General features: G+C 66.9%; 44 protein-coding genes (1 of these 44 running past the window's edge). 25 read left to right on the top strand and 19 right to left on the bottom strand.

Annotated features, from left to right (window positions below; genetic code table 11):
- Positions 1-336, bottom strand: the 5' portion of a protein-coding gene (locus GTP77_RS23845) for an EamA family transporter (protein WP_161074650.1). 99 nt of this gene lie to the left of the window's left edge; 336 of the gene's 435 nt are visible here — the first part of the coding sequence; it begins with the start codon at positions 334-336; the stop codon falls past the left edge of the window.
- Positions 337-587: 251 nt separating this feature from the next.
- Here GTP77_RS23845 and GTP77_RS23840 point away from each other — a divergent pair, with 251 nt between their 5' ends.
- Entirely contained in the window at positions 588-1,802 is a 1,215-nt protein-coding gene (locus tag GTP77_RS23840; protein WP_161074649.1) for a sensor histidine kinase, read from the top strand.
- Between the two features lie 30 nt (positions 1,803-1,832).
- On the opposite strand, the gene GTP77_RS23835 is transcribed toward GTP77_RS23840, so the two are convergent.
- Positions 1,833-3,071 carry a hypothetical protein gene (locus GTP77_RS23835; protein WP_161074648.1) on the bottom strand — a complete coding sequence of 413 codons (1,239 nt, stop codon included), beginning with the start codon at positions 3,069-3,071 and terminating at the stop codon, positions 1,833-1,835.
- A 113-nt stretch (positions 3,072-3,184) separates the two neighbouring features.
- On the opposite strand from GTP77_RS23835, the gene GTP77_RS23830 reads away from it, so the two are divergent.
- From GTP77_RS23830 to GTP77_RS23810, 5 genes are all read left to right on the top strand, one after another.
- Positions 3,185-3,652 (top strand): MarR family winged helix-turn-helix transcriptional regulator, encoded by a 468-nt coding sequence (locus tag GTP77_RS23830; protein ID WP_161074647.1) that lies wholly within the window; start codon positions 3,185-3,187, stop codon positions 3,650-3,652.
- A 103-nt stretch (positions 3,653-3,755) separates the two neighbouring features.
- Positions 3,756-4,100, top strand: a complete 345-nt coding sequence (locus GTP77_RS23825; protein ID WP_161074646.1) for a hypothetical protein — start codon at positions 3,756-3,758, stop codon at positions 4,098-4,100.
- Complete coding sequence (locus GTP77_RS23820; RefSeq protein WP_161074645.1) at positions 4,084-4,461, top strand: hypothetical protein; 378 nt, start codon at positions 4,084-4,086, stop codon at positions 4,459-4,461. The genes GTP77_RS23825 and GTP77_RS23820 overlap by 17 nt, the downstream gene beginning before the upstream one ends.
- Before the next feature lie 103 nt (positions 4,462-4,564).
- Positions 4,565-6,988: a M1 family metallopeptidase gene (locus GTP77_RS23815; RefSeq protein WP_161074665.1), complete on the top strand. Its 2,424-nt coding sequence runs from the start codon at positions 4,565-4,567 to the stop codon at positions 6,986-6,988.
- Positions 6,985-7,500, top strand: a complete 516-nt coding sequence (locus GTP77_RS23810; protein WP_161074644.1) for a DUF6702 family protein — start codon at positions 6,985-6,987, stop codon at positions 7,498-7,500. The genes GTP77_RS23815 and GTP77_RS23810 overlap by 4 nt, the downstream gene beginning before the upstream one ends.
- Here the strand turns inward: GTP77_RS23810 and GTP77_RS23805 are convergent.
- Together GTP77_RS23805 and GTP77_RS23800 are read right to left on the bottom strand one after the other, a co-directional pair.
- Complete coding sequence (locus GTP77_RS23805; RefSeq protein ID WP_161074643.1) at positions 7,497-8,300, bottom strand: alpha/beta fold hydrolase; 804 nt, start codon at positions 8,298-8,300, stop codon at positions 7,497-7,499. The two genes, GTP77_RS23810 and GTP77_RS23805, sit on opposite strands and share 4 nt — an antisense overlap.
- Entirely contained in the window at positions 8,297-9,973 is a 1,677-nt protein-coding gene (locus tag GTP77_RS23800; RefSeq protein WP_161074642.1) for a serine hydrolase, read from the bottom strand. Before GTP77_RS23800 ends, GTP77_RS23805 begins: the two co-directional genes overlap by 4 nt.
- Positions 9,974-10,128: 155 nt before the next feature.
- Here GTP77_RS23800 and GTP77_RS30740 point away from each other — a divergent pair, with 155 nt between their 5' ends.
- The 7 genes from GTP77_RS30740 to GTP77_RS30905 all read left to right on the top strand — a co-directional run bounded on the left by GTP77_RS30740 (position 10,129) and on the right by GTP77_RS30905 (position 19,293).
- Positions 10,129-11,037 (top strand): PAS domain-containing protein, encoded by a 909-nt coding sequence (locus GTP77_RS30740; protein WP_229202329.1) that lies wholly within the window; start codon positions 10,129-10,131, stop codon positions 11,035-11,037.
- Positions 10,959-11,822 carry an ATP-binding protein gene (locus GTP77_RS30735; protein ID WP_371869389.1) on the top strand — a complete coding sequence of 288 codons (864 nt, stop codon included), beginning with the start codon at positions 10,959-10,961 and terminating at the stop codon, positions 11,820-11,822. Before GTP77_RS30740 ends, GTP77_RS30735 begins: the two co-directional genes overlap by 79 nt.
- A gap of 47 nt (positions 11,823-11,869) precedes the next feature.
- A complete protein-coding gene (locus GTP77_RS23790) occupies positions 11,870-13,927 on the top strand; it encodes a TonB-dependent receptor (RefSeq protein ID WP_371869391.1) in 2,058 nt (685 codons plus the stop codon).
- Positions 13,928-13,979: 52 nt separating this feature from the next.
- Positions 13,980-14,717, top strand: a complete 738-nt coding sequence (locus tag GTP77_RS23785) for a 2OG-Fe dioxygenase family protein (protein WP_161074640.1) — start codon at positions 13,980-13,982, stop codon at positions 14,715-14,717.
- An 81-nt stretch (positions 14,718-14,798) separates the two neighbouring features.
- On the top strand, positions 14,799-16,151 hold the full coding sequence (locus GTP77_RS23780) for a hybrid sensor histidine kinase/response regulator (protein ID WP_161074639.1): 1,353 nt from the start codon (positions 14,799-14,801) through the stop codon (positions 16,149-16,151).
- Positions 16,152-16,179: 28 nt separating this feature from the next.
- Complete coding sequence (locus GTP77_RS23775; RefSeq protein ID WP_161074638.1) at positions 16,180-17,010, top strand: response regulator; 831 nt, start codon at positions 16,180-16,182, stop codon at positions 17,008-17,010.
- A 273-nt stretch (positions 17,011-17,283) separates the two neighbouring features.
- Positions 17,284-19,293 (top strand): patatin-like phospholipase domain-containing protein, encoded by a 2,010-nt coding sequence (locus tag GTP77_RS30905; RefSeq protein ID WP_161074637.1) that lies wholly within the window; start codon positions 17,284-17,286, stop codon positions 19,291-19,293.
- Between the two features lie 127 nt (positions 19,294-19,420).
- On the opposite strand, the gene GTP77_RS23765 is transcribed toward GTP77_RS30905, so the two are convergent.
- Positions 19,421-20,650: a DUF1501 domain-containing protein gene (locus tag GTP77_RS23765; RefSeq protein WP_161074636.1), complete on the bottom strand. Its 1,230-nt coding sequence runs from the start codon at positions 20,648-20,650 to the stop codon at positions 19,421-19,423.
- A 9-nt stretch (positions 20,651-20,659) separates the two neighbouring features.
- Positions 20,660-22,078 carry a DUF1800 domain-containing protein gene (locus tag GTP77_RS23760; protein ID WP_229202327.1) on the bottom strand — a complete coding sequence of 473 codons (1,419 nt, stop codon included), beginning with the start codon at positions 22,076-22,078 and terminating at the stop codon, positions 20,660-20,662.
- Between the two features lie 226 nt (positions 22,079-22,304).
- Between GTP77_RS23760 and GTP77_RS23755 the strand changes: the two genes are divergently transcribed.
- From GTP77_RS23755 to GTP77_RS23735, 5 genes are read left to right on the top strand one after another with little or no spacing between them, the layout of a single operon-like run.
- On the top strand, positions 22,305-22,913 hold the full coding sequence (locus tag GTP77_RS23755; RefSeq protein WP_229202325.1) for a CerR family C-terminal domain-containing protein: 609 nt from the start codon (positions 22,305-22,307) through the stop codon (positions 22,911-22,913).
- Complete coding sequence (locus tag GTP77_RS23750) at positions 22,910-24,334, top strand: efflux transporter outer membrane subunit (protein WP_229202324.1); 1,425 nt, start codon at positions 22,910-22,912, stop codon at positions 24,332-24,334. The genes GTP77_RS23755 and GTP77_RS23750 overlap by 4 nt, the downstream gene beginning before the upstream one ends.
- A gap of 12 nt (positions 24,335-24,346) precedes the next feature.
- Positions 24,347-25,516, top strand: a complete 1,170-nt coding sequence (locus tag GTP77_RS23745; RefSeq protein WP_371869388.1) for an efflux RND transporter periplasmic adaptor subunit — start codon at positions 24,347-24,349, stop codon at positions 25,514-25,516.
- A gap of 9 nt (positions 25,517-25,525) precedes the next feature.
- Positions 25,526-28,648 (top strand): efflux RND transporter permease subunit, encoded by a 3,123-nt coding sequence (locus GTP77_RS23740; RefSeq protein ID WP_161074634.1) that lies wholly within the window; start codon positions 25,526-25,528, stop codon positions 28,646-28,648.
- Between the two features lie 10 nt (positions 28,649-28,658).
- Positions 28,659-29,123: an AraC family transcriptional regulator gene (locus GTP77_RS23735; protein WP_161074633.1), complete on the top strand. Its 465-nt coding sequence runs from the start codon at positions 28,659-28,661 to the stop codon at positions 29,121-29,123.
- Between the two features lie 69 nt (positions 29,124-29,192).
- Here GTP77_RS23735 and GTP77_RS23730 read toward each other — a convergent pair whose 3' ends face one another.
- The 13 genes from GTP77_RS23730 to GTP77_RS30720 form a co-directional block, all read right to left on the bottom strand.
- On the bottom strand, positions 29,193-30,584 hold the full coding sequence (locus tag GTP77_RS23730; RefSeq protein ID WP_161074632.1) for an efflux transporter outer membrane subunit: 1,392 nt from the start codon (positions 30,582-30,584) through the stop codon (positions 29,193-29,195).
- Positions 30,581-31,828, bottom strand: coding sequence for an HlyD family secretion protein (locus GTP77_RS23725; protein WP_161074631.1), 1,248 nt, complete (start codon positions 31,826-31,828; stop codon positions 30,581-30,583). The genes GTP77_RS23730 and GTP77_RS23725 overlap by 4 nt, the downstream gene beginning before the upstream one ends.
- Complete coding sequence (locus tag GTP77_RS23720; RefSeq protein WP_161074630.1) at positions 31,825-33,501, bottom strand: MFS transporter; 1,677 nt, start codon at positions 33,499-33,501, stop codon at positions 31,825-31,827. The genes GTP77_RS23725 and GTP77_RS23720 overlap by 4 nt, the downstream gene beginning before the upstream one ends.
- A gap of 88 nt (positions 33,502-33,589) precedes the next feature.
- Positions 33,590-35,893, bottom strand: coding sequence for a catalase (locus GTP77_RS23715; protein WP_161074629.1), 2,304 nt, complete (start codon positions 35,891-35,893; stop codon positions 33,590-33,592).
- Between the two features lie 112 nt (positions 35,894-36,005).
- Complete coding sequence (locus GTP77_RS23710; protein ID WP_187358827.1) at positions 36,006-37,010, bottom strand: hypothetical protein; 1,005 nt, start codon at positions 37,008-37,010, stop codon at positions 36,006-36,008.
- Between the two features lie 120 nt (positions 37,011-37,130).
- Positions 37,131-37,544: a hypothetical protein gene (locus tag GTP77_RS23705; RefSeq protein ID WP_161074628.1), complete on the bottom strand. Its 414-nt coding sequence runs from the start codon at positions 37,542-37,544 to the stop codon at positions 37,131-37,133.
- 118 nt (positions 37,545-37,662) lie between these two features.
- A complete protein-coding gene (locus GTP77_RS23700) occupies positions 37,663-38,628 on the bottom strand; it encodes an alpha/beta fold hydrolase (RefSeq protein WP_161074627.1) in 966 nt (321 codons plus the stop codon).
- 116 nt (positions 38,629-38,744) lie between these two features.
- Positions 38,745-40,346 (bottom strand): methyl-accepting chemotaxis protein, encoded by a 1,602-nt coding sequence (locus GTP77_RS23695; protein WP_161074626.1) that lies wholly within the window; start codon positions 40,344-40,346, stop codon positions 38,745-38,747.
- 62 nt (positions 40,347-40,408) lie between these two features.
- Complete coding sequence (locus GTP77_RS23690; RefSeq protein ID WP_161074625.1) at positions 40,409-40,987, bottom strand: TetR/AcrR family transcriptional regulator; 579 nt, start codon at positions 40,985-40,987, stop codon at positions 40,409-40,411.
- Between the two features lie 15 nt (positions 40,988-41,002).
- On the bottom strand, positions 41,003-42,097 hold the full coding sequence (locus GTP77_RS23685; RefSeq protein ID WP_161074624.1) for a LacI family DNA-binding transcriptional regulator: 1,095 nt from the start codon (positions 42,095-42,097) through the stop codon (positions 41,003-41,005).
- A gap of 122 nt (positions 42,098-42,219) precedes the next feature.
- Complete coding sequence (locus GTP77_RS23680) at positions 42,220-44,406, bottom strand: alpha-glucuronidase family glycosyl hydrolase (RefSeq protein WP_229202323.1); 2,187 nt, start codon at positions 44,404-44,406, stop codon at positions 42,220-42,222.
- Positions 44,407-44,426: 20 nt separating this feature from the next.
- Complete coding sequence (locus GTP77_RS23675) at positions 44,427-47,288, bottom strand: glycosyl hydrolase 115 family protein (protein WP_161074623.1); 2,862 nt, start codon at positions 47,286-47,288, stop codon at positions 44,427-44,429.
- A 113-nt stretch (positions 47,289-47,401) separates the two neighbouring features.
- Positions 47,402-48,613 (bottom strand): SGNH/GDSL hydrolase family protein, encoded by a 1,212-nt coding sequence (locus GTP77_RS30720; protein WP_371869387.1) that lies wholly within the window; start codon positions 48,611-48,613, stop codon positions 47,402-47,404.
- Positions 48,614-48,745: 132 nt separating this feature from the next.
- Here GTP77_RS30720 and GTP77_RS23665 point away from each other — a divergent pair, with 132 nt between their 5' ends.
- The 7 genes from GTP77_RS23665 (at position 48,746) to xylG (ending at position 57,512) form a co-directional block, all read left to right on the top strand.
- A complete protein-coding gene (locus GTP77_RS23665) occupies positions 48,746-50,140 on the top strand; it encodes an enolase C-terminal domain-like protein (RefSeq protein ID WP_161074621.1) in 1,395 nt (464 codons plus the stop codon).
- A 20-nt stretch (positions 50,141-50,160) separates the two neighbouring features.
- Positions 50,161-51,360 carry a fumarylacetoacetate hydrolase family protein gene (locus GTP77_RS23660; RefSeq protein WP_161074620.1) on the top strand — a complete coding sequence of 400 codons (1,200 nt, stop codon included), beginning with the start codon at positions 50,161-50,163 and terminating at the stop codon, positions 51,358-51,360.
- 31 nt (positions 51,361-51,391) lie between these two features.
- Positions 51,392-52,159, top strand: coding sequence for a D-xylose 1-dehydrogenase (xylB, locus tag GTP77_RS23655; protein ID WP_161074659.1), 768 nt, complete (start codon positions 51,392-51,394; stop codon positions 52,157-52,159).
- On the top strand, positions 52,156-53,040 hold the full coding sequence (locus tag GTP77_RS23650) for an SMP-30/gluconolactonase/LRE family protein (RefSeq protein WP_161074619.1): 885 nt from the start codon (positions 52,156-52,158) through the stop codon (positions 53,038-53,040). The genes xylB and GTP77_RS23650 overlap by 4 nt, the downstream gene beginning before the upstream one ends.
- Positions 53,040-54,812: an IlvD/Edd family dehydratase gene (locus GTP77_RS23645; protein ID WP_161074618.1), complete on the top strand. Its 1,773-nt coding sequence runs from the start codon at positions 53,040-53,042 to the stop codon at positions 54,810-54,812. The genes GTP77_RS23650 and GTP77_RS23645 overlap by 1 nt, the downstream gene beginning before the upstream one ends.
- A gap of 197 nt (positions 54,813-55,009) precedes the next feature.
- A complete protein-coding gene (gene xylF / locus GTP77_RS23640; RefSeq protein ID WP_371869390.1) occupies positions 55,010-55,972 on the top strand; it encodes a D-xylose ABC transporter substrate-binding protein in 963 nt (320 codons plus the stop codon).
- A 16-nt stretch (positions 55,973-55,988) separates the two neighbouring features.
- Positions 55,989-57,512, top strand: a complete 1,524-nt coding sequence (xylG, locus tag GTP77_RS23635; RefSeq protein ID WP_161074617.1) for a D-xylose ABC transporter ATP-binding protein — start codon at positions 55,989-55,991, stop codon at positions 57,510-57,512.
- The last annotated feature ends 159 nt before the right edge of the window (positions 57,513-57,671 follow it).

The following is a 57,671-nucleotide window of genomic DNA, read 5'->3' as shown; positions in this document are numbered from 1 at the left end:
CAGGATGGACAAGGCAACGCTGAGCTTGTCGACCGGCGCCACGCTGCTGAGCGGCCCCAGCTGCAAAGCCCGGTAGTAGCACAGCCACGACAAGCCCGTCGCCACGGCGGACAGCACAATGAAGGCCCAGCTGGACCAGCTTGCCTGCGGCGGCCGCTGCCACTCATTGCGCAGCGAGATCACGCAGGCCGTCACGCCCACGATCACGATGGAACGCACAAACGTCGCCATATTCGAATTCAGCTCCGTCACGCCCAGCTTGCCCAGCAGCGAAGTCAGGGCGGCAAAGAAGGCCGAACCCAGTGCGAACCAGACCCATTGTGCGTTGGCAGCCATAGTATGTGCGGGAAGAGTGGAAGGACTGGCGCAGAATATCACCGCTGGCCGGCCGGCGCAGGCCGCGCGCGGGATGTGACGTTCTTGCAACATGGCGGGCGCGTCGGCGCCGTCGGGACGCGGACAGTTAACGCGCTCCTCACGCCTATTTGACGAAGTGTTGACGGCCCGGATGCTAATTTCAGTTTTTTCCGACTGCCACCCGCCTGCTCCGTGCCCACCCTCCCCTATCCCGGCAAGGCATACTGACCATGTCCCTGCGCCGCCGCATCACCGCCGCCTATGCCTTGTATGCGCTGGGCATGGTGATTTGCTTCACGCTGATCACCACCTTCACGGTCGAAGGCATAGAAGGGCATCTGGTGGACGCCCGGCTGCGGCAGGCCGCGCTGTGGGCGGTGCCGCGCCATGCCGCCGGGCTGACGGTCGAAATGCCGGCCGGGATCAGCTTCCACCAGGACCAGGAAATCCCGCACGCGTTGCGCGACCTGGCCGACGGCATCCACGACAAGCACATCGAGGGCCACGGCCTGCACGTGCTGGCGGGCAGCGCCGAAGGCCGCCCCTATGTCGTGGTCGATCACCAGAGCGACTACGACAAGGTGGAGGTGGTGGTGTACTCCATGGTGGCCTGCTGCATGATAGGCTTTCTAGTGTTCTCCTACTTCTTGGCGGGGCATCTGGCGCGCGGCGTGATCAACCCGTTGGCGGCCTTGTCGGAGGCGGTGGCGTCCGGCCAGCCCTTGCCTGACATCGTCCACCCGCGCGAACTGGCCGAACTGGCCCGTGCCCTCAACGAGCGCACCTGCTCGCTGCACCAGGCGCTGGAGCGCGAGCGCTGCTTCGCCGGCGACGCCAGCCACGAACTGCGCACCGCGCTGACCGTCATCCTCGGCGCAGCCGAGGTGTTGCAAGCGCAGCCGGGCGCGAACTGCGCCGAAAAGTCGCCCGTCCAGCGGATAGTCCGCGCCGCCACGGAGGCCAGCGAACTGGTGCAGGTATTGCTGCTGCTGGCGCGCGCGCCCACGGCCGAGCAGGCGGCCCCAGTGGACATAGCCGCCATCGTCGCCAGGGCGATGGCGCGCCACGCGCCGCTGGCGTCGGCCAAGGGCGTGCAGCTGCGCCTGGGCGAGTCGGTTCCGTTCACCGTGCATGCGCCGGCCGAGCTGTGCGCCGCCGCCGTGGGCAATCTGATCCAGAACGCCTGCATCTACACCGAAGCCGGCGAAGTGGCGGTGCACTATCAGGCGCGGCAGCTGGTGGTGGAGGACACGGGCGGCGGCCTGCCGGCCGCCGTGCTCGCCGCCATTGCGGACAAGGCCGCGCCGCCGTCACAGGGATCGGCCGGCACCGGCCTGGGGCTGAGCCTCACGCAGCGCATCTGCAGCTACCTCGGCGGCAGCCTGGCTTACGAGCCCACGCCGGCCGGCGGCAGCCGCTTCACCATCACCTTCGCCCCGCTGTGAGGCCTGCGGCCGCTGCGATTCCCTGGCAGCTCAGAAATGCCAGCGCAGCGAGCTGGTCACGCTGCGCTCCACTTGCCCCGGGCGCAGGCTGACCATGCTGCGCGCGGCGCGCTGGCTGTCCACCGCCAGCAACTCCATCGCCAGCGTCACCCCATCGTTCAGCGGCCAGGTGTAGGCCAATGCCAGCGACCTGCCTTTTTCATTGTTGGGATCGGACGGAAGAATGTCATGCTCGCTGGTACTGAAGCGGTCGTAGCGCAGCGCCAGGCGGCCAGGTCCCACGGGGTGGCTGGCCAGCACATACCAGGCCCGGAAGTCCAGGGCAACGGCATTTTTCCCCATCAGCGTATCGCCGTGCATGGCTTGCGCCAGCCACTCCCAGCCGCCGCCGGGCCTGAACACCAGGCTGGCGTGGCTGAAGCGGGTCCGCCAGCCATACTGGCCGTCTTTGACCACCAGCGGGTCGGCGCGGTTGTCATAGCGCTGGACGGCAAGCTCCACGCGCTCGCCTTGCTTGAAGTTGCCGCCGATGTAGTAGCCGGGCCGGCCATCAATTTCCCGGAACGGCCGGATACGGCGGTCCTGGCGCGGAATGGCGCCGTCGGCGCGGTAGACCGGCAGATCGGCGAGCCAGACCGCTTCGTGGCGCCCGGCGATGCGGTCACTGATGGTCCAGCCGCGCCAGGCCAGCAGCGTGCCGGCCGGATCGTTGCCGAAAAATGTCCCCAGCGTCAGTCCATAGTCGTAGCTGGCGCCGCTATGGCGGCCCAGATGCGTCAGCTGCATCTCCGCACCGTTGGTGCGCAGCTCCTCGCCTAGCCAGCTGTTGATGGCGGAGCTCGATATGGTGCGCTCCGGGGTCCACGCAATGCCGGCATAGTCGATTTCCACGCTGCTGGGCGCGAAAAAGAAGCCCGCCTTCATCCGCAATTTCCAGGCGTTGACAGGCAAGGGGCTCCATTCCAGCCACGCCTCGCGCACATCGACGACGCCGTGGTGCTGCGCATCCGCGCTCAGTACCGCCGACGCCGACAGCGTATCGGTCAAATCGGCATCCCCGCGCACAACGGCCTGGCCAACTCCCAGCCGGTTCGACGTGTTGTCATAGCGGATTTTCCCCAGGCCGGCCTCGGTCCAGCTGCGCGCAGCAACGGCCTCCACCGCGCGCACGTCGAGCAAGCCGCGCCACTCGGCCGCCCCGGCGCTGGCGGTCCAGGCCAGCACACTGCACCAGCCCAGCCAGCCCAGGCTCTTCAAGAGTGCACCCATGCGACCTCCCCCACAGCGATTTTGGACATGCGCGCATCTTAGCTGAAAACTCGCAGCCAAACTTTCATCAGAGTTTGCTTGCAATTGAATAGCGCACTATCTATACTGTGCACATGGATACCACTACCAACACCACCGATCCCGCGCTGCGCCACGTGCCGCGCCTGGATGCCCAGCTGTGCTTCGCCCTGTACTCGACCTCGCTGGCGATGAACAAATTGTACCGCAAGCTGCTGCGCAAGCTGGGGCTGACCTATTCCCAGTACCTGGTGATGATGGTGCTATGGGAAAAGAACGAGCAAACCGTGTCCGAGCTGGGCGAGCGCCTGTTCCTGGACTCGGCCACGCTCACGCCGCTGCTCAAGCGCATGGAGCAGGCCGGCCTGCTGACGCGCACGCGCTGCCCGAACGACGAGCGCCAGGTCATCATCGCCCTCAGCGAGCACGGCGACGCCCTGCGCCTGGAAGCGGCCAAGCTGCCCCCGGAAATCCTGGGCGCCACCAACTGCACGCTGGAGCAAGTGGTGGACATGAAAGAACAGCTCACCACGCTGCGCGACAGCCTGATGAAAAACGCCTGACTTCGCCCCACCGCAGCCTTGCGCGGCATCAAGCTGACACCGGCGCAAACCATATTTCGTGGGCGTAGAATGGCTTGATCTGAGGTGCAGCCGGAGATCAGCAATGAACGCGCCACAATTCTTGCTCGAAAAATATCCTGAAGATATTCGCCATCGTGTTGAACTGGCCCGGCAAGTCATACAAGAGCTGAATTTGACCTTAAGCGCCCCCCCCGAAATACGTCCTTGTTACTGGCCGGACGAAGATGAACCAGGTGACTGCACCCCGCAAGATTGGACTCACGATAGCGCCGACGGTGAAATACTGTTTTTTAACGTGGCGGGTGATACCGAAACAATGGTAGCGGCAAATCTGGCGCTCGCGGAAAAGGACTTACAGCACCAGATTGTGCAAGACGGCCAATTCACCATCGTCTTCATGGCTGGCGAAGATGGTCACACCTGCTGAGCTTCTATCAGCAGCCAACAGCATTGGCCAACAGGCAGGCTCTGAAGCCACTATTCGCTCTGCCATCAGTCGCTATTACTACGCGGCCTATCACTGCAGCCAGCAATTTCATGCAAAGTTGGCGATGCCGGGCCAACCAGGTCGTGCACATGGCCGCCATAATCAACTAATCTCACAGCTGGCCAATCCATCCCCGCAGCTTCCCCGGCACCTGCAATTATGTTCGCTTGCAGTCAGCCATGCCCTGTTCTCGATCCGGAATCTGCGCATCCCGGCGGATTATCACTTGAACACAACATTCTCAAACAAGGAACTGCATCAAGCTGCGCAGCTTGCCGCGACGATCTTTGCGCTGACCTGACTTTCAATGTATCAACCTATTTACAAATGAAATTACAGCAGACGAGATAGCCGTTTTAGAATAACCGCTTAACTTTTTCACTAGAAAACAGGGATAGCGGATGATGAAGCGTTTGCCGATCAGTATTGCAGCACTGTGCCTCTCCTTGTCGGCCCAAGCGGCCGACGGATTCGACGACAAGTTCCGCCAGCTCGACGAGCTGCTGCCGACCGCCACGCAGTACCGCACTGCCTCCGGCGCCCCCGGCCACGCCTACTGGCAGCAGCGCGCCGACTACACCATCCGCGCCTCCCTGGACGAAGCCAAGCGCGCCATCACCGGCAGCGGCCAGGTCACCTACCACAACAACTCGCCCGACACCCTGCACTACCTGTGGGTGCAGCTGGACCAGAACATCTACAAGCCGGACTCCGACGCCCGCCGCATGCTCACCGCGCCTTCGCGCGAAGCCTGGACCAAGGCGCGCGGCGCTGAAGACGGCATGAAATTCGAAGGCATGCGCGGCATCCTGGCCGGCCGCGACTTCGACGGCGGCTTCAAGATCGGCGCGGTGAAAACCGCCGGCGGCCAGCCGCTGAAAACCACTGTCAACCAGACCATGATGCGGATCGACCTGCCGACCCCGCTCAAGCCGGGCGAGAAGTTCAGCTTCGCCATCGACTGGCAGTACAACATCAACGAGCAGAAAGTACTGGGCGGCCGCTCCGGCTACGAGTACTTCGAGCAGGACAAAAACACTTTATTCGAAGTGGCGCAGTGGTTCCCGCGCATGGCCGCCTACTACGATGTGGCTGGCTGGCAACACAAGCAGTTCATCGGCTCCGGCGAATTCACGCTGGAATTCGGCGACTACGACGTCAGCCTGACCGTGCCGGCCGACCACGTGGTGGCCAGTACCGGCGAGCTGCTCAATCCGGAGCAGGTGCTGAGCCCGGCCCAGCGCGAACGCCTGGCGCGCGCCCGCACCAGCGACAAGCCGGTGGTCATCGTCACCCAGGCCGAAGCGGAAGCGGCCGAGAAATCGGTCAGCACCGCCACCAAGACCTGGCACTTCAAGGCCAAGAACGTGCGCGACTTCGCCTGGGCCTCCAGCCGCAAGTTCATCTGGGACGCGCAGGGCTACAAGAAGGACGGCACCAATGTGATGGCCATGTCCTACTATCCGAAGGAAGGCAACCCGCTGTGGGAGAAGTTCTCCACCCAGGCCATCATCCACACCATCGAGCAGTACAACAAGTTCAGCTTCGACTATCCGTATCCGACCGCCATTTCGGTGAACGGCCCGGTGGGCGGCATGGAATATCCGATGATCTCCTTCAACGGCCCGCGCCCGACCAAGGACAAGAAAACCGGCGAGATCACCTATTCGAAGCGCGCCAAATACGGCCTGATCGGCGTCATCATCCACGAAGTGGGCCACAACTACTTCCCGATGATCGTCAACTCCGACGAGCGCCAGTGGACCTGGATGGATGAGGGCCTGAACACCTTCGTGCAATACCTGGCCGAGCAGGCGTGGGAAGAGAACTATCCGCAGTCGCGCGGCGAACCGCGCGCCATCGTCGACTACATGCGCAGCCGCAACCAGGTGCCCATCATGACGAACTCGGAATCGCTGCTCCAGTTCGGCAACAACGCCTACGCCAAGCCAGCCACGGCGCTGAACATCCTGCGCGAAACCATCCTGGGCCGCGAGCTGTTCGACCACGCCTTCCGCGAGTACGGCCGCCGCTGGAAATTCAAGCGTCCTACCCCGGCCGACTTCTTCCGCACCATGGAAGACGCCTCGGGCACCGACCTCGACTGGTTCTGGCGCGGCTGGTTCTACACCACCGACGCGGTGGACATCAGCGTGGACGGCATCAGCGAAGTGGCGGTGAGCACCAAGAATCCGGAGATCGAGAAAGCCTGGAAGAAGGAGCAGAAAGCGGCCGAGCCGGAGTCGATGACCGACATCAAGAACAAGGGCATGCCGCGCCGCACCGACGCGCATCCCGAGCTGAAGGACTTCTACAACGAGCACGACGACTACACCGTCACCAACAAGGACCGCAACAACTACGCCGAAGCGGTCGAGAAGCTGGAGCCGTGGGAGAAGAAGCTGCTGGAACAGGGCAAGCACCTGTACCTGGTGGACTTCTCCAACGTGGGCGGGCTGGTGATGCCGCTGATCCTGCAGATCGAGCTGAAGAGCGGCAAGAAGTACATCGAGCGCGTGCCGGCCGAAGTGTGGCGCTACTCGCCGAAGAAGATCACCAAGGTCATCGTCACCGACGAGCCGATGGTGAGCCTGACGCAAGACCCGAACTGGGAGACCGCCGACATCGACACCAGCAACAACGCCTGGCCGCGCAAGCTCACGCCGTCGCGCATGGAACTGTACAAGCAAGAACAGGGCCGCGAAGACATGATGAAGGACTACAACACCCCGCTCAAGGGCAAGGACGCCAAGACCGAGGCGGGCGAGCTCAAGGGCGAAACCAAGGGTGAGGCCAAAGCCGAAGCCAAGGGTGAAGCCAAGAAATGATGGTACGCGGCGCCCGCAAGCTGGCCGCCGCCGCCGCGCTGCTGTTCTGCAGCGCGGCGCTGCACGTCCCTGCCCATGCCCACAACTACCACATGGGCATCACCGACATCAGCTACAACGCCAACACCGGCAGTACCGAAATCGTGCACACCTACACCGCGCACGACGTGGAGGCGCTGCTGGCCAATCTGTACCAGCGGCAGTTCGACCTGGGCCTGCCCGAGGACCAGGCCGTGCTGCGGCGCTACGTTGAAAAGCAGTTCTACATCACGGCCGGCGGCCAGCGCCTGCCGCTGCAATGGGTAGGCGTCACGGCCGACGCCGCCAACATCACCATCTACCAGGAATTGCCGAAGACCGCGCTGCCAGCCGGCGCCGTGCTGCACCACGCGGTGCTGTCCGACTTCGTGCCGTCCCAGCTGAACACCGTCAACCTCGGCGCCGCGCCCTCCGGCCCGGCCGCAAGCTCCCTCACCTTCTCCGCCGCTACGCAGGAACGCACGCTGCCTTAATTCTTTAGCTGGGCCAGAAAAGCGTCGATGGCGTCGATACTGGCGCCGGGGGAACTCATGTGCGGGCAGTGGCCGACATTGCCGATCACGGCCAGGCGGGCGGACGGCAGCTGGCGCAGCAGGTATTCGCCCACTTCGCGCGGTGCGATGAGGTCATCACTGCATTGCAGTATCAGCGTGGGCGTGGTGCACTTCGCCACGTCGGCGCGGTGGTCGGCCGTGAAGGTGACGCGGGCGAAATGGCGCGCCACCGCGCGGTCGGTGCGCCGGAAGCTGGCTGTCAGCTCCTCGGCCAGCTCGGGCCGCTCCGGCGTGCCCATGATCACCGGCGCGAGCGCGCCGGCCCATTCGTCGTAGCGCTCGTCCATCATGCCCAGCAGGCCGTCGATGTCCTCCCGGTTGTAGCCGCCGATATAGTCGCCGTCGTTGATGAAGCAGGGCGACGGCCCCACCATCACTTGCGCAGCGAATTTCCCGGGCTGCCGGATGGCGGCCAGCATGCCTATCATCGCGCTAACGGAATGGCCGATGTAGATCACGGGACCGGTGGCAAAGGCATCGATAATCTCGATCAGGTCTTCGGCGTAGGCGTGCAGCGAGCTGTAGCGCTGAAAGTCATACGCCCGCACATCCGAGCCCCCGCTGCCCACCAGGTCGAAACAGATGGTGCGATAGCGCTCGCCCAGTTGCGGCGCCACGTGGCGCCACATGGACTGGTCGCAGCCATAGCCGTGCGCAAACACCAGCGTGGCGTCGCCGCTGCCGGCCACTCGCACGTTGTTGCGGCGCGCCACCGTCATGGCTGGCCCGCTTTCTTGAAATGCATGCCGTACAGGCGGTTGGTGGACGCGACGGCGCCGGTGATGCGGCCGCCGCCGTCGCGTTCGAACCGGACCACGACGCCGTCGGCCCCGAAGACGTCAGGCGCGAGCGGCTTGAGCCGGAGTACGCTTTCCGGCTTGCCGGACAGCCGGAAAGCAAGCTTGTCGCCGTCCGGCGCGATATCGTAGCTGGCCAGCGCCTCGTCGCTGCCGTAGCGGCCCGTGTAGGCGCTCAAGGCGGCGCTGCTTGGCGCCTCGGCGGCGACCCGGCGGAAACTCATCACCTCGCCCCCGCCGGGGTTTGCCACGAACCGGTCCGGACCCGAGAATGCGAAGGTGCCGGCATTGACGGCGAAGGTGCCTTCCTGGAGCGGCCGCAAAGGCGTGCCGTTGGGCAGCACGAGTACGCCGTCGCGCAGCGCCAATATCACCGGATTCGCGGTCAGCTCGTTGTAGAAAGTGCCGGCGTAGACGCCCAGCCCGGACGAGGCAGCGGCAGGCGCAACGGCGCCGCTGGCGGCCACCGGGACGGCGGCTGGAACCACCGGGGCAGCCAAGGCGGCTGGCGCTGCGGCCGATGGCGCAAGCAGCTCCTGCGCCACTGCGCGCGCAAGCCTGCCGGGATTGACGTCGCCTGCGTTGCACAGCAAGGCTATCGACAGGCGCCGCTCCGGATAGCGTCCCAGCCAGGTACGGTAGCCGGCCGTGGCGCCGTCGTGCGACACCTCCGCCGCGCCGAGATAGCTTTGCGAGATCAGGCCATGCCCATAGTTGCTGATCCTGCCCTCCGGCAGCACCGGACGGCGTTCCAGCTGCGCGCTGATACCCTTGCCCAGCGCATTGGCTGTCAGCGCTTCGTTCCAGATCAGCAGATCGCCCACCGTGGTGAGCAGGCCGCCGTGGCCGTAAACGTCCTCAAATGGCATGTCCTGCTCGTAGCCTTTGCCTGCCGTGCTGTAAGCGACGGCGCGGCCGGGCACCACGCGGCGGAAGTTGTCCCGCCATTGCGTGCGCGTCATCCCGAGCGGCTGGAAGATGCGCTCGCGCGTAAATTCGGCCAGCGTCTTGCCCGACACGCGCTGCACCACGAACGCGGCCAGCACATAGCCGCTGTTGCTGTAAGAGTAGCGCTCGCCCGGCGGGAAATTGAGCCCGCGCTGGCGCGCAATCACCGTCAGCGCCTGCTCCATGCTGACGGAACGCGTACCGCGCGGCCAGCCTTCCATTTCCACAATGCTGCCCCAGTCGCGCAAGCCGCTGGTATGGGTGAGCAGGTGGTCCAGCGTAATCGGCTTGCCGTAGTCGGGCAGCTCGGGCAGGTATTTGCGCACATCGTCGGACAAGGCCAGCTTGCCGTCCTGCGCCAGCAGCAACACGGCGGCGGCGGTGAATTGCTTGGATACCGATCCGGCCTCGAACACCGTATCCGGCGTGTTGGGCGTGCCGTGTTCCAGGTCGGCTTGTCCGTAGGCCAGCTTCAGCGCCGGCTGGTCCGGGCGCGAAATGGCCAGGGCGCAGCCCGGTGTTGCGGCGCCGCTCCATTTGGCGAACAGATTGCCCGCAAACGCGGCCGGCGTTTGGGTGGCTGCATCGGCTGCATCGGCTGCGGCCAGGCGGGCCGCCAGCAAGAATAAAACACCACATTTCTTCATCGTATATTTCCTCCGAGTCAGCACGCGTGTGCCTTGATATTTTGCATCATTTCAATGCATTTTAGGAAACAATTCATTGGTGGCACTTTCCTCCCGGCTAGGGCTATACTGGCTAACCCTCCCTCACGCGGCGCGGCCGCAAACGGAACCCGTACATGAGTGAAAAGCCGCTCCGCCCCGCCAGCGCGATTGAAGCTGAACGCCTGCGCCTGTTTGTTTCCAGTGTCACCGACTACGCCATCTACACCCTGTCGCCGGAAGGCATCGTCACCAGCTGGAACGCGGGCGCGCAGCGCTTCAAGGGTTACACCGAGGCGGAGATTCTCGGCGAACACTTCTCGCGCTTTTATTCGGACGATGACCGCGCCGCCGGGCGGCCCGCCATGGCGCTGGCCGTGGCGCGCGACGCCGGCCGCTTCGAGGACGAGGGCTGGCGCATCCGCAAGGACGGCACGCGCTTCTGGGCCAGCGTGGTGCTCGACCCCATCCGCGACCACAACGGCGAGCTGCTCGGCTACGCCAAGATCACGCGCGACATCACCGCCCGCCGCAAGGAGCAGGAGGCGCTGCACGCCAGCGAGGAGCGATTCCGCCTGCTGGTGCAGGGCGTAACCGACTACGCGATCTACATGCTGTCTCCGGAAGGGCTGGTGTCCAACTGGAACGAGGGCGCTCGCCGCATCAAGGGCTACGGCTCGGACGAGGTGACCGGCACCCATTTCGAACGCTTCTACACTGAACCGGACAGGGCGGCGGGCCTGCCCATGCAGGCCCTGGCCACGGCGCGCCGCGACGGCCGCTTCGAGCGCGAGGGATGGCGGGTGCGCAAGGACGGCAGCCAGTTCTGGGCGCATGTGGTGATCGACCCCATTATCGACTCGATGGGCGAGCTGATCGGCTATGCCAAGATCACGCGCGACGTCACCGAGCGCCGCACGGCCGAGGAAGAGCTGGCGCGCGCCAGCAGCCCTTCCGCGCCGAGCGCGTGCGCATCAACCGCATTGTCGATTCCTTCGAAGCGGTGCTGCGGCGCGCCGTGCACAGCAACGTGCAGCTCGAACTGAAACAGGCCCCGGGCCTGCCCGAAATCCTGGCCGACGTGCAGCAGCTCGAATCCGCCATCCTGAACCTGGTGGTCAATGCGCGCGACGCCATCGGCGACGGCGGCGAACGCGGCGACATCGTTATCGAGACCAGCGTGGAAATGCACGAGGGCGGCGGCGGTGCGCTGCCGCCCGGCGCCTATGTATGCCTGACCGTGCGCGACAGCGGCTGCGGCATGGAACCCGAGGTGGCGCGCCGCGCCATGGAGCCGTTTTTCACCACCAAGGAAGTGGGCAAAGGCACCGGCCTGGGATTGAGCCAGGTGTACGGCATGGTGCAGCAGGCCAAAGGCGAGCTGCGCATCGAGTCCCAGCCCGGCAAAGGCACGGCGATTTCGCTGCTGTTCCCGGCGCACGAACACGGCATCGGCCCGCAGGAATCGGCGCACGGCAGCGCGGCAGAAAAAGTGCTGGTCGTGGACGACCAGAACGACGTGCTCGACATGGCCGCCCAGCTGTTCACCAGCCTGGGCTACGAGGTGCTGCCGGCCAACAACGGCGCCGAAGCGCTGGAAATCCTGGGCCGCCACCCGGACCTGCGCATCCTGTTCAGCGACGTCGTCATGCCCGGCATGAGCGGCATCGAGCTGGCGCGCGCGGCCCGGCAGGCGCAGCCCGGCCTGAAGATCATCCTGGCCTCCGGCTACCTACCCTCCACGCTCAGCGCCCAGCACAAGGACGTGGACCAGTTCGAGCTCATCGGCAAACCCTACCGCCTGTCGGACATCATCAAGAAACTGCAATAGGCCGGACTCGTAAAAAGGGGGGGGCTGCGGCTATACTGCCCGCCATGATGCTATTTCGCCCTACTCCGTTCGCGCTGGCCGCCGCGCTGTGTACTTTGCTGGCCTCTTCCGCTTCCCACGCCGACGATACGCTGATGCAGCGCGTGCTGATCGACGGTTCGCGCGCCAGCCAGCTTGGCATCGCCGACGCGGCCGGCGACGGCAGCGTCACGCAGCAGCAGCTGGCCGCGCGCACCACCTACCGGCCCGGCGAGCTGCTGGAGGCCACGCCCGGCCTGATCGTCAGCCAGCACAGCGGCGAGGGCAAGGCCAACCAGTTCTACCTGCGCGGCTTCAACCTGGACCACGGCACCGACCTGCGCACCACCGTGGACGGCATGCCCGTCAACCAGCGCAGCCACGCCCACGGCCAGGGCTGGACCGACCTCAATTTCCTGATCCCGGAACTGGCCGCGCGCCTCGATTACAAGAAAGGCCCCTATTCGGCCGAGGAAGGCGACTTCGCCTCCGCCGGCGCCGCCTCCATCATCTACGCCAACCGCCTGGTGCGCGGCGTGGCCAGCGCCAGCGTGGGGCAGAACGGCTACCGCCGCGCGTTGCTGGCCGATTCGGCCAGCGTGAACGAAGCCAATAACGGCGCGCTGCTGTACGCGATCGAAGCCTTGCACAACGACGGCCCGTACACGCGCGGCGACGACTACAAAAAACTGAACGGCGTGCTGCGCTACAGCCAGGGCTACGCCAACAACGGCTTTACCGTCACGGCCATGGCCTACAACGCGGACTGGAACGCCACCGACCAGATTCCGCTGCGCGCCGTGCAGCAAGGCCTGCTGGGCCGCTACGACGGCATCGACAACACCGACGGCGGCAAGGCACACCGCTACAGCCTGTCCGGCGCCTGGCAGCGCAGCGGCGAGGACACGGCCGCCAAGGTCGGCGCCTACCTGATCGCCAACCAGCTGGACTTGTATTCCAACTTCACCTACTTCATGGACGACCCGGTGAACGGCGACCAGTTCGCCCAGCCGGACCGCCGCGTCACCAGCGGCGTGGACGCCAGCCACGCCTGGCACGCGCACATCGGCGAGGCCAGCTCCATCACCACGGTCGGCCTGCAGCTCCAGAACGACAATATCTTCAACGGCTTGTACAAGACCGTGGCGCGGCGCGCCGTGGCCACCACCCGGGCCGATCATATCGTGGAAACCAGCGCCGGCCTGTACGTGGAAAACAGCACGCGCTGGTCCCCGGTGCTGCGCACCACGGCTGGCCTGCGCGCCGACGCCTATCGCTTCGATGTGCGTCCTTCCGAGGCGGGCAGCGCCAGCGCGCTGGAACACCCGGCAGGCCGCGCCAGCGACCGCCTGCTCAGCCCCAGCCTGAGCGCCGTATTCGGCCCCTGGGCGCTGACCGAGTTCTACGCCAACGCCGGCACCGGCTTCCACAGCAACGACGCGCGCGGCGCCGTCGCGGCGGACGCTCCGCTGGTGCGTTCGCGCGGCCTGGAGCTGGGCGTGCGCAGCGAATGGCTGCCGCGATTGCAAACCTCGCTGTCGGTCTACCGCCTGGACTTCGATTTCGAACTGAGCTACGTGGGCGACGCCGGCGCCACCGAGGCGGGCGATCCGAGCCGCCGCTACGGCGTGGAGTTCTCCAACTACTACAAGCCTTTCAAATGGCTCAGCGTGGACGCGGACCTGGCTTTCGCCCGCGCGCGCAGCCGTGGCGCGGAAGCCCGTGCGGCAGGCGCCGCCTACATCCCCGGCGCGGTGGAAGGCGTGGCCCAGCTGGCGCTCACGGTGGACAAGCTGGGGCCCTGGTCCGGCGCACTGCGGCTGCGCTGGTTCGGTCCGCGCCCGCTGGCCGAGGACAACAGCGTGCGCTCGCGCGCCAGCCAGACGCTGAATGGCCGCATCGGCTACAAATTCGCCGGCGGCATGCAGCTGGAGCTGGAGGCCTTCAACCTGGCCAACCGCCGCGTGTCGGCCATCGACTATTACTACGCCTCCCGGCTCAAGGGCGAAACGCAGCCGGTGGACGACGTCCACTTCCACCCCATCGAATCGCGCTCATTCCGGCTGATGCTCACGCGGAGCTTCTAACCGTCGTAGAATAGACGACTCCATCGCCGAGCATACCCGTACCCCCGTTCCAATGACGACTTACGCCCCGATCTACACCGCGCCCGAGCGCGTTACCGAAGCGCTGCGCAGCGAAGGCTACGCCCTGCTGCATCCCGAACATGTCGCCGCGCTGGCCGGCACCACGCTGGAGGCGCTGAACGCCCTGGTGCCGAGCTGGGAGCACCTTGAACTGGACAACTACCTGAAAGACGGCGGCCGCTACCGGCGCCGCCGCCATTCCTGCTTCATCCAGAAGGACGGCGCGCTGGCGCAGACCGCGCACCGCCCGCACTGGCAGCCGCTGGAATACAACGCGCTGCACGGCGGCATGCACCGGCTGTTCGAGCCCATGGAACCGGACACCGTGGCGCAGCCGGCCTGGCGCCAGCTGATCACCGCCGTCGGCGACGCCTGCTCGGCCGCGCGCGCGCCGCAGCCCTGGTACATAGAGGCGCACCAGTTCCGCATCGACACCACGGACGGCATCGGCCGCCCCACGCCGGAAGGCGCGCACCGCGACGGCGTGGACTACGTGGCCGTGCTGCTGATCGGCCGCCACGGCATCAAAGGCGGAGAGACTCGCATCTTTGAAGCCGATGGCCCGAACGGCAAGCGCTTCACCATGACCGAACCCTGGACCATGCTGCTGCTGGACGACGCCACCGTGATCCACGAATCGACACCCATCCAGCCGCTGGCCCAGCACGGCCACCGCGACACGCTGGTGCTCACCTACCGCGCCGGCCAGTTCCAGGGCGCACAGCCATGAAATTTCCCAGCTTGATAGTTAAATCCTTTATAGTTACCTTAGAGTCAGCATAGCTTGAAAACCAATTTTTGGAGGCAGTCCGTGGACTCCAGCTACGAGATCGAACCGGATGAAATCGAAATCCTCATCGTCGAGGACAGTCCGACCCAGGCCGAGCGGCTGCGCCGCCTGATCCAGTCCGTGCGCTACAAGGCGCGCGTGGCCGCCAATGGCCGGCTGGCGCTGGAGGCGATCCGCGAACGCAAGCCGCACCTGGTGCTGTCGGACATCGTCATGCCCGAAATGGACGGCTACGAACTATGCCGCGCCATCAAGTCCGACGCCGTGCTGCGCGACATCCCGGTCATCCTGGTCACCTCGCTGACCGACCCCAAGGACATCATCAAAGGCATCGAGTGCGGTGCGGACAACTTCATCCGCAAGCCCTATGCCGAAGACTACCTGCTGAACCGCATCGGCCACATGCTGGTGAACCAGAAGCTGCGCCGCAACCAAAACATGGAAGTGGGCATCGCGCTTTACCTGGGGGACCAGAAGCACTTCATCAACGCCGAGCGCCAGCAGATCCTTGACCTGCTGATCTCCACCTACGAACAGGCGGTGCAGGTCAACAGCGAACTGCAGGCGCGCGAACGCCAGGTGATAGAGCTGAACATGCGCCTGGCCCACCACGCCGGCGAGCTGGAAACCATCAACCGCGAAATCGCGCTGAAGAACCTGGAGCTGGCCGAAGCGAGCCGCATGAAATCGGCCTTTATCGCCAATATGTCGCACGAGCTGCGCACGCCGCTGAACGCCATTATCGGCTTCACCGGCGCGCTGCTGATGAAGCTTCCCGGCCCGCTGACCGGTGAGCAGGACAAGCAGCTCAACACCATCCGCAACAGCGCGCGCCACCTGCTTTCGCTGATCAACGACATCCTGGACGTGGCCAAGATCGAAGCGGGCAAGGTCACGCTGTCGGTCGAGCCTATCCAGTGCCAGAACCTGATCGCCGAAGTGGCCGACACCCTGCGCCCGCTGGCGCAGCAGAAGGGCCTGGCGCTGGAAGTGGACGTGGCGCCGCAGCCGGTCACCCTCGAAACCGACCGCCGCGCGCTGACGCAGATCCTGATCAACCTGGCCAACAACGCCATCAAGTTCACCGAGAAAGGCACGGTGCGCATCACGTTGAGCCAGCGCGCCGACGGCGACGGCGTGGTGACCGAATTCGCCGTGGCCGACAGCGGCGCCGGCATCCGCGAGGAAGACCAGGCCAAGCTGTTCCAGGCCTTCTCGCAGCTCGATTCGACCTCCACCCGCCACGCGGAAGGCGCGGGCCTGGGCCTGTACCTGTGCCAGAACCTGGCCAACCTGATCGGCGGCTCGCTGTTCTTCAGCAGCGATTTCGGACACGGCAGCACCTTCACGCTGGCGATGAAGAGCAAAAAATAAACCGCCCGGACGGGCAGCAGGGAGCGGTATGGCGGCGCGTGTCCTCATCGTGGAAGACAACCAGGCCAATATGGACCTGATGAGCTACTTGCTGACCGCGTTCGGCCACATTCCGCTGGGCGCGGGCGACGGCCTGCAGGGCGTGGCCATGGCGCGCGAGCTGCTTCCCGACCTGATCATCTGCGACATCCACCTGCCCCGACTGGACGGCTACGGCGTGGTGGCCGCACTCAAGGCCGACCCGGCCACCGCCGCCATCCCGGTGCTGGCCGCCAGCGCGCTGCCGGTCTCGGACGGCGGCGCCGCACTGCGCGCGGCCGGCTTTGACGGCCACCTGCCCAAATCGCTGGAACCGGACACGCTGATCCCCTCGCTGGAGACCTTCCTGCCGGCGGCGCTGCGCGGCCAGGCACCGCAGACCGGAGGCCGGTCCGAAAGCGCCACCCCGCAGGCCACCGAAGCCCCCCGCGCGCGCCTGCTGCTGCTCGACGCCGCGCCGGACGACTGCGGCCTGGTGGCCAGCATCCTGGCGCACTATGGCTACGCTGTCACGGTGGCGGCGGACGCCGAGCAGGCGGACCATTGCGCAAGGCAGCAATTCGACCTGATACTGTGCGACGCGGACACCACGCAAAGCCGCCACACCGCCTTCCTGCCGCTCGCGCTGGCACGCCACCAGGCGGCATGGGCCGGCGTGCCGCTGGTGCTGATTACATCGTCACGGGACGATCCGCTGGACGGCCTGCTGCCGCCCGGCGTGGCGCCCGCGCTGCTGCTGGCGCATCCGCTGGAACCGCAGGAACTGGCCCGCGCGCTGGAGGCATGCCTTTCGGCGGCCTTGGCGCAACTGCCAAAATGAATAGATAGACATCGTATTTATACGGTATTGCGGTGCAACAAAAACGCGGCTATAGTGGAACTGTCTCCTCCAACCGTTCTCCGAACATTGGATTCAGCCCGCGCCCGACGCGGGCATTTTTTTGCCCGAACCGCACGCCGATACCTGAAATCGTAGGGCGGGTTAGCAGCAAAGCTGCGTAACCCGCCAGCGCCGCCAGCAAAGCAAAAGGAGAGCCAAATCACCCCCACCGACAAACTCGATCCGGCAACGCTGCCGCACTGCGACCTGGTCATGAAAGGCGGCATCACCAGCGGCGTGGTCTACCCCAAGCTGATCGCCCGGCTGGCGCGCGGCTACGCCTTCAAGAACATCGGCGGCACATCCGCCGGCGCGATCGCCGCCGCAGCCTGCGCCGCAGCCGAATGCGGACGCCAGAGCGGCCGCCAGCCGGCAGCCTTCGCCAGCCTTGCCGGCCTGCCCGAAGAACTGCAAGCGCAGGAACAAGGGCGCTCGCGGCTGGCGCGCCTGTTCCAGCCCGCCCCCGCGCTGCAAGCCCACTTCGACATGGCCATGCGCTACATCGACGCCAAGGACAAGCTGCGCGCCGCGCTGGGCATCGCCGCAGCGCTGGTCCACTGGCCGACGGTAGTGGGCGCCGCGCTGCTGCTGATCGCGCCGCTGGTCATGCTCTCCACCCACCTCACGGCGCTGCGCAGCGCCGCCACCACGCTGGCCATGCTGGCCACTGCCGCCGGCGCCGCCTGGCTCACCCACCGCGCCTTCGCGCTGCTGCCCGCGCCAGCGCAGGCTCCCGCCGCGCCCCCGGCCTCTCCGACTCCGCCCACGGCGGCCCAGCGCCCCGCATGGCTGCGCCTGGCCGCTGAACTGGCCTGCGCTGCCGCCGCGGGCTACCTGGTGCTGGCTGCCGCAATCGCCGGCCTGCCGGGCCATGCCGGCCCGCTCAACATCGGCCTGCAAGTGCCCTTCCTGCTGCTGGTGCCGCTCTGCGTCGCCACCGGCTTCGGCTGGGGCGCCTGGCGCTCGGCCGCCGCGCTGCTGCAAGGCCTGCACCGCAACCAGTACGGCCTGTGCAGCGGGCGCAGCACCGGCAGCGACGCCGTGACCGCCCTCACCGACTGGCTCTCCCTCTACCTGAACCAGCTGGCCGGCCTGCCCCCCGGCCGGCCGCTCACCTTCGGCGACCTGTGGGGCCAGCAGACCTCCACAGCCCCAGAGAACCGCGCCATCAACCTGGAAGTGGTCACCACGGCGCTCAGCCAGCAAATGCCCTACGCCCTGCCCTTCCGCGACGGCTCGGGCGGGTTCTACTTCCATCCCGCCGAATGGGCACAGCTATTCCCGCCGTCCGTGATGGACTGGCTGCTGCAGCAAGCGCCGCAACCTCCGCAGACCGGCCCCTTCGCCGCGCCGGACGGCAGCCCTCTGGTGCGCCTGTGCGACCCGGCCGACACGCCCGTGGTGGTGGCGGTGCGGATGAGCCTCAGCTTCCCGCTGCTGCTGTCCGCCGTCCCGCTCTACGCGCAGGACTACACCGACAGCAGCAAGCTGAAACGCATCTGGTTCTCGGACGGCGGCATCTCCAGCAATATGCCGCTGCACTTCTTCGACACGCTGCTGCCCGAGCATCCCACCTTCGCCATCAATTTGAAAGAAGCGCATCCCAAGTACCCGATCGAGGATGCCGCCCAATGCGGGCTGGATGGCCGCGTCTATCTGCCCAGCGATAACAACCAAGGCCGGCTGCGCTACTGGGCCGCGACGGACGACGCCACGCCGGCCGGGCTGTTCGGCTTCCTGGGCAATATCTTCGCCACCATGCACAGCTGGCGCGACGAGATCCTGTTTCCCTATCCAGGCTACCGCGACCGCATCGTGCAAATCAGTTTGCGGCCGGGCGAAGGCGGGCTGAATCTCAATATGCCGAAGGAAGCGGTGGAGCGGCTGGGCGACGCAGGCGCCTGTGCGGCCGAGATGCTGTACCGGCGCTTCCATCCGCAAGGCGGCGGCAACGGCTGGGACAATCACGAGCAGGTGCAGGTGCTGTCGGTGCTGGGCAATCTGGAACGGCTGGCGAAGCACGCCGGCGCGCCCGAAGCGGCGGCGCGCTGGCGCGCGGCGGTGGCGCGCAGCAAACGCCTGGGCACGAATGAAAAAATACTGGCGAACGACTTGCTCTCGGACCTGGAAGCGATGGGCGCCCATGTCAGCGCCAGCGGCGACAGCATGGAGGACAGGATGTACCGGCCACGCCCCGAGATGAAGCTGACGCCGAATCTGTAGCCAAGACCGGCGGGTTACGCTGCGCTAACCCGCCCTACGCACCATCGCACAATCACACCATCGCGTTCATCGCACCATCACGTTCATCGTAGGGCGGGTTAGGCGCGAAGCGCCGTAACCCGCCGAACTAGGCCCGCAGCAAGCGCAACCCGGACGACGAAGGCATGCGCGGGAACACCTGCGCCAGCTGGGTGTCGCTCAAGCGCAGATGCCGCTCGGCGATATTCGCCAGCACCGTGCGGAAGTCCGTCGTCACCGGCAGATCGCGCCCCTCGTTGAGCTGCCCGTTGCCCACGCCCTGCCAGTCGCCCAGCACCTTGCCGCCCGCCACGCCGCCGCCCAGCACCCACATCACATTGCCATGCCCGTGATCGGTGCCGCCGTTGCCGTTTTCGCGCGCGGTGCGGCCGAACTCGGACATGACCACGATGGTGGTGTCCTCGAACATCGGCCCCAGCTTCTGCGCCAGCACGGCCAGGCCCTGCCCCAGCGGCGCCAGCCGGTTGGCCAGCTGCCCTGTGCCCGCGCCCTGGCTCGCATGCGTGTCCCAGCCGCCCAGCGCAAAGAACGCCATCTGCACATTGGGGTCGTTGCGCATCAGGACCGCGAGCCGCGCCGCGTCGTCCGGGAAGCCGTTCGGCAGCGGCGCGCCGCCGTCCGCCGCCATCGACTCGGCCATCGTCGCCGCCATCACTTCCTTGTGCGCCTCGCGCCCGTCCTGATACACCTTGCCAAAGCGCTCATGGCCCATATAGAGCTGATCGAAGGCCGTCGCCAGCTGCGGCCGGTCCAGCACGCCGGGCTTGCCCGCCGCCGAGCCGTTGGCGATATTGATGGCGGCCGCCTGCCCGCTCAGGATGCGCGGCATGGTCGGCCCCACGCTGACCGCGCGCGTGGGCGTCGACGTGCCCGGCAAGGTAGCGATCAGGCGGTTCATCCAGCCGTCCGGCGTGCTCTTCACGCCCGGCGTGGCGGACTCCATGTAATCCTGCGCGTCGAAGTGCGAGCGGGTGGTGTCCGGCGAGCCGCTGGCATGCACAAAGGCCAGCTTCTTCTCGCGCCACAGCGGCATCAGCGGCGCCAGCGCCGGGTGCAGGCCGAAGTAGCCGTCCAGGTCCAGCGCGCCGTTGTCCTTGCCCGGCGCGGCCAGCGCAATGCTGGGCCGCAGCTGGGTGTAGTTCTCGTCGCCGATGGGCGCCACCACGTTCAGGCCATCGACCGCGCCGCGCAGCATCACGACGATCAGCTTGCGGTCGGTGGGGCGCTGCACCGAGGTGGCCGCCCAGGCCTCGCGGCCCAGCGGTATCATCAGCCCGGCGCCGGCGGCGAAAGCGTTCAGGAAGTCTCTGCGTTGCATGGCCTGCTCCTAGCGTTGCATGAAATCGGGACTGCCGAGCAGCATGGCAGTGCGTATCTTTTGCGGACTGGCCGCCACGATGCCCTGGGTGCGCTCCGACACCGCCTCGCCCAGCGCCGCCTGCACCACGGCAGCATCCACACCCTGCGCCAGCGTCGTGGCGTAGCCGATGCGCCGGCTCAGCGCGTCCGGATTCAGCCAGGCCGATTGCGTGTTCTTGTAGCCGTCCGGCGTCTGGCAGCCGTACAGCGGCATGCCCAGGCGGTCCAGCGCGCCCAGCACCGGCCGCACTTCGGCCATCGCGGAATTGCCGGCGCGCGCCGCCGAGATCACGAACTGGTAAGGCGTCTTGAACTTGGCGCCCTGCGCCTCCGGCGACATGAATTCATCGCTGGCGAACAGCGTCTTGAGCACCGAGCGGATGTCGCCCTTGCTGGCCACCCAGGTCTGCGCCATGCGTTCGACCAGGGCCGGCGGCGGCTCGTCCGCCACGAAATACTGCGCCAGCTTGTAGCTGATGTGGCGCGCCGTGGCCGGATGCACGGCCAGCACGTCCAGCGCGTATTCGCCCTCGGCCTGGCCCTGCGGCTTGATCACGCGGCCCAGCCACTGCTTGTCGCCGTTGTCATGCCGCTTGGGGTCGAAGCGGAAGGTCTCGTTGCGCGCCACCAGCTGGCGCGGGGCGAAGCTCCAGCCGGTCAGCATGCGCGCCAGCTCGGTCACGTCCTTCTGCGTATAGCCCTTGTCCACGCCCAGCGTATGCAGCTCCATCAGCTCGCGCGCGTAGTTCTCGTTCAGGCCCCCGGCCTTGGAGAGGTAGTTATCCAGGTAGAACAGCATGGCCGGGTGCTTGGCGGTGGCGCCCAGCATGTCGCGGAAGGAGCCGAACACATAAGGCCGGATCGCGTCGCGCTCGTAGCTGGCCACCAGCGGCCGCACCTGGCCCTTGCCGGAGAAGACGTTGAAATGGTTGAACCAGAAATCCACCATCACTTCTTCCAGCTGGCGCGGGCTGCCCACGGCGCGCGCAATGCGCGCTTCGGCGGTCTGGTTGTTGATGCGGGCCAGCACTTCGCGCCGCATGGCTTTGGCGTCCTCGGTTTCGTCCTTGACCATGTCGCGCACGGCCAGGAAGTCGCCCAGCACTTCGCCGCTGCTGCGCTGCACCGTATCGAGGCCCGCCAGGCGCTCGCTCAGCGCGGCGGGCAGCTCCAGCGATTCGGGATGCAGCTGGCTGTCGATATAGCGCGCCACGCCCATCTGCGTCACGCGCTCGATGTCGCCCGGCGCCGGGCCGTAGGCCAGCCGGTTCAGCACATGCGCGGCGGCAGCCTGCCCGCTCAACTGCGGGGGCGCGGCCAGCGCCGCCGGAGCGGCCTGCACGGCCGCCAGGAGAATCATCGATGCAAACCAGCTGCGCGCACTCATGTTTAGCCTCTTTGATGTCGTTATAAGCATGACTTTATACCAGCAGGGTCCGTCCAGCCACACCGCCGTGTATCGATTGTAAGCAGTTGTTACAACGCATCAGTAACTTAATCAAACGATCGATTAACTTATTGATTTTGTCTGAATAGCATGGTCAAATGGCATCATGAACGATAAAGCCAGAACAAAAAAATCACGGTCGGACGGAGAGCAATCGCGCGAGCGCTTGCTGATCACGGCCATACGCCTGTTCGCCGAACAGGGCTATTCGCGCGCCTCCACGCGGGAGATTGCCCTGGCCGCCGGCGTGAACGTGGCCGCCATCAGCTACTACTTCGGCGACAAGGCCGGCCTGTACCGCGCCGCTTTCACCGCACTCTCGCCCTCCCCGGCAGACAACATCGCCATGTTCGACCAGCCGCACTTCACGCTGCGCGAATCGCTGCAAGGCTTCTTCAACCAGATGCTGGCGCCGCTGAAGGAAGGCGACATGATGGAAACCTGCATGCGCCTGTGGTTCCGCGAAATGCTGGAGCCCACCGGCATCTGGGCCAGCGAGATAGAAAACGGCATCCGCCCCGAGCATGAAGCGTTCAGCCGCGTGCTGGCGCGCCACCTCGGCCAGGACAAGCCGGACGACGAAACCCACCGCCTCGCCTTCAGCATCGCCTCCATGGCGCTGATGCTGATGATGGCGGGCGACGTGGTAAAGACCATCAAGCCGCAGCTGATGGCCGGACCGGAAGCCATCGCCACCTGGACCGAACGCCTGAGCGACTACGCGACGGCACTGGTAGACGCAGAAAAAATCCGCATCAAGGAAAAAACAGCATGACGACAAACAAGCACAAGCCGGCGATGGCGATGGCAACCGCAATGGCAGTGGCGATGGCACTGGGCGGCTGCGCCCTGAACGCGCCGCCCGCCAAGGTGGACGCCGCCGCGCCGCCGCAGTGGCAGGCGCCGCTGCCGCACAACGGCAATCTCACGGACTTGAACAACTGGTGGCAGAACCAGGGCGACCCGCTGCTGGTGCAGCTGATCGATTCCGCCCAGGCGGCCAGCCCTACGCTGGCCTCGGCCCGCTCGCGCATCGCCCAGTCGCGCGCCGAGCGCGTGGCGGCCGGCGCCGCGCTGGCGCCCTCGCTGGACGTGGCGGGCAGCGTGGCGCGCCAGAACCAGCAGTCCTCCATCCCCACCGGCACCACCAGCCAGGTGGCGCTGCAAGCGTCGTGGGAGATCGACATATTCGGCGCAGGCCGCGCCGCGCGCAACGCGGCCGAAGCGCGCTTCAACAGCGCCAACGCCGGCTGGCACGAAGCGCGCGTGTCCGTCGCTGCAGAAACGGCCAACCAGTACTACGGCCTGCGCGCCTGCGAGCAGCTGCTCAAGGTTGCGGTGCAGGACGCCGGCTCGCGCGCCTACACCGCGCGCCTGACGGAATTGAGCAGCAAGGCCGGCTTCCTGTCGCCGTCGGACTCCGCCCTGGCCCGCGCCAGCGCCGCCGATGGCCGCAGCCGCGCCAGCGCACAGCGCGCCGCCTGCGACATCGGCGTGAAATCGCTGGTGGCGCTGACCGCCATCGCCGAACCGGAGCTGCGCGCCAAACTGGCCGCCGCCACCGCCGTGCCGGCGCCGGCCATCGCCATCGCCGTACTGCCCGCGCAAACCCTGAGCCAGCGGCCGGACGTCTACACCGCAGAACAGGAAGTGGCAGCCGCCAGCTTCGAAGTGCGCGGCGCGCAGGCGCAGCGCTATCCGCGCCTGTCGCTGTCCGGCTCCGTGGGCGCGGCCAACTTCCACAGCGGCGGCGAGAACACCCAGCTCGACACCTGGACCCTGGGTCCGCTGGCCATCTCGGTGCCGGTGTTCGACGCCGGCCGCCGCCGCGCCAACGTGGACGCCGCGCAGGCGCGCTACGAGCTGGCGGTGAGCCAGTATCGCGGCAGCGTGCGCAAGGCCGTGGCAGAAGTCGAGCAGGCCCTGGTCACGCTCAACAGCACCGGCGAGCGCGCCAGCGACGCCGAGATTTCGCTCCAAGGCTATCGCACCGCCTTCACCGCCATTGAAGACCGCTACAAGAACGGCCTGGCCAGCCTGCTGGAACTGGAAGACGCGCGCCGCAGCCGCCTGGCCGCAGAGAACAACGTGGTCAGCCTGCAGCAGGAACGCAGCAACGCCTGGGTGGCGCTGTACCGCGCCGCCGGCGGCGGCTGGACCGCTTCGGCTGTCGTCCCGGCCCAGGCAAACAACTAAGAACAACCAAAAATGCACACCAAGACCATGAATAAATACGCGCTCAAGCCCCTGGCACTGCTCATGTTTGCCACCTTCGCCCTGCACGCCCCGCTGGCCGGCGCAGCCGAAGAGAAAAAAGACGCCCCCAAGGCCGCCCTCACCGTCACCACCACCAAGCCCTCCGCCGCGCGCCTGCCCATCACGCTCACGGCCAACGGCAACGTCACCGCCTGGCAGGAAGCCAGCATCGGCAGCGAATCGAACGGCCTGCGCCTGACCGACGTGAAAGTCAACGTGGGCGACGTGGTGCGCAAGGGCGAGGTGCTGGCCACCTTCTCGGCCGACACCGTCAACGCAGACCTGGCGCAGGCCCGCGCCGCCGTGATGGAAGCGGAAGCCAACGCCGCAGAAGCCTCGGCCAACGCCGCCCGCGCCCGCTCGCTGGAAAGCACCGGCGCGCTCAGCGCCCAGCAGATCAGCCAGTACATGACCGCGGAGCAGACCGGCAAGGCGCGCATCGCCTCCGCCAGGGCCGCGCTGGCCACGCAGGAACTGCGCCTGAAGTACACCCAAGTGGTGGCGCCGGACAGCGGCGTGATCTCGGCCCGCAGCGCCACCGTCGGCGCCGTGGTGGGCGCCGGCACGGAGCTGTTCCGCATGATCCGCCAGGGCCGCCTGGAATGGCGCGCCGAAGTGACGGCGGCCGACCTGCCCAAGATTAAACCCGGCGCCAGCGCCGTCGTGAAAGCCGCCAACGGCGCCGAACTGGCCGGCAAGGTGCGCATGGTGGCCCCCACCATCGACCCGCAGAGCCGCTACGCGCTGGTCTACGTGGACCTGCCCGCGCCCAAAGGCGCGGAAGCGAACGCCTTCAAGGCCGGCATGTTCGCCAGCGGCCGTTTTGAGCTGGGCAACTCGGACGCCATGACCGTGCCGCAGCAGGCCGTGGCCGTGCGCGATGGCTTCAGCTACGTGTTCCGCCTGAATCCGGACAAGCGCGTCAGCCGCATCAAGGTGCAGACCGGCCGCCGCCTGTCCGACCGCATCGAAATCCTGGGTGGCATCGACGCCGCCACGCCGGTGGTGGTAAGCGGCGCGGGCTTCCTGAACGACGGCGACCTGGTGAACAACGTGGCGCCCATCACGCCCGCCGCCGCCCCCGCCCCGGCCTCGGCGAACAAAGTGGCCAAGGCCAAGTAAGGAGCGGCAGTGAATTTCTCATCCCTATCAATCAAGAATCCCATCCCGGCGATCATGCTGTTCGCCCTGCTGACCCTCGCCGGTCTGCTGGCTTACCGCGCCAACCCGGTGCAGGATTTCCCCGACATCCAGCTGCCCATCGTCACCGTCAGCGCCTCGCTGCCCGGCGCCGCGCCGGCCCAGTTGGAGACCGAAGTGGCGCGCAAGATCGAAGACTCGGTCGCCACGCTGCAAGGCATCAAGAACATCTACACCAAGGTCCTGGACGGCAACGCCACCGTGACCGTGGAATTCATCCTCGAGAAGAACATCTCGGACGCCGTCAATGAAGTGCGCGACGCGGTGGCGCAAGTGCGCGCCGACATGCCGGGCGAGCTGCGCGACCCCGTGGTCAGCAAAGTGACCACCGCCGGCCGCGCCGTACTCACCTTCACCGCCGCCTCCAAGACCGGCGCCGGCCGCGCGCTGGACGACCAGGAACTGAGCTGGTTCGTGGACAACGACGTGTCCAAGAAGCTGCTCAGCGTATCGGGCGTGGGCGCGGTCAAGCGCATGGGCGGCGTGTCGCGCGAGATCCGGGTGGAGCTGGACGACGCCCGCATGGCCGCCCTCAAGGTGTCCGCGCTGGACGTATCGCGCCAGCTGCGCCAGGTGCAGAAGGAAGCGCCGGGCGGACGCGGCGACGTGAGCGGCGCCGAGCAGTCGGTGCGCACCATAGGCACCGTGCAGACCGCAGCCGCGCTGGCCGACATGGACATCCCGCTGCCGGACGGCCGTCATATCCGCCTGGGCCAGGTGGCCATCGTCAGCGACACCGTGGCCGAGCCGCGCGCCGTGGCTGAGCAGGACGGCAAGCGCGTGGTGGCCTTCGAAGTGCTGCGCACCAAGGGCGCCAGCGAAACCCAGGTCGCCTCCGACGTGCAGAAGGCCGTGGCCGAACTGCGCACCGCCTACCCCAATATCGAACTGAAACAATCGATCGACAACGCCTTCCCGGTCGAGGAAAACTTCGTCGGCTCGATGGAGCTGCTGTACGAAGGCGCGCTGCTGGCCGTGCTGGTGGTGTGGTGGTTCCTGCGCGACTGGCGCGCCACGCTGGTGGCCGCCGCCGCGCTGCCGCTGTCCGTGCTGCCGGCCTTCCTCGGCATGTACTGGTTCGGCTACACCCTCAACACCGTGACCCTGCTGTCGCTGGCCCTGGTGGTGGGCGTGCTGGTGGACGACGCCATCGTGGAGATCGAAAACATCTCGCGCCACCTGCGCATGGGGAAAACCCCGATGGAAGCGGCCATGGAGGCGGCCGACGAAATCGGCATGGCGGTGATCGCCACCACCTTCGCGCTGGTGGCGGTGTTCCTGCCCACCGCCTTCATGGGCGGCGTGCCCGGCCTGTTCTTCAAGCAGTTCGGCTGGACCGCCGTGCTGGCCGTGCTGGCCTCGCTGGTGGTGGCGCGCCTGCTCACGCCGATGATGGCCGCCTACCTGATGAAGCCCGTGCCGCACAAGGACGAGGAAGACGGCTGGCTGATGACGCGCTACATCACGCTCATGCGCTGGTGCCTGCGCCACCGCCACATTACCGCCATCGCCTCCGGCGCCTTCTTCATCGGCTCCATCATGCTGGTGCCGCTGCTGCCGACCGGCTTCGTGCCGCCGGCCGACCGCGCCCAGACCAACGTCAACATCGAACTGCCACCCGGCTCCACGCTGGCCGAAACGCGCGCCGTCGCCGAGCAGACCCGTTTGGCCGTGATGCAGGTGAAAGGCATCACCGGCGTGTTCAGCTCCATCGGCGGCGGCTCCAGCGGCGACGCCTTCGCCCCCGGCGCAGCGGCCGAAGCGCGCCGCGCCGTGCTGACGCTGACCACCGTGCACCGCACCGACCGCAAGGAATCGCTGCCGGACCTGGAAACCCAGATCCGCGCCAAGCTGGACAACATCCCCGGCGCGCGCTTCAACGTCGGCCCGCCGGACACCGGCGTCAAGATGCAGCTGGTGCTGCGCAGCGAAGACCCGATCGCGCTGACCGAAGCGGCGCAGAAGGTGGAACGAGAACTGCGCACCATGAAAGGCATCGGCAACGTCAGCTCCAGCGCCTCGCTGGTGCGGCCCGAGATCATCGTGCGGCCCGACTTCGCGCGCGCCGCCGACCAGGGCGTGACCGCCAACGCCATCGGCGAAACGGTGCGCGTGGCCACGGCCGGCGACTACGACTTCGATCTGACCAAGATGAACCTGCCCGAGCGCCAGGTGCCGATCCGCGTCAAGCTGCCGGACGCCGTGCGCGCCGACCTGGACGCCATCGGCCGCCTGACGGTGCCCGGCAAGAACGGCCCTGTGCTGCTCTCCACAGTGGCCGACATCAGCATGGAATCGGGTCCGGCGCAGATCGACCGCCTGAACCGCAGCCGCAACGTCACGCTGGACGTCGAACTAGGCAGCCGCACGCTGGGCGAACTGAACGAAGAAGCGCGCGCGCTGCCGTCGATGAAGAATTTGCCGCCGTCGGTGAAGATCGCAGAGCTGGGAGACGCGCAGGAGATGGCCGCGCTGTTCGCCAGCTTCGGCCTGGCCATGCTGATCGGCGTGATCTGCATCTACTGTGTGCTGGTGCTGCTGTTCAAGGACTTCATGCAGCCGGTGACGATTTTGGCCGCGCTGCCGCTGTCGATAGGCGGCGCCTTCGTGGCGCTGCTCATCACGCGCAACGCGCTGTCGATGCCGTCCATGATAGGCCTGATCATGCTGATGGGGATCGTGACCAAGAACTCCATCCTGCTGGTGGACTACGCCATCCTGGCGCGCCAGGACGGCATGAACCGCTTCGACGCGCTGGTGGACGCCTGCCACAAGCGCAGCCGGCCCATCCTGATGACCACCATCGCCATGGGCGCGGGCATGATGCCGCTGGCCCTGGGCTGGGGCGCCGACCCGAGCTTCCGCTCGCCGATGGCGATTGCCGTGATCGGCGGCCTGATCACGTCCACGCTACTGAGCCTGCTTGTAGTGCCGGCCGTCTTCACCTACATTGACGATCTGGAAGGGCTGCTCAAGCGCCTGCGCGACAAGCTGCGCCGCCACAAGCACGCGCCGGCGCCGCTGCCCGCCAGCCCAAGTGAAATCGCCAAATAAGGAGACGCACATGGACATCAAAGCGATGGACCTGCCGCCGCGCAAAGTAGCCTACTTGCGTTACACGGGTCCCTTCGGCCCCGCCATCGGCAGCTTCTGGCGCGACGTCTTCAATCCCTGGCGCGCCGCGCACGGACTGATGGCGCGCACCACCTACGGCGTAGCGCAGGACGACCCAAGCACCACGCCGCCGGAGCGCTGCCGCTACGACGCCTGCGTGGAAGTCGACGAAGGCTACGCCGCCGAGGCGCCGGCCGCCACGGCCGTGCTGCCCGGAGGCCGCTACGCGGTCGCCGCTTACCGGGGCGACGCCAGCGGCATCGGCGCCGCCTGGGGCGCCTTCTACAGCCAGGCGCTGCCCGCCAGCGGCTACGAAACCATCCCCGGCCCCTGCTTCGAGCGCTACCCCGCCGACTACAGCGAAGACGCCGCCACCGGCGTCTTCCAATGCGAGCTCTGCATCCCCATCAAGTAAACACAAAAAAGGGGTCATAGATACGCGTAGGGCGGGTTAGCGGCGCAGCTGCGTAACCCGCCAGCGCCGCTAGCGGCTCCAGCCCCCGCCGAGGGCGCGGTAGAGGTCGACCGAGGCGATCAGCATGCGCGTCTTGAGTTGCAGGCGCAGCACGTCGGCGCTGTAGAGCGTGCGCTGCGCGTCCAGTTCTTCGAGGTAGGAGGCGTAGCCGTTGCGGTAGCGGTTGCGCGCGATGCGCAGCGTTTCGGCGGCCGTGGCGCGCCGGGCGTCGTTCTGCACGGCCTGCTCGCGCAGGCGCTGGATGGCGCCCAGGCCGTTGTCGGTTTCGGCAAAGGCGGCACGCACGGCGTTCTCGTAGGCGTAGGCCGCCTGGTCGCGTGCCGAAGCGGCGGAGTCGGTTTGCGCCTGTACGCGGCCGCCTTCAAACAACGGTCCGGCGACGGCTGCCGTCAGGCGCCATAAATGCGTGGGGTCTTTGAGGAATTCGCTGAACACGGTCGACTGCAGGCCACCCACCGCCGTCAGCCTGAATGATGGCAGCAGCTGGTCGCGCGTGGCGGACAGCGTGGCGCTCGCGGCCAGCAGGTTTTGCTCGGCGCGGGCGATGTCGGGACGACGGCGCAGCAGGTCCGATGGCAGTCCTCCGGGCACCGGCGGCGGCGCCAGTCCGGACAGCGGCACGCCGCGCGGCACCGGCCCGGGATTGCCGCCACTCAGCACCGACAACGCGTTTTCCTGCTCGAAGATCTGGCGCTGCAGTTGCGGTACCTGCTCGGCCGCCGCCTGGTATTCGGCCTGCGCCTGCAGCCATTCGAGCCGCGAACTGTAGCCCACTTCGAACTGCTTGCGCGCCAGCTCGCGCGATTCTTCGCGCAGCTTGAGCGTGGCCAGCGCCAGTTCGAGCTGCGCGTCCAGGCCGCGCAGGTTCAGGTAGCCGGAGGCGGCGCTGGCGGCGATCGACAATGCGGCCGCGTCGGCGCTGGCTTGCTCGGCGGCGTAGGCGGCGCGCGCGGCGTCGGTCAGGTTGGCGAGGCGGCCCCACACGTCGATTTCATAGCTGGCCTGGAGTTCGGCCTGGAACAGATTGGTTTCGTAAGGGACGCCGTTGTAGGCCAGCGCGCGGGTGCGCGTCGGGCTGGCGCTGCCGGTGACGCTGGGGAGCTGGCTGGCGCGCGCCGCCGCCACGCGGGCGCGGTAGTCGGCCACGCGGGCGCGGGCGATGCGCAGGTCGCCGTTGTGCTCCAGCGTGCGGGCCACGAGGGCGCTCAGCGCGGGGTCGCCGAAGGCTTGCCACCATTGCTGCTCCACCGGGCGCGCATCGCTGCCGGGGCCGACGCGGGTGCGCCATTCGGCCGGCGTCTGCAAGGTCGATTGCGGCGCCGGCCCAACCTTGGCGGCGCAGCCGGCGATGAGCACGGCCGCCAGCAAGGCCGCAGCCGGTGCGGGCCTCGCGCGCTTCACGGCCGCGCTCCACCAGTGGGCGCTGTGGCCGATGCGGCCGGGGCAGCGGCAGCCGACGCGGCCGCGGCCGCGCGCGGCTTGCCCGGTTTCGGCGCCTCATCGTCACGCACCGAGGACGTGTCTATGCTGACGATCACCGACATGCCGGGCCGCAGCCGGTGGGCCTCGCCCTGCCCGCTGTCTATCCGTATCCGCACCGGTATGCGCTGGGCAATCTTGACGTAGTTGCCGGTGGCATTGTCCGCCGGGAGCACGCTGAATTCGGAGCCTGTGGCGGGCGAGATGCGTTCCACCTGCCCCGTCATCACTGCGCCATTGAGCGCGTCCACCTTGAACGTGGCGCTCTGGCCTATGCGCACGTCGTTCATCTGCGTTTCCTTCAGATTGGCGATGATCCACATCTGCCTGGGCACCAGCCCCATCAGCTGCGCGCCGCTGTTGACGTAGGCGCCCTGGCGCACCGTCACCTGCCCCAGCTGCCCGTCCGACGGCGCGGTGATGCGCGTGTTGTCCAGGTCCACCTTGGCCGCTTTCAGCGCGGCTTCGGCGTTGGCCACGGCGGCCTGCAGCGACAGCTTGTTCACCACCACCGTCTGCGCGGCCTGTTTCGAAATCTCCAGGCTGGCGCGCGCCTGCGCCACGGCGGCGGCGGTCTGGGCCTTGCCCGCCTTCTGCTGGTCCTGTTCGCGCACGGACAGCGAGCCGTCCGCCACCAGCGCCTCCACCCGCTTCAGGTCCGCCACCGAGCGCACGGCCTGCGCTTCGGCGTTGGCCAGCGCGGCCTGGTTCAGCAGGATGCTCGCTTCGGCGCTGCGGTGCGACTGCTCCCAGTTGGCCAGCGCGGCCTTCTGCGCCGCCAGCTGCGCCTGCGCCTGCTCATAGCGCTGCTGGTAGATGCGGTCGTCGATCTGCACCAGCAGGTCGCCCTCCATCACATGCTGGAAGTCCTGCACCTTCACGGCCACCACGTAGCCGGACAGCTGCGTGCCGATTACCGTCACCTGCCCGCGCACCAGCGCATTCTCGGTGCTGACGATGGGCGTGCTGAACGGCGGCAGCCGCCACGCGTACAGCACCACCAGCACACCGGCCAGCGCCACCAGCAGGAAGCCGGCGGCGGACAGCCACTGCTGCCGCCTGTCCGGCTGCGGCGGTGCAGGCGTCGCGGGAGGCGCCGCCGGCGCGGCTGGCACGGGAGCGGGCGTAGGGGTAGCGCTCGATTCTGGCGGCGTAGTTGTGCTCATTTCGATCCGGAGTTATTGAGGGAGACATTGGCCATGGCCGTCTGCGCATTTTGCGCCAGCGGCGCCGGCCTGCAAGCGGTACAGATATTCCATAAGTGATGCAGCAGCATCCACAAAATGGTGGCCACCGCCACCGCCGCAATCAGCAGGAACACGTCGTTGTAGGCGAGGATGTTGGCCTCGCGCGTGGCGGCCGCGCCCAGCTGCGCCACGCCGAGCGCGTTGCGCGTGCCGGCATCGGCCAGCGAACCGGCCAGCGCCGCGCCGCCCGACTGCACGCGCGCCGCCACCTGCGGGTCCAGCAGCGTGAGGTTTTCCACCAGCTGGCTGGAATGGAATTTCTCGCGCATCACCTGCACCGTGCCGACGATGGCAGAACCGAGCAGGCCGCCGATGTTCTGCGACATGGTGAACATCAGAGAAAAGCTGATCAGGTTGCGCGGCGCCGCGATCACCGCGCCAAAGCCGGACACAAAGGTCGGCCCGAGGAAGAAGGTGCCGCCGAAGGCCAGCAGGAACTGGCTCACATACATCTGCTCCGGCCGCGTGAGGTTGGTGGCGCGGCTGTCCATGAAGGCGCCCACCGCCATCATCGCCAGCGCGATCATCAGCGAGGGCTGGATGCGCGCCGGCGTGATGGTCAGCGCGCTGACGGCGATGCCGCCCACGCTGCCCACCAGGGTGATGAGCCACAGGGTCTGCATCTGGTCGTTGTTCAGGCCCAGCGCCTGCAGGAAGCCCACCGTGCCCGCCGCCTCGGACTGCACGATGCGGATCAGCAGCACCGACGCGGCCAGCCGCAGCATCATGCCGGTGCTGAGCCAGCGCGTGTTGAGCAGCGGCGCGGAGCGGTTGTGCTCCACCAGCAGCGCCGCCGCGATCAGCACGATGGAGCCGGCCAGGCAGTAGCCCAGCCAGGGCGATTCAAACCACCACACGGTGCGCCCCAGCGCCAGCACGGCGCACAGCAGCGCCACGCCGGGCGCGAACAGGCCGAAGGTGAGGAAGTCCAGTTTCTCGAAGGCCTTCACGCGGTCGCCCGGCGGCAGCTTGAGCAGCAGCACGCAGCCCATCGCCAGCAAGGCCATGCCCAGTTCGAAGAAATACAGGCCGCGCCACTCGCCTATCTCCAGCAACTCGGACGAGAACAGGCGCGCCATCGGCAGCGCCAGTTGCGGAAAGCCGACGCCGAGCACCACCGCCTTGAGCCGGTGCTGCGCCGGGAAGGCCTGCAGCACGTAGTACAGCCCCAGCACCGTCAGCGCCGCGCCGCTCATGCCGTGCGCGGCGCGCACCGCGATGGCGGAGGCCAGGCCGTGCACGAACAGGTGCGCCAGCGTGGCCACCGCGTACAGGCCGAGGAACAGCTCCGTGAACAGCTGCAGGCCGTACTGCTGGCGGAACTTCACCAGCAGCAGGTTCATGGACACGTTGGCCATCACATAGGCGGCCGGCAGCCACTGGATCTCGGCCGCGTACACGCCCAGCGAGCCTTGCGCATACGGCAGGTTGACGGTGACCAGGGCGTTCCCCAGGCCGCCCGTCATGGCGACGATGAAACCGACGATCAGGTAGGCGAGACGGCGCCGGTCCGAATGGAGCGGCGTGGAGGGAGAACCCGGCAGCAGCGGGCGCTCATGCGGTAGCCATGTTTGCGGTGCGTAAACGTCCATGCATCATCGCCGTAGTGGTGAGCCCTAAGCATGAGCATAGCACTACGGCGATGTCCGTTGACGGATTTTAGCGCACCGCCCACACCCCTCATACCAAAGGAGGATCCGTCTCGCGCTGGAACGCCCGGTGGCCGGCCAGCGCCGTCTTGAACGCGGCCAGCGCGTCGGCCAGGTCGGACGGGTCGGTGCCGATCAGCGATGGGTCGGGCGAGCCGTCCGGCAGCAGCGGCGGAATGCCGGCCTTGCCCAGCAGCGCGGTGCCTGCGCCCACCGCCAGCAGCGGCTTGCAGTGGCGGTACTGCTGGCGCACGAAGTCCAGCGCCAGCGCGTCGCGCGAGAGCTGTTCGGCGGCGTCGGCGCCGTCCGGCACGGCCACCGCGTCGAACAGCACCGGCGGCGCATTCTCCAGCGTCTTCTCGACCGCCAGCATGGCGCCGCCCGCCGTGCGCACCGGGTTCAGCGTGCCAGCCAACAGGTGCGGCACGGCGCCGTCGGCCAGCAGCGCGGCGCGGATGGCCTCCACGCCGTCGCCGTCCACGCCGGGCGCGATCAGGATGGCGACCTGGCGCGTCTTGACGCCCTGCCCGCCCGGCCGCGCCAGCAGCGACAAGGCGGGCGACGGCGCATACTGCGGCAGCGGCAGCGCGGTGGCCAGCGGCTGCGGCGGCGGCACCGGTATACCCAGGCCGGACGCCACGCCGTGCGCCAGCGTGGCGTCCACATTGGCCAGCATGGACAGCATGCGCTCGCGGATGGCGGGCACTTGCACCTTGCTCAGTTCAAAGCGGAAGCCGCCCACGATATGGGCCTGCTCGGCCGGGCTCTGGCTGATCCAGAACAGGCGCGCCTGCGAGTAGTGGTCCGCAAACAGCTCGGGCTTGCCGCGCACCTTGTCCTCGGTCACCGCCTGCTCGCGCAAGCTGGTGAAGCCGGCCGCGCCGGCCTGGAAAGGACAGCCGCCGCCCAGCGAGTTCGGCTCGTACGACACCCTGCCGCGATTGACGGTCTGGCGGTGCATGCCGTCGCGCTGGTTGTTGTGCACCGGGCACACCGGCGCGTTGATCGGCAGCTCGTGGAAGTTGGGGCCGCCCAGGCGGCTGATCTGCGTGTCCACATAAGAGTGGATGCGCCCTTGCAGCAGCGGGTCGTTGCTGAAGTCGATGCCGGGCACCACATGCGCGGTGCAAAAGGCCACCTGCTCGGTCTCGGCGAAGAAGTTGTCCGGATTGCGGTTCAGCGTCATGCGGCCGACAAGCTGCACCGGCACCAGTTCTTCCGGCACCAGCTTGGTGGCGTCCAGCACGTCGAAGGGGAAGGCCTCGGCCTCCTCCTCGGTGAACACCTGCAGCCCCAGCTCCCACTGCGGATAAGCGCCCGCCTCGATGGCTTCCCACAGGTCGCGCCGGTGGAAGTCCGGGTCGGCGCCCATGATCTTGTTGGACTCCTCCCACACCAGCGAATGCGTGCCGGCCACGGGCTGCCAGTGGAATTTGCAGAACACGCTCGCGCCGTCCGCGTTCACCAGGCGGTAGGTGTGCACGCCGAAGCCCTGCATCATGCGGTAGCTGCGCGGGATGGCGCGGTCCGACATGGTCCACATCAGCATATGCATCGATTCCGGCATCAGCGAGGTGAAGTCCCAGAAGGTGTCGTGCGCGCTGGCCGCCTGCGGCATGCCGTGGTGCGGCTCGGGTTTGACCGAATGCACCAGGTCCGGGAACTTCATCGCGTCCTGGATGAAGAACACGGGCATGTTGTTGCCCACCAGGTCCCAGTTGCCTTCGTCGGTGTAGAACTTGACGGCGAAGCCGCGCACGTCGCGCGCGGTGTCGGACGAGCCGCGCTCGCCGGCCACGGTGGAAAAGCGCACGAACACCGGCGTGCGCTTGCCCGCCTGCGCGAACGGCGCGGCGCGCGTGATGCCGCCCAGGTCCTGGTAGGCCTCGAAGTAGCCGTGCGCCGCCGAACCGCGCGCGTGCACGATGCGCTCGGGGATGCGTTCATGGTCGAAGTGGGTGATCTTCTCGCGCAGGATGAAGTCTTCCATCAGCGTGGGGCCGCGCAGATGGGCTTTGAGCGAGTTCTGGTTGTCGCCCACCGGCACGCCCTGGTTGGTGGTCAGGCGCTGGCCGCCCGCGTCGCTGCGTACGCGGTCCAGGTTGCCGTCGTTGGGATTGACGCCCAGCGGCGGCGCGCCGCTGCCCACTTTGGCGGAGCTTTGCGTTTCGGACGCGGTGCCGGCGGTGGCCGCCGGCGCGCCCGCCGCCACATGCACGCCTTCGGGCGGCGTGCGCGCGGCTTCGCCGTGTTCGGCGGGCTTGTTGCTGTTGTAGGCGATGCCTGCGGCCAGATCGGCAGCGCTGGCTGGCTGGCCTTTTTTGCTGGTGGTCATAGGTCCTCTGATTTAACGGAACAGGGCGAGCAGGATGATGATGGGCAGCGGTATGCCGAGCATCCAAAGCAGAATCGAGCGCATGGCAGTCTCCTTGTAGTTGGCTTGCGGGTCAGCGGCGCGGCGCCGCAGCGAATGCAGGGGCGGCGGAGCCGGCGTCGCGCAGCTTGCCGCCGAAGGTGGCGGCCAGGCTGGCGATGAAGGCGCCCAGCAGCAGGGCCACGAACATCCATAGCGCGGACTGCGCGCCTGCCTTGCGGGCCTGCTCGGCGGCGTTTTTGGCGGCGGCTTCAGCGTCGGTGCGGGCTTTCACCATGCGGGCATGGACGTCGTCCACGCGGCGCTCGGCTTCGGCCTGCTCCACGCCGGTGCGCTTGGCGACCAGGCGCGCCAGGTACTGGCGGTCGTCCACGGCCATGGACGGGCCGTTGCCGGGCTGCTGCACCAGGATGCGGCCGACCTCGGCGCGCAGGGCGCCGTTGTCGGTCTCCGCCAGCGGCGCGTCGGTGCGCAACAGCATGTCGGTGTAGTAGGCGGCAGGATTCATGGCAGGGTTTGCGGACGAATTCGCGCCCGGCAGCGCAGGCAGGGCAGGCTGGGCGGCGCCTTTCGCCAGGCCTGCGCCCGCGCCGGCGGCGGCGGTGGCGCCGATGGCGGTGGCAGCTCCTGCCCCGGCGTCAATGGCGCCGCTCAAGGCCGCGCGCACGGCGCCGGCCATCAGCGCGACGGTCAGCAGGGTGGCCAGGGCCCAGGCCAGCAGGCCGTGTGCGGTGTCGCGGAAATAGACTTCGTCGCCGTGGACGTTGGCCCACTTCACGCGCAGCCTGCCCGCAAGGTAGCCGCCCACGCCCGCTGAAGCAAGCTGCATGAAGGCGGCCCAGATGATGGTGGCCTTGCCGATGGGCGCGTCGTTATAGGACCAGGGAGACACGGCGGACAGGCCAAGGCCCACGCCCAGTATCAGCAGGATGAAGGAGAGTGCGGCCGCAGCCAGCGCGCCGGCTGCGACAGCGCCCCAGGAGACGCCGGAGGCGGTGGTTTCCGCAGCGGGGATGACGGCGATGCCGCTTGCCTGCGCCGCGCCGGCTGGACCATGGACGGGTATAGAGGTTTGCATAGGATACTCCTCGGGAGATGATACGGAACGCCGCGCCTGCGGCGCGGCAAGCCGCCCGGCGCGGCGCGGAATGTCCGTGCAGCGCCGGCGGCAATGCCGGTACAGCGGGGCGCTGTGGCCTTAGCGGCGGCTGCCCAGCAGCTTGGACAGGCCATAGCCCGCCGCCAGCGCGATCAGCACCGACGTGGCGGGGCTGGTACGCACATAGTTGCGGCCGGACTCGGCGAAGCGGGTGTAGGCATCGCCGAGCTGCTTGGCGGTGGTGGCGGCCTGCTCGCTGACCTGGGTGGCGGTGTCGGCGACGCGGTCAACTGCGGTATGGGCTGCGCCGGCCAGGCGGTCGGCGGCGGGCGGCACTTTTTCCGCCATCTTGTCGACCGTGGCGTGCACGGTGCTGGCCAGGCGGTCGGTGGTGGGCTGGACTTTTTCAGCGGTGCGGTCGATGGCGCCGTGGAGGTCGGCGCGGGAATCGCGGCCGAATTGGGTGATGGTGTCGCGCGTGGTGCTGCTTTGTTTATCGGTGCTGTTTTCCATGATGATTCCTCGATGTTGTTGATGGGCCTCATTGCCTGAGTAACAATAGACCCATCAGGCGCCGCACACCGTGCGGCACCTAACAAACATCGGGGAAAGCTGCTTACATGGCCAGTGATTACTGGATAAAGCCCAGCAGCGCTGGAATGGTCTGCTCAGGCGCCTCTTCCATGATCCAGTGGCCCGAGCCCTTGATGATGCGGCCGTCCACCTTGTCGGCCACCAGCTTGCCCTGGTTGATCAGGAACTCGCCGCCCGACTTTTCACCGGCCAGCACCAGCATCGGCATTTTCAGCTTGGTCTTGCCCAGTTCCGCAAACTGCTCGGCGTCCTGCGGGAAGGTCTTGAAGTACTGGAAACCGGCGCGCACGCCGCCCGGCTGGGCATAGGCCGCGGCGTACAGCTTGCGGTCCGCTTCCTTGATGGACTTGGTCTTGTCGGCGGCGAAGTCGTTCCAGAAGTGCTCGAAGTAGGTGCGCTCGCGGCCGGCCACCAGTTTCTCCGGCGTCTCGCCGAAGAAGTGGAAGTGCCACAGGTCGCGCAGCAGGAACATATTGGTCCAGTTGCCGATGCCGGGCAGGAAGGCGTCCATCAGCGCCACTTTGTTCACGTCGGCCGGATACTGCGCGGCGTAGGCGTAAGCGACCATCAGGCCGATGTCGTGGCCCACCACGGTGGCCGGCTCCTTGCTGATGGTGCCCACCAGCTCATGGATGTCCTTGGCCATATTGGTTTTCAGGTAGCCGTCCGCCGCTTTCTCGGAGCCGCCCACGCCGCGCATGTCGGGCACGATGACGGTGTGGGTCTTGGCCAGTTCGCCCATGATGGGTTTCCACATATGGCCAGTCTGGGTGTAGCCGTGCAGCAGCACCACCGGCGTGCCTTTGCCGCCCACCAGGTAGTGGATCTTGGTGCCGTTCACGGCGGCGATCTTGCTGGTGAAGCCGGCCGGCGCTGCCGCGGCGGCGGGAGCGGGGGCGGCGGCGAACGCGCTGCCGACGGCTGCGGCCAGGCTAAGGGCGGCGGCGCCGCGCAGAACGGTACGGCGAATGTGTTTCGATACGTTGCTGGCTACGATACTCATGTCATGCTCCTGTTTAGGTTGTTGGGCGCAGCCGCTTGGCTGCACTGCCATGGACACACTATATAATTCAAAAAGCCCACCATCAATCCAACGAATACTAAGACATCATTCACAAATTATGAATTGACAGCCAAGCGCCGCCGCATTGCAGGATGCACCGCTACGCGCCCTTCCGCCTCCCCCAATTTGAATACGCTGACCGCCTGCGCTAGGGCCCCCGCCTGCTGCACCATGCTGGCGGCCGCTGCCGCCGCCTGCTCCACCAGTGCCGCATTCTGCTGCGTCATGCCGTCCATTTCAGTGACGGCGATATTGACCTGTCCTATGCCGTCGCTTTGCGCCTGGCTGGCCTGGGTGATGTCCTGCATGATGTCGGCCACGCCGCGCACGCTGCGCACGATCTCCTGCATGGTGGCGCCGGCCTGGTCCACCAGCTTGCCGCCCAGCTCCACCTGCTCCACCGAGCCCGCGATGAGCGCCTTGATCTCGCGCGCGGCCGTGGCGCTGCGCTGGGCCAGGTTGCGCACCTCGCTCGCCACCACGGCAAAGCCGCGCCCCTGCTCGCCCGCGCGCGCCGCCTCCACCGCAGCGTTCAGCGCCAGGATATTGGTCTGGAAGGCGATGCCGTCGATGACGCCGATAATGTCGGCTATCTTGCGCGAGCTGTCGCGGATGCCGTCCATGGTCTGCACCACGCGGCCCACCACGGCGCCGCCCTGCTCGGCCACGCCGCTGGCCGAGACCACCAGCGCATTGGCCTGCTGCGCATGGCTGGCGTTGCGGCGCACGGTGCCGGTCAGCTCCTCCATCGAACTGGCGGTCTGCTCCAGCGCGCTGGCCTGGCTTTCGGTGCGGCTGGACAGGTCCGCATTGCCCGCCGCGATCTGCTGCGAGGCGGTGGCCATCTGGTCGGTGGCCGAGCGCACGCCCGCAACCAGGCCGGACAGCTTGCCGTTCATGTCGCGCAGGGCGTCCAGCAGCTGGCCGGTCTCGTCGCCCGAGCCGGCGCCGATGTCGGCCGTCAGATCGCCCGCCGCCACGCGCCGCGCCACCTGCACCGCCTGCGCCAGCGGCCGCGTAATGGAATTGGTCAGCAGCCAGGCGCACACCGCCACGAACAGCACCATCAGCACGGCCAGCACCACCAGCAGCACGCGGCTGGTGCGGTACACCTGCTGGATCTCGGCCGCCATGCGGTTGATGGTTGCGCGCTGCTCGTTCTGCAGCTCCTTGATCTTCTCGCCGTACACGCGCGCCAGCGGAATGAAGCGCTGGTCCACCAGCTGCGCCACCTCCTCCGCCTTGCCCTCCTTCTTCAGGGCGATGGCCTGGTCGCGCACGCCCACGTAGTCCTTGCGCACCGCCGCCAGCTCCTGCCACAGCGCCAGCTCGCGCGGGGACTTCATCTGCGGCTCGATGCGCTTTTGCAGCTCCACCGATTCGCGCGTGGACTCGGCCACCTCGGCCGCAAAGAACTGCGCCATGGCCGCGTCGCTGGCCTTGGCGATGGCCAGGTTGCGGCGGATGCCGGCGTAGATGATGCGGTACCAGTCGCTCACCATGCGTTCGGTGGCCAGCGGCTCGTCCAGCAAGGTGGCGCTGGCCTGGGCCACCGCCTGCAGGCGCTGCACGCCCACCCCCACCGCTATCAACGCGCACAGCAACAGCACGGCAAAGCCCAGCAGCAGGCGTTTACCGATGTTCAGGTTGTTCAGCATAGCTCCTCCAGCTTATATCCAGACCAAGCAGTCCGGAATTGATAAAAAAATATGCCCTGGCTTTAATGGAGCGCAGCCAGCGCCAGATCGGCAACCTGCGCCAACGCGGCGCGGTCGGACTTCAAGCGCGCCATGGCGCGCATGCCTTGCACGCTGACGATGAGAAAACGCGCCAGCGCCTGCGGATCCGCCTCGGCGCGCAACTCGCCGCGCTGCTGCGCCTGCCGCAGGGCGGCGCAGAAAACCGATTCTACTTCATCGTTATTTTCTTGCAGAAAACTCGCCACCGCCTCGTCGTCCAGGTTGCGCTGCAGGTTGGCGCTCAGCAGCAGGCAGCCGCGTTCGTGCTGCTCGCGCGTCTCGGCGGCCAGGCCGTGCAGCAGCGCGGCGAAGCCCTCGCGCACCGTGGGCGCGGTCGCCAGCATGCGCTGCATGGACGTGATGGTGTTGCGGCGGTACTGCTGCATGGCCAGCATGAACAGCGAACGCTTGTCGCCGAAGGTGTCGTACAGGCTTTGCTTGGCGATGCCCATGGCGGCCAGCAGCACCTCCAGCGAGGCGTTGTCGTAGCCCAGCGTCCAGAAGACCTCCAGCGCCGCGTCCAGCGCCTTCTGCGGTTCAAATGCCTTGGTGCGGGCCATGCCTGGCTTCCTGCCTTACTTGGGCGCCAGCTTGATCGGCGGGCGCATGCGCGGCGCCGCGTCGGACTGGCGGCGTATCAGCGAAAAGTCCATCAGCACATGCTCGGGCGCTTCCGGCGCGCCGTCGCGCAGCGCGCGGATCTGGCGCACCAGGTACTGCACCGCCGCTTCCGCCATGCCGGTGATCGGCTGGCGCACGGTGGTCAGCTCGGGCCAGATGGTGGTGGCCAGCGCCGTGTCATCGAAGCCGGCCACGGTCAGGTCGCCCGGCACGTCCAGGCCGAGGCGGTGCGCGATGGCCACGGTGGCCGCCGCCATATCGTCGTTGCTGGCGAAGACCGCCGTGGGGCGCTGCTCCAGGCCCAGCAGCAGCTCGGCCGCGTCCAGGCCGGAACGGTAGGTGAACATGCCCTGCACGGTCAGCTCGGGCGCGTCCTGCGCGCTGCGGTCGGCAATGGCGGCCTTGAAGCCGGCCAGGCGGCGCGCGCTGGCGGTCTGGTTCGGATGGCCGATGACGAAGCCGATGCGCTGGTGGCCCAGCGTGATCAGGTGCGAGGTCATGGCGTAGGCGGCCTGGTAGTCGTCGATGCTGACGGCGCACACGCGCGGGTCCGGCTGGCCGCAGGCCACGGTGACGGCCGGCAGCGAGGACTGCGCGATCATGTCGATCAGGCCCGGCATGTCGCACAGCGGCGGCGGCAGGATGATGCCGTCCACGCCGTTGTCGATCAGGCGCTGGGTCTGCTCTTTCCAGTGCTCGCCCGCTTCGCACTTCTCCACTACCAGCTGCACATTGTTCAAGCTGGCCTGGTTCAGCAGGCCGACCAGGAATTCGCTCAGGTAGCCTGCGCTCGGGTTGCTGTACAGGAAGCCAATGCGGATGGGCCGCGAGCCGGCGAGGCGCCGGGCGGCCTGGTTGGGCACATAGTTGAGCGCGGCCACGGCCTCGTCCACCTTGCGGCGGGTGCTCTGCCGTACCTTGGTGTCGCCGTTCATCACGCGCGACACCGTCATCGGCGACACGCCGGCAAGTTTCGCCACGTCGGACATGGTGGGGACGCCGGAGCGGGACTCCGCTCCCGCGGCTGCTTTCGCCTTAGTTCTTGCCATCTGCTCAAAAAACCTGTGTTAAAAAGTGGACTTTACCACAAGCGGCAGTGTTAAAACTGTCCGGCCATATAACAAACGGTCACATTTATGTTACCGCAATCATTTGGCCGGACCGCCGCCCGCTAGCCGCGTCCGGGGGCGTAGGGGAATTTCAGCGACTTGTAGTAATCGAGCGGCATGCCCGGCGCCTTCACGCCGGCCGGCAGCGCCAAGCCCGATACCGACTGGAAGTAGGCAATGCTGGCGTCGCGCCACCACACCGCTTCCTGGTACTGCTTGTCCAGCAGCACAGCCACGTCCTCATGGCGGCGCGCGTCGATCAGCGGTTTCAAACGCGCCCAGCGCTGGCGCATGTCGTCCACTTGCGCCACGCCGCTGTCGTATCGAACCAACAACTCTTCCCACAGCTTGCGGCCGGACGCCATCTTGTAGTCCCACGGCAGATGGTGGAACCACAGCAGCATGGTTTCCGGCGTGCTGCGCGGGTCGGCGTACTGGCGCGCCAGGCCCGGCGCGTACTGCGCCACGGCGTTGCTGCCGGTGGCGGTACGGTCGAAGCCGATGCCGCCCTTGTCCGCGCGGTGGTAGTAGACGGGGTTCCAGTCCGGGCGCTCCAGGTTGGCCACCCACGGCGCGGGGCCGTGGTGGTGGCCGGTGCCCATCAGGTGGTGCAGGCCGAGCGGCGTCATGTAGTTCACCACGGCCTCGCGCGACATCATCATCATGTCCGTCACCTGCGCCACGGCGGCGGGTGCGGCCGAGAAGGTCTGCGCGGCCCATTCGCGCGCCAGCGCGCGGGCGTCCGCCTGCGGGTTCCAGGCCAGGCGGCCGAAGGCGTACCAGTTGGCCTGGTCGAAGTGCGAGCCGCTCCAATTGCGCTCGCTGCCGATATTGGCCACGCCGGCGATGCCGGTGAGCTTGGAGCCCTGCGCGCCCGCCTCCAGGATCTGCGCCACGGTGCCGGCGCCGGTGTGCATATCGGTGCCCAGCGTTTCCTGGTACATGGTGCCGAGGTAGGCCAGGTGGGTGGCGTAGCCCAGGTATTCCTTGGTGATCTGGAATTCCATCATCAGCGGCGTGTTCGGCATGGCGCCGAACAGCGGGTGGGCCGGTTCGCGCGGCTGGAAGTCGATGGCGCCGTTCTTCACCTGCACCAGCACATTGGCGTCGAAGGTGCCGTCCAGCGGCTTGAATTCGCTGTAGGCCTGCTTGGCGCGGTCATCCGGCTTTTCATGCGCGTAGACGAAGGCGCGCCACATCACCACGCCCTTGTGCGGCGCCACGGCCTTGGCCAGCATATTGGCGCCGTCGGCGTGGCTGCGGTGGTAGTCCTGCGGGCCGGGCTGGCCCTCGGAGTTGGCTTTGACGAGGAAGCCGCCGAAGTCGGGAATGGATTTGTAGATCTCATCGGCCTTGGCTTTCCACCAGGCGGCGACGGCGGGGTCCAGCGGGTCGGCGGTCTTGGTGGCGCCCAGCTCCAGCGGCGTGGAGAAGCGCGCGGACAGGTAGACCTTGATGCCGTAGGGGCGCAGCGAGTCCGCCACGGCGGCGGCCTTGGCGATCCACGGCGCGGTCAGGATGTCCGGCTTGGAGTTGACGTTGTTGAGCACCGTGCCGTTGATGCCCAGCGAGGCGTTGGCGCGCGCGTAGTCCACGTAGCGGCGGTCGCGCACTTCCGGCAGCGCCCACCAGTTCCAGATGGACTCGCCCGCGTAGCCGCGCTCCACGGTGCGGTCCAGGTTGTCCCAGTGGTTCAGCACGCGCAGCTGCAGCTTGGGAGCGGAGCGCTCGTCCAGCGCCGCCAGGCCTTCGGCGCCAATGCCGATCTTGCGCAGCAGGGCGTAGGAACCGTACAGCAGGCCGATGTCGCTGTTGGCGGCGACCAGCGTGACCTTGTGGCCCTGCAGGCGCGTGCTGCGCAGCAGATAGCCTTCCCGGCCCAGCGTTTCCAGTTTCAGGTCCATGCCGGACAGCGCGGGCATGGACGCGGGCGTGGCCAGCACCACGGCGCCGTCCTGCACGGACGCGGCCAGCGGCGGCTCCTTGCCCAGCAGGCCGCCCAGGCCGCGCTGCAGCTCGGCGACGGCGGCTTGCACCGGCGAGGCCGGCGCGGAACCGGCCGGCGCGGCGGGACCGAAGGCGACGATGGACGACGCGGCCGCGCGCACTTGCACGCGCGCCGCCTTGTCCATCGGTCGGTAGCGCAGCCAGAGGTCGTAGCCGTCCTCCGTGGCGCCCTGCACGGCGTGGGCCGGCATGGCCAGCAGCAGCGCAAGCAAAGGCATGAGCGCCTTGAACATTGTCTTCATCTTGTCTCCGTTACGTGGTTTTACGGGGCTTTCGGGCTTTCTTGCGGGCCGAGATAGCTTGGTTTCAGGCCGCCTGCGTCGATTACCAGTTTTTGCAGCACCAGCGCGGGGTCCACCGCCCAGAACTTGAGCGTGTGGGCGCCTGCGGCCAGTTTGTGTTTGGTCTTGAAGACGACCGCGCCGTCCGACACGGCGCGCTCCCAGAAGCGCTGCGAGGCGTCGGCATGCACGTTCACCACTTGCGGCGCTTCGCCGTCGAAGGACACGGCGTAGCGGAAGCCTTCGCCCGGCTGGAACTTCAGCGTGGGCGCCAGCGTGGTATGCAGCGTGACTTCGCCGGGCGTGAGCAGGTGCACCTTGTATTCCAGGCGCATGCCTTCGGCCGCGCCGGGCAGCGACAGCGCGGCGCTGGCGGGCAGCGTCGTCATGGCGGACAGGGTGCGGCCATGGTCAGGAATGCGCAGCCATTGCCAGCCTTCCTTGGCCACCGCGTTCGCATAATGCTCGGCTTCGATGGAGACCACGCCCTGCGATTCAACATAGCTGCCGGACGCCGCCTGCACCGCGCGGCGCAGCGGCACCTTGACGCGGGTTTTGCTGCCCGCGCCTTCCACCGTCAGCGTGGCCTCGGTCACGCCGGGCGGAACGTCCGCCCAGCGCACGTCCACCGTGATGCGCTTCTCGCGCACCACGCGGCCACCCGGAGTGCTCAGCACTATCCAGGGATCGCTGGCGGTAACGGTGTAGTTGAACGCCAGCTGGCCGCGATTGAACACCTCCAGCCAGCGCGTCTGCTTGTTGCCGGCTTCCAGTGCGGGCAGCGTGAGCTTGTCCCCGTTCTGGCCCGGCCAGGCGAACTCGCTGCCCTCCACCGCCACGCCCAGGTCGCCGGCCTTGGGCAGCTGCAGTTCCGACACCGCCGGCATCACGTTGCGGGGAGGCTGGTTCCAGTAGGTGTAGCCCAGGTGGGTCTGCGACATCATGTGGTTCCACTTGCCGTCGCTAACGTCTTCCATGTACTGGCGCGCCAGTTCCGCGTCCTGCTTGAACAGGCCGCGCACGCGTTCGGCCAGGTCGTTGGTGAAAGCGCGCCCCTGCCTGGCGTACAGCTGGTTCTGCGCGGCGAGCGTGTACATCTCATTCACCACCGCGCCCGCGTTCACAGGGTACTGCACCAGCTGGAAGAAGGCGTCGCGCTGCTCGGACGGCAGGGCGGCGTCGATCTTGTTGGCGCGCGCCGCCAGGTCCTTGTACTCCGCCGTGATGCGCGCGGCCTCGTTGTAGTTCACCTGGCTGTAAGTGCCCGGCTCCAGCTGCTCCGGCTTGCGGCGGCCGTTGTACTTGGTGTACTTGGCCACGATGTCGGCGATGTCGTCCGCGTACTCCGGGCTGAACTCGCGCGCAGCCCACAGCTTCAGGTAGTCCGGCAGGCGCTCGGCGGGCCAGGCGGATGGGTTCCAGGCGTAGCTGAGGAAGAATTCGATCGGCACTTCCATCGGCTTCAGGTCGCCCACGTTGACGATCCACATGCGCTTGGCGTCGTATTCCCAGGCCAGGCGCATCTGCTCCCAGATCTTCGGTATCGGCGTCACGTTCAGCCATTTGTAGGAGCGCGGACCGCCCACGTAGTCGAAGTGGTAGTACACGCCAGCGCCGCCGGAACGCTTGCGCTCTTCCGGCGTGGGCAGGCGGCGGATGTTGGCCCAGTTGTCGTCGCACCACAGCAGCAGCACGTCGTCCGGCACGCGCATGCCCTTCTCGTAGTACTCCTGCACTTCCTTGTACAGCGCCCATACCTGCGGAACCTTGCTCATGTCCGGATTGATCTGCTGCGCGATGATTTCGCGCTGGTCCTTCACGATGCGCTCCAGCAGCGCCACGTTGGATTGCTCCGACATCGGCTCGTCGCCGTCGCCGCGCATGCCCAGCGTGACGATTTTTTCCGTGCCCTTGGAGGCGCGCAGGCCGCCGCGCCAGAAGTCCTTCAGCACCGTTTCGTTCTTGCTGTAGTCCCAGGCGCCCTTGCCGTAGCGGTCCCATTCCTTGTGGGCGCGCATCATGGGCTCGTGGTGCGAGGTGCCGATGACCACGCCGTACTCCTCGGCGCGCACGCCATTGAGCTTGTCGTCGTCGAAGAAGGCGGCGTCCCACATGGCGGGCCACAGGTAGTTGCCGCGCAGGCGCAGCAGCAGCTCGAACACTTTTTCGTAGAACTTGTGGTTGTAGCCGCCGTATTGCTGCTTGGCCCAGCCTGTGAGCGCGGGCGCTTCGTCGTTCAGGAAGATGCCTCGGTACTGCACTGCGGGGGCGTCGTTCACGCGCGCGGGGGCGCTGGCGTAGATGGCCTGGCGCTGCTTGGGCGGCACGTCCGCCCACCAGTACCAGGGCGATACGCCTATCTGCTCGGAGACTTCGTAAATGCCGTAGATGGTGCCGCGCTTGTCGCTGCCGGCGATCACCAGCGCGCGCTCCACGCCGGGCATGGGGTTCTTCAGGGTCTGCACCTGCCAGGCTTCCCACTTGCCCTTGATGGCGGAAACGTCCAGCGCGCCGGAGCGAACCAGCTTGTCGATCAGCGCGCTCTTGCCGACGGTGCCGATGATGACCACGTCGGCGCCCGCTGCGGAGGAGCTTTTGACCAGCTCGGGCAGCGTGCCGCCCACGCGCTTGATGTCGCTTTGCAGGTCGGCGGCGGCGCGCAGCACGCCGGTGTGGTCGGCGGAATCCACATACAGTTTGGCCACGCCGCCGTCATGCAGCAGCCCCACGGCGTTGGCGTCCGTGCGCTCGAAGGCTACAAAGGGTTTTTGTCCCAGCGCAAACGCGGGCAAGGCGCAGGCCAGCATGAGGACAGCGCAGGCGGCCCTGGTGATGAATTTCATTCGTTTTGTCTCCGAGCGGCTCTCAAAAAGCCTGTATTTTATTATCTTGCTATGGCCGTATGGACGCCTGCACGGCGGGTTACGGCGCTGCGCGCCTAACCCGCCCTACGGTGTTAAGACGCCTTGCGAAACGCGCACTGGCGCAGGGCGTTCAGCGGCACGCTGTCGGCCATGGCGCGGAAGCCGGCTGGCGAGGGGTGCAGGCCGTCGCCCTTGTCGCGTTCTTTCAGCAGGCGCGATGGCTGGGCCGGGTCGCGCAGGGCGGCGTCGAAGTCGGCCACGCCGTCGAACACGCCGGAGCTGCGTATCCAGTTGTTCAGCGCCACGCGGTCGGCTTCGTTGTCCACATTGGGACGGTAGTAGTCCGAGCCCATATACGGCGAGATGGTGCCGCCGATGACGCAGACGCCCTGCGCATGCGCGCGCTCCACCAGCTGGCGGTGCGCCGTCATCAGGTCGTCCAGCAGCTTTTTGCGCGCTTCCGGCGTGTCGTCGCCGTTGCGGTGCTGCCCGCCCAGGTCGTTCACGCCTATCATGACGATGGCGTGGGTGACGCCGCTGCGGGAAATCACGTCGCGGTCGAAACGGGACACCATATTCGGTCCCAGGCCGTCGCGCAGCATGCGGCCGCCGCCTATGCCGGCGTTGACCACGCCCATGCTCTGCCCTTCGCGGGCGAAGCGGGCCGCCAGCAGGTCCGGCCAGCGGTCGTTGCCGTCCGTGGTGGCGCCGTGGCCGTCGGTGATGGAGTCGCCGATGGCGACCACCGCGCCGACGCTGCGCGGGGCCTGGACTTCCACGTCCGCCAGCGCGTACCAGCGTTCCACCTTGGTGGCGCCCGGCCATTCGGCCTCCACCACGCGGTTGCCCTTGATGACGAAGCTGTTGGCGCGCGAGCCGGGATGGCCGGTCTGGCGCGCAGGTTCGCCCTTGAAATACATGGAAATGGCCAGGTCGGCGCCGGGCTTGAGGTCAAGCGCGACCGGGTCGCTATAGTATTCGCCGCCCGACGGTATCAATACGCTATTGCGGCCATTGAAGGTGAGGGAGCGCGAGGTGCCGCCTTCCACATCCGGCTTGCCCGGCCCCTTGGCCAGCGCCACCGCCGCGCCTTCCAGCACCAGCGGCGTGGCGCCAAAAGTGTTGCTGATGCGGACGCGCAGCTTGCTGCCGCCCAGCGAAAGATGCACGATCTGGCGCAGGCTGCCCTCGCGCCAGTGTTCGGCGGCCAGTTCATTGCCGCCCTCGGGAACCATCACGGCCGTGCCCCAGGAAGCCACCCAGTGCGCCTCCGTGGCGGGATCCGCCTTGTCTTTTGCTGCCACTTCGGCAACCGCTGCAAATGCACCGGCTGCAAACAACAGGCCGGAAAACCAGCCGTACAACTTGTGTTGACTTGACCGCATAAATCCCTCACACTTAGGTTATGGTAGCGCTATTCATTTTAGGACAAAGCGATGGTACACGCAACAAATCAAATTAGCTCAGGCAGCCCCAAGGTAATTGAAATGCAGGTCATCCCGGTAGCGGGCCATGACAGCATGCTGCTCAACCTGTGCGGCGCCCACGCGCCCTACTTCATCCGCACGCTGGTGCTGCTGAAAGACAGCGCCGGCAACACCGGCATGGGCGAAGTTCCGGGCGGCGCGGGCATCCTGCAGGCGCTGGAAAAAGCCGTCCCGCTGGTGGTGGGCACCGAGATCGGGCGCTTCAACCGCACGCTGAACGCGGTCCGGGTGTCCATCGCCGGCAAAGGCGGCGGCCATCAGCACCAAGTCACCTCCGCCGCCGAAGCGGCGGTGCTGAAGCAGCCGCACGAAATCAACCTGCGCCTGGAAAACGTGGTGACCGCCATCGAAGCGGCGCTGCTGGACCTGATGGGCCAGCACCTCGGCGTGCCGGTGTGCGAACTGCTGGGCGCCGGCCAGCAGCGCGACAGCGTGCCCATGCTGGCTTACCTGTTCTACATCGGCGACCGCCGCCGCACCGACCTGGCCTACCTGGAAAGCACCGGCCCTGAGCATAGCTGGTACCACATGCGCCACCAGGAGGCGATGACGCCGGAAGCCATTGCCGACCAGGCAGCGGCCACGGTGGAAAAATACGGCTTCCGCGACTTCAAGCTGAAAGGCGGCGTGATGCACGGCGCCGAGGAAATGGAAGCCATCCGCGCCATCAAGAAGCGCTTCCCCGATTCGCGCGTGACGCTGGACCCGAACGGCGCCTGGTCGCTGGACGAATCCATCGCGCTGTGCAAAGGCCAGGGCCACATCCTGGCTTACGCGGAAGACCCTTGCGGCCCCGAGAACGGCTATTCCGGCCGCGAGATCATGGCTGAATTCCGCCGCGCCACCGGCATCCAGACCGCCACCAATATGATCGCCACCGACTGGCGCCAGATGGCCCACTCGCACCTGCTGGGCGCCGTCGACATTCCGCTGGCCGACCCGCACTTCTGGACCATGCAGGGTTCCGTGCGCCTGGCGCAGCTGTGCCACGACTGGGGCCTGACCTGGGGTTCGCATTCGAACAACCACTTCGACGTCTCGCTGGCCATGTTCACCCATGCCGCAGCCGCCGCGCCGGGCCGCATCACCGCCATCGACACGCACTGGATCTGGCAGGAAGGCCAGGAGCGCCTGACGCGCGACCCGCTGCAGATCGTGGGCGGCGAAGTGCAGGTGCCGCAGGCGCCTGGCCTGGGCATCACGCCGGACATGGACCGCATCATGGCCGCCAATGCGCTGTACAACAAAGTGGCCACCGGCGCGCGCGACGACGCCATGGCCATGCGCTATTTGGTTCCCGGCTGGACCTATTCGCCCAAGCTGCCCAGCCTGGGCCGCAACTAAAACAACTAAAGGATAGAGACATGGCATTTGCACAAATTACCCAGCCCCTGCCTGCCGACCTGGCCGGCGCCCTGCTGATCGGCCGCGTATGGCGCGGCGGCGCCATCAACGGCCCTTGCGTGGTCGTGGTGCGCAACGGCGAGGTGTTCGACATCACGGCGCATGCGCCCACCGTGTCCGAACTGTTTGAACGCAGCGACGTGGCAGCCTTCGCGCGCACCGTGCAGGGCGAATCGCTCGGCCCCGTGCAGCGCCTGCTGGACAGCGCGCTGGCCGTAAACCCGGACGCGGAAGTGCCGCAGCTGCTGGCCCCGAGCGACCTGCAGGCGCTGAAAGCCTGCGGCGTGACCTTCGCCGTGAGCCTGCTGGAACGCGTGATCGAAGAACAGGCCGGCGGCGACAAGTCGCGCGCCGACGCGCTGCGCGCCTCCCTGCTCGACACCATAGGCGCCGACCTCTCCAGCATCAAGCCCGGCTCGCCGGAAGCGGAGAAGCTGAAGCAGCAGTTCATCGCGCGCGGCGCCTGGTCGCAATACATGGAAGTGGGCATCGGCCCATACGCCGAGGTGTTCTCCAAGTCGCAGCCCATGTCCGCAGTCGGCTTTGGCGCGGACGTCGGCCTGCACCCTGAATCGAAGTGGAACAATCCGGAACCGGAAATCGTCCTGGCCGTCAACAGCCGCCGCGAAGTGGTCGGCGCCACGCTGGGCAACGACGTGAACCTGCGCGACATCGAAGGCCGCAGCGCGCTGCTGCTGGGCAAAGCCAAGGACAACAACGGCTCCTGCTCGATCGGCCCCTTCATCCGCCTGTTCGACGGCGACTTCACCATCGACACCGTGCGCAACGCGGAAGTACGCATGGTCATCGAAGGCAAGGACGACGGCTTCCGCCTGGACGGCGCCAGCTTCATGCGCGAGATCAGCCGCGACCCGCTGGACCTGGTGTCGCAAACCTGCGGCGCCCACCACCAGTATCCGGACGGCTTCATGCTCTTCCTGGGCACCATGTTCTCGCCGATCAAGGACCGTGGCGAAGCCGGCGCCGGTTTCACCCACCACATGGGCGACCGCGTGACCGTCACCAGCCCGGCACTGGGCTCGCTGGTCAACCACGTATTCCGCAGCAACGAGATCACCCCCTGGACTTTCGGCGTTCGCGCCCTTTACAAAAACCTGGCGGGCCGTGGCCTGCTGAACAACTCGAATGGAGCCAATTAAGATGGCGGCGCAGCAAACTGAACGCAAACCCATGGTCTACGCCACCTACCACGACCTGGCCGAAAAGCTGGTGGTCATCACCGGCGGCGGCACCGGCATCGGCGCGGCCATGGTGGACGCCTTCGCCAAGCAGGGAGCGCAAGTGGTGTTCCTGGACATCGCCGAGGAAGCCTCGCGCGAACTGGAGCAGGCCCTGGCCGGCTGCCCGCGCCCGCCGCGCTTCATGCGCTGCGACCTGACCGACCTGGACGCGCTGGGCAACGCCTTCGCCGCCATCCAGATCGATTTCGGCAAAGTGGACGTGCTGCTCAATAACGCGGCCAACGACCACCGCCACCAGGTGCAGGACGTCACCGCCAAGTACTGGGACGACAGCCTGGCCGTCAACCTGCGCCACCAGTTCTTCTGCGCGCAGGCGGTGGCGCCCGGAATGAAGGCCAAGGGCGGCGGCGTGATCCTGAACTTCGGCTCCATCTCCTGGCACCTCGCGCTGCCGCAGCTGTCGCTGTACATGACGGCCAAGGCCGCCATCGAAGGCCTGACGCGCGGCCTGGCCCGCGACCTGGGCCCGGACGGCATCCGCGTCAACACCATCATCCCCGGCTCGGTGAAAACCCCGCGCCAGATGGCGCTGTGGCACTCGGCGGAAGACGAGGCAGCCATCCTGAACGCGCAGTGCCTGCACGAGCGCGTGGAGACCGAGGACGTGGCCGCGCTGGCCCTGTTCCTGGCCTCCGACAACGCCGGCCGCTGCTCGGGCCGCGACTACTTCGTCGACGCGGGCTGGTACGGCGCATGAGCATTTCCGCCCAAGGCCCGCAATGCATCTGGGAGCTGGGCGCCAAGCTCGGCGAAGGTCCGTTCTGGCACGCCGCCGAAGCGGCGCTGTACCTGGTGGACATCAAGGGCCGGCGCCTGCACCGCTGCGCCGAAGACGGCAGCGCGCGCCAAAGCTGGGACATGCCGGCCGAAATCGGCTTCGCCCTGCCGATGGAAGGCGGAGGACTGGTGTGCGGCCTGCCCGGCAAGCTGCTGCGCTTCTCGCCTGAAACGGGCGCATTCACGCCGCTGCTTGAACTCGAAGCCGACATCCCCGGCAACCGCCTGAACGACGGCTACGTGGACAGCCAGGGCGCCCTGTGGTTCGGCTCCATGGACAACGGCGAAAGCGCGCCCACCGGCGCGCTGTACCGCCTGTCCCCGGACGGCGCGCTGCAGCAGAAAGGCAGCGGCATCGTCATCACCAACGGCCCGTGCCACAGCCCGGACGGCCGCACCTTCTACCATACCGACACGCTGGGCAAAGTGGTGTACGCCTACGACGCGGCGCCGGACGGCACGCTGTCCAACAAGCGCGAGTTCGTGCGCACGACCGAACCCGGCCACCCGGACGGCTCGGTGGTGGACTCGGAAGGCTGCGTGTGGGTCGCCATGTTCGGCGGCGCCCGCGTGGACCGCTATTCCCCGGAAGGAAAGGTCGTAGCGACCGTCGCCTTCCCCTGCCCCAACATCACCAAGGTGGCATTCGGCGGCGCGGACCTGCGCACCGTTTTCGCCTCCACCGCCTGGAAAGGCATGACGGACGAGGCGCGCGCCGCCCATCCGCAAGCCGGCGGTGTATTCTCGTTCCGTGTGGAGACCCCGGGACAGCAGCAACATAAATACAAAGGAAGCCTGTAATGACTCAGAACCGCCGCTACCGCTCGCAAGACTGGTTCGACAATCCGGACCATATCGACATGACCGCGCTCTACCTCGAGCGCTTTATGAACTACGGCATCACGCCGGAAGAACTGCGCAGCGGCCGCCCTATCATCGGCATCGCGCAGTCGGGCAGCGACATCAGCCCGTGCAACCGCATCCACCTGGAGCTGGCCAAGCGCGTGCGCGACGGCATCCGCGACGCGGGCGGCATCGCCATGGAATTCCCGCTGCACCCGATTTTTGAAAACTGCCGCCGCCCCACCGCCGCCATCGACCGCAACCTGGCCTATATGGGCCTGGTGGAGATCCTGCACGGCTACCCTATCGACGCCGTGGTGCTGACCACCGGCTGCGACAAGACCACGCCCGCGCAGATCATGGCCGCCGCCACGGTGGACATTCCTTCCATCGTACTGTCCGGCGGCCCGATGCTGGACGGCTGGCTGGACGGCGAGCTGGTAGGCTCCGGCTCGGCCATCTGGAAAGCGCGCCGCCGCCTGGCCGCAGGTGAAATCGACAACGAGAAGTTCCTGCAGATCGGCGCCGCATCCGCGCCGTCGGCTGGCCACTGCAACACCATGGGCACCGCGTCGACCATGAACGCCATCGCCGAAGCGCTGGGCATGTCGCTGACCGGCTGCTCCGCCATTCCGGCGCCCTACCGCGAACGCGGCCAGATGGCCTATGAAACCGGCCGCCGCATCGTGGAGATGGCCAAGCAGGACATCCGCCCGTCCAGCATCCTGTCACGCGAAGCCTTCCTGGACGCCATCGTGGTCAACGCCGCCATCGGCGGTTCCACCAACGCCCAGCAGCACATCGTCGCGATGGCGCGCCACGCCGGCGTGGAGCTGCGCGAATCGGACTGGATGGAATACGGCCACGACGTGCCGCTGCTGCTGAACATGCAGCCTTCCGGCAAATACCTCGGCGAGCGCTTCCACCGCGCCGGCGGCGTGCCCGCCATCATGTGGGAGCTGGAACAGCAGGGCAAGCTGCGCTCCAAGCGCGCCACCGTCACCGGCAAGACCATGGCGGAAAACCTGCAGGGCCGCGAATCGAACGACCGCGAAATGATCACCCCTTACGACCAGCCGCTGAAAACCAAGGCCGGCTTCTTCGTCCTGAAGGGCAATCTGTTCGACTTCGCCATCATGAAGACCTGCGTGATCTCGCCGGACTTCCGCGCCCGCTACCTGGAACGCGCCGGCTCGGAGAACGTGTTCGAGTGCCGCGCCGTGGTGTTCGACGGCTCCACCGACTACCACAACCGCATCAACGATCCCTCGCTGAACATCGACGAGAACTGCATCCTGGTGATACGCGGCGCAGGCCCGGTGGGCTGGCCCGGTTCGGCCGAGGTGGTGAACATGCAACCGCCGGATGCGCTGATCAAGCGCGGCATCCTGAACCTGCCGACGCTGGGCGATGGCCGCCAGTCCGGCACCTCGGACAGCCCGTCCATCCTGAACGCGTCGCCGGAAAGCGCCGTGGGCGGCGGCCTGGCCTATGTGCGTACCGGAGACACCATCCGCATCGACCTGAACACCGGCAGCTGCGATATGCTGATCACCGAAGAAGTGCTGGCGGCCCGCAAAGCCGAAGGCATTCCGGCGGTGCCTGCCAGCCAGACGCCGTGGCAGGAGATCTACCGTTCCACCGTGGGCCAGATGCACGACGGAGCTTGCATGGAATTGGCGGTAAAGTATCGCGGCGTAGCGGACAACATGCCGCGCCATAACCACTAGGCGGCTCTGGCGGGTTACGCGCCTGGCGGCGCTAACCCGCCCTACGCAGCACGGATGTACCGATGTGGCAAATTAAACGTAGGGCGGGTTAGCGGGCATCGCCCGCGTAACCCGCCAAGACGCATAAAAAAATATACCTTAGGAGACCAATGATGAACACCAAACTGAAAGCACTAGCGGCAATTGCGGGCGCAGTCATGGCCCTGTCCAGCTGCTTCGCGCACGCCGACGCCAAGAATCCGAAAATCGGCTTCTCGATCGACGATCTGCGCGTGGAGCGCTGGACCCGCGACCGCGACTTCTTCAACGCCGAAGCCGAAAAGCTGGGCGCCAAGGTGTTCGTCCAGTCCGCCGACGCCAGCGAGCAGCGCCAGATCGCCCAGATCGAGAACCTGATCTCGCGCGGCGTGGACGTGCTGGTCATCGTCCCCTACAACGCCACGGTGCTGAACAACGCCATCCGCGAAGCGAAGAAGGCGAAGATCAAAGTGCTCTCCTACGACCGCCTGATACTCAACGCCGATATCGACGCCTACATCTCCTTCGACAACGCCAAGGTCGGCGAGCTGCAGGCGCAGGGCGTGGTAGCGCTGAAACCGAAGGGCAACTACTACCTGCTGGGCGGCGCCCCCACCGACAACAACGCCAAGATGCTGCGCGAAGGCCAGATGAAGGTGCTGCAGCCGCTGGTGGACAAGGGCGACATCAAAATCGTCGGCAAGCAGTGGGTGAAGGACTGGAGCGCGGCCGAAGCGATGACCATCGTGGAAAACGCGCTGACCGCCAACGGCAACAAGATCGACGCCATCGTGGCCTCCAACGACGGCACCGCCGGCGGCGCCATCCAGGCGCTGACGGCGCAGAAACTGGGCGGCAAGGTGCCGGTGTCCGGCCAGGACGCCGACCTGGCGGCCGTCAAGCGCGTGATCGCCGGCACGCAAGCGATGACGGTGTACAAGCCGCTCAAGCTGATCGCGGCCGAAGCGGCCAAGCTGGCCGTGCAGCTGGTGCGCAACGAGAAGCCCGCCTACAACTCGAGCTATGAAAACGGCATGAAGAAGGTGGACACGCTGCTGCTCAAGCCCATTCCGCTGACCAAGGCCAACGTCAACCTGCTGGTGGAAGACGGCTTCTACACCAAGGCCCAGCTGTCCAACTGACAGGCGGCGACCCGGCATGGCTGAATATCTTCTGGAGATGAGGGGCATCGTCAAGCAGTTCGACGGTGTGCGCGCGTTAAACGGTATTGACATCAAGATGAAGGCCGGTGAGTGCATCGGCCTGTGCGGCGAAAACGGCGCCGGCAAGTCCACGCTGATGAAGGTGCTGTCCGGGGTCTACCCGCACGGCACCTGGGACGGCGAAATCCTGTGGAAGGGCGAGCCGCTGCGCGCCCAGTCCATCCGCGACACGGAGGACGCGGGCATCGTCATCATCCACCAGGAGCTGATGCTGGTGCCCGAACTGTCCGTGGCGGAGAATATCTTCCTCGGCAACGAGATCACCCTGCCCGGCGGGCGCATGGACTACGCGGCCATGAACCGCCGCGCCGCCGAGATCCTGACCTGGCTGAACATCCACGACGTGAACGTGGTGGAGCCGGTGAAGAAGTACGGCGGCGGCCACCAGCAGCTGATCGAGATCGCCAAGGCGCTCAACAAGCGCGCGCAGCTGCTGATACTGGATGAACCCTCGTCCTCGCTGACGGCGTCCGAAATCGAAGTGCTGCTCAATATCATCCGCCGGCTCAAGGCGGAGGGCGTCACCTGCGTCTACATCTCGCACAAGCTCGACGAAGTGGAAGCGATCTGCGACACCATCGTGGTGATACGCGACGGCCAGCACATCGCCACCACGCCGATGAGCGACATGAATGTGGACCGCATCATTGCGCAGATGGTGGGGCGCGAAATGAACCAGCTCTACCCGCAGCGCGCGCATGCGCCGGGCGAAGTGGTGTTCGAGGCGCGCAATATCAGCTGCTACGACGCGGACAACCCGGCGCGCAAGCGCGTGGACAACATCTCCTTCTCGCTGCGCAAGGGCGAGATTCTCGGCATTGCGGGGCTGGTGGGCGCGGGCCGCACGGAACTGGTGTCGGCCATCTTCGGCGCCTACCCCGGCGCGCACGAAGGCGAAGTGTGGCTGGATGGGCGCAAGCTGGACACCGGCACGCCGCAGAAAGCCATCAAGGCCGGCCTGGCCATGGTGCCGGAAGACCGCAAGCAGCACGGCATCGTGCCGGACCTGAGCGTGGGGCAGAACATCACCCTGTCCGTGCTGGGCCAGTACGCGCGTGCCACGCGCATCGACCAGGAAGCGGAGCTGAAGACCATCAAGGCGGAAATCGCCAGCGTCAAGCTGAAGACCGCCAGCCCCTTCCTGCCCATCACCGGCCTCTCCGGCGGCAACCAGCAGAAGGCCGTGCTGTCCAAGATGCTGCTCACCAAGCCGAAGATACTGATACTGGACGAGCCCACGCGCGGCGTGGACGTGGGCGCCAAGTTCGAGATCTACCAGCTCATGTTCGACCTCGCTGCGCAAGGCATGTCCATCATCATGGTCTCGTCCGAACTGGCCGAAGTGCTGGGCATCTCCGACCGCGTGCTGGTGATAGGCGAAGGCCAGCTGCGCGGCAACTTCGACAACGATAACCTGAGCCAGGAAACGGTGCTGGCCGCAGCGCTGGACCAGGCGTAACGGACATGGCGGGTTACGCGCTCGCGCGCTAAGGAAGCACTGATTAATTCATCGGACGCCGTTCCCTGCGGCAGTCCAACCTGAGACAATAACGGCACCCCCACTGTCCGCCATCGACCATGCAAAAGAGCTTTTCCGACCTTGAATATGCTGCCAAGA

Origin of the sequence: Pseudoduganella aquatica (assembly GCF_009857595.1) — a bacterium.
Classification (GTDB): domain Bacteria; phylum Pseudomonadota; class Gammaproteobacteria; order Burkholderiales; family Burkholderiaceae_D; genus Rugamonas; species Rugamonas aquatica_A.
The sequence above is the reverse complement of the archived record's forward strand: the minus strand, read 5'-3'. Positions and strand labels throughout refer to the sequence as shown.

What these genes read in the sequence shown, in the direction of transcription:
- GTP77_RS23840 (WP_161074649.1), top strand. Translation starts at nt 588, where the DNA reads ATGTCCCTGCGCCGCCGCATCACCGCCGCCTATGCCTTGTATGCGCTG.
- GTP77_RS23835 (WP_161074648.1), bottom strand. Translation starts at nt 3,071, where the DNA reads ATGGGTGCACTCTTGAAGAGCCTGGGCTGGCTGGGCTGGTGCAGTGTG.
- GTP77_RS23830 (WP_161074647.1), top strand. Translation starts at nt 3,185, where the DNA reads ATGGATACCACTACCAACACCACCGATCCCGCGCTGCGCCACGTGCCG.
- GTP77_RS23825 (WP_161074646.1), top strand. Translation starts at nt 3,756, where the DNA reads ATGAACGCGCCACAATTCTTGCTCGAAAAATATCCTGAAGATATTCGC.
- GTP77_RS23820 (WP_161074645.1), top strand. Translation starts at nt 4,084, where the DNA reads ATGGTCACACCTGCTGAGCTTCTATCAGCAGCCAACAGCATTGGCCAA.
- GTP77_RS23815 (WP_161074665.1), top strand. Translation starts at nt 4,565, where the DNA reads ATGAAGCGTTTGCCGATCAGTATTGCAGCACTGTGCCTCTCCTTGTCG.
- GTP77_RS23810 (WP_161074644.1), top strand. Translation starts at nt 6,985, where the DNA reads ATGATGGTACGCGGCGCCCGCAAGCTGGCCGCCGCCGCCGCGCTGCTG.
- GTP77_RS23805 (WP_161074643.1), bottom strand. Translation starts at nt 8,300, where the DNA reads ATGACGGTGGCGCGCCGCAACAACGTGCGAGTGGCCGGCAGCGGCGAC.
- GTP77_RS23800 (WP_161074642.1), bottom strand. Translation starts at nt 9,973, where the DNA reads ATGAAGAAATGTGGTGTTTTATTCTTGCTGGCGGCCCGCCTGGCCGCA.
- GTP77_RS30740 (WP_229202329.1), top strand. Translation starts at nt 10,129, where the DNA reads ATGAGTGAAAAGCCGCTCCGCCCCGCCAGCGCGATTGAAGCTGAACGC.
- GTP77_RS23790 (WP_371869391.1), top strand. Translation starts at nt 11,870, where the DNA reads ATGCTATTTCGCCCTACTCCGTTCGCGCTGGCCGCCGCGCTGTGTACT.
- GTP77_RS23785 (WP_161074640.1), top strand. Translation starts at nt 13,980, where the DNA reads ATGACGACTTACGCCCCGATCTACACCGCGCCCGAGCGCGTTACCGAA.
- GTP77_RS23775 (WP_161074638.1), top strand. Translation starts at nt 16,180, where the DNA reads ATGGCGGCGCGTGTCCTCATCGTGGAAGACAACCAGGCCAATATGGAC.
- GTP77_RS30905 (WP_161074637.1), top strand. Translation starts at nt 17,284, where the DNA reads ATGAAAGGCGGCATCACCAGCGGCGTGGTCTACCCCAAGCTGATCGCC.
- GTP77_RS23765 (WP_161074636.1), bottom strand. Translation starts at nt 20,650, where the DNA reads ATGCAACGCAGAGACTTCCTGAACGCTTTCGCCGCCGGCGCCGGGCTG.
- GTP77_RS23760 (WP_229202327.1), bottom strand. Translation starts at nt 22,078, where the DNA reads ATGAGTGCGCGCAGCTGGTTTGCATCGATGATTCTCCTGGCGGCCGTG.
- GTP77_RS23750 (WP_229202324.1), top strand. Translation starts at nt 22,910, where the DNA reads ATGACGACAAACAAGCACAAGCCGGCGATGGCGATGGCAACCGCAATG.
- GTP77_RS23745 (WP_371869388.1), top strand. Translation starts at nt 24,347, where the DNA reads ATGCACACCAAGACCATGAATAAATACGCGCTCAAGCCCCTGGCACTG.
- GTP77_RS23735 (WP_161074633.1), top strand. Translation starts at nt 28,659, where the DNA reads ATGGACATCAAAGCGATGGACCTGCCGCCGCGCAAAGTAGCCTACTTG.
- GTP77_RS23725 (WP_161074631.1), bottom strand. Translation starts at nt 31,828, where the DNA reads ATGAGCACAACTACGCCGCCAGAATCGAGCGCTACCCCTACGCCCGCT.
- GTP77_RS23720 (WP_161074630.1), bottom strand. Translation starts at nt 33,501, where the DNA reads ATGGACGTTTACGCACCGCAAACATGGCTACCGCATGAGCGCCCGCTG.
- GTP77_RS23715 (WP_161074629.1), bottom strand. Translation starts at nt 35,893, where the DNA reads ATGACCACCAGCAAAAAAGGCCAGCCAGCCAGCGCTGCCGATCTGGCC.
- GTP77_RS23710 (WP_187358827.1), bottom strand. Translation starts at nt 37,010, where the DNA reads ATGCAAACCTCTATACCCGTCCATGGTCCAGCCGGCGCGGCGCAGGCA.
- GTP77_RS23705 (WP_161074628.1), bottom strand. Translation starts at nt 37,544, where the DNA reads ATGGAAAACAGCACCGATAAACAAAGCAGCACCACGCGCGACACCATC.
- GTP77_RS23700 (WP_161074627.1), bottom strand. Translation starts at nt 38,628, where the DNA reads ATGAGTATCGTAGCCAGCAACGTATCGAAACACATTCGCCGTACCGTT.
- GTP77_RS23695 (WP_161074626.1), bottom strand. Translation starts at nt 40,346, where the DNA reads ATGCTGAACAACCTGAACATCGGTAAACGCCTGCTGCTGGGCTTTGCC.
- GTP77_RS23690 (WP_161074625.1), bottom strand. Translation starts at nt 40,987, where the DNA reads ATGGCCCGCACCAAGGCATTTGAACCGCAGAAGGCGCTGGACGCGGCG.
- GTP77_RS23685 (WP_161074624.1), bottom strand. Translation starts at nt 42,097, where the DNA reads ATGGCAAGAACTAAGGCGAAAGCAGCCGCGGGAGCGGAGTCCCGCTCC.
- GTP77_RS23680 (WP_229202323.1), bottom strand. Translation starts at nt 44,406, where the DNA reads ATGAAGACAATGTTCAAGGCGCTCATGCCTTTGCTTGCGCTGCTGCTG.
- GTP77_RS23675 (WP_161074623.1), bottom strand. Translation starts at nt 47,288, where the DNA reads ATGAAATTCATCACCAGGGCCGCCTGCGCTGTCCTCATGCTGGCCTGC.
- GTP77_RS23665 (WP_161074621.1), top strand. Translation starts at nt 48,746, where the DNA reads ATGGTACACGCAACAAATCAAATTAGCTCAGGCAGCCCCAAGGTAATT.
- GTP77_RS23660 (WP_161074620.1), top strand. Translation starts at nt 50,161, where the DNA reads ATGGCATTTGCACAAATTACCCAGCCCCTGCCTGCCGACCTGGCCGGC.
- xylB (WP_161074659.1), top strand. Translation starts at nt 51,392, where the DNA reads ATGGTCTACGCCACCTACCACGACCTGGCCGAAAAGCTGGTGGTCATC.
- GTP77_RS23650 (WP_161074619.1), top strand. Translation starts at nt 52,156, where the DNA reads ATGAGCATTTCCGCCCAAGGCCCGCAATGCATCTGGGAGCTGGGCGCC.
- GTP77_RS23645 (WP_161074618.1), top strand. Translation starts at nt 53,040, where the DNA reads ATGACTCAGAACCGCCGCTACCGCTCGCAAGACTGGTTCGACAATCCG.
- xylF (WP_371869390.1), top strand. Translation starts at nt 55,010, where the DNA reads ATGGCCCTGTCCAGCTGCTTCGCGCACGCCGACGCCAAGAATCCGAAA.
- xylG (WP_161074617.1), top strand. Translation starts at nt 55,989, where the DNA reads ATGGCTGAATATCTTCTGGAGATGAGGGGCATCGTCAAGCAGTTCGAC.